This is a genomic window from Actinomadura kijaniata NBRC 14229 (genome assembly GCF_001552175.1).
GTDB lineage: Bacteria > Actinomycetota > Actinomycetes > Streptosporangiales > Streptosporangiaceae > Spirillospora > Spirillospora kijaniata.
Genome location: NZ_BCQR01000079.1, coordinates 1 through 52,404 on the forward strand (window position 1 = coordinate 1; position 52,404 = coordinate 52,404).

The following is a 52,404-nucleotide window of genomic DNA, read 5'->3' on the forward strand; positions in this document are numbered from 1 at the left end:
CCGGCCGTCAGCGCCGTGAGCGCCGCCGCCAGCACGGCCCGCCCGCCGCGCGCGTCCACGGCGCGGCCCGCGACCGCGACGCCGACCACGCTCGCCAGCCCCGACACCGCCATCACGACCGTCAGCCCGCGCCCGGTCACGTCCGCGGCCTCGGCCAGCAGCGGCGCGATGTAGGTGATCGTCGTGAACGCCCCGGCCATCGCCAGCGCGGTGGTGGCCAGCAGCGCGGCCAGGCGGGGCCGGGCCGCCAGCGCGAGCCGTTCCCGCAGCGTCAGCGTCGCCGGGATCCGGACGGACGGCAGCAGCACCGCCACGCCCGCCGCGGCGGCCAGCCCCACGCCGGTGACCAGCCAGAACACCCCGCTCGCTCCGACGGCCTGCGCCAGCAGCGTCCCGACCGGAACGCCGACCAGCCCGGCGGCGCTGAGCCCGCCCATGACCAGCGCCAGCGCCCGGCCCATCCGGTCGGGCGGGCTGAGGGTGACGGCCGTCGCGGAGGCGGTCGGCAGGAACAGGGCCGCGCCCAGCGCGGCCACCACGCGGGAGGCCATCATCAGCGGGTAGTCCGCCGCGACCGCCGAGAGGGCGTTCCCGGCGCTGAAGACCACCAGCGTCCCGGCCAGCACGACCCGGCGGTCCCAGCGCGCGGTCGCCGTCGCCAGCACGGGCGCGGCCAGCGCGTAGACCAGCGTGAACACGGTGACGAGCTGCCCGGCGGCGGCGAGCGAGACGTCCAGGCGCGCCGCCAGCTCCGGCAGGATCGGCGCGATCACGAACCCGTCGACGCCGATGGCGAACGCGCCCGCGGCGAGCACGAGCAGTCGGGGGGAGGGCATGCGGAGACTCCTTCGAAACTTCGAGAACTTTGGAAATAAGAGTCCAGCACACTGCTCGCCGTATTTCAACGATTCTCGAAACACGGGTAGGTTGGAGCCATGCGCGAGCTGCACCACCCCGCCGCCGACGAGATCGACCTGAGCGCCGTGCTGTTCGCCCTGGCCGACCCCGTCCGCCGCGGGCTGGTCGCCGGGCTCGCCGACGGCGCCGAGGCCGGGACGGGCGACTGCGCCGGGGACCTGCCCCCCTCCACCGCCTCCCACCACTTCAAGACCCTGCGGGAGGCCGGGGTCACCCGCACCCGCGTCGCGGGCACCCGCCGCCTGGTCTCCCTGCGCCGCGACGACCTGGAGACCCGCTTCCCCGGCCTGCTCGACACGATCCTGCGGGCCGACCGGGAGCCCCCGGTCAGACGCGGGTGACCTTCATGGCTCCCGGGGGTGCCGCGCGGGCCCTGGACGTTCACCGAGCGGAACCACGAGAGCCCGTCCGGCCGCCCCGGTCATCGGCGTTCGCGGATCTGTCTGGCGCTGGTGGTCGTGTCCGCCGTCCTCGGCGCCCTCTCCGCGGTCAGGGTGATGGCGGGGGAAGGCCGGATGTCGGGGAGGGGGCGGCGACGTAGGTCGCTGGAGGGGGAATATCCGGTTCCATGGGTATGAAAGTGAACAGAACGGGAACCGGATCCGGGTGTTCACGATGAAACAGCAACCACTGCGTGTTCCGCCGATCAGCCGTGCCACGGCGCGGCGGGCCGCATGGGCGGCCGCGGCGCTCGGGCTCGTCACGGCCGCCATGCTCGTGCTGCTGGTCGGGGGGACGCTCGGCTGGATCGAGGGCGCGAACGGGTTCGTGCACGCCCTGCTGGCGATCGCGATCGTGCCGGGGGCGCTGCTGACGTTCTTCGGCGCGTGGGTGGCGACCCACGCCCGCCATCGCCACCCCACGCGCCGGGACCGCCCTTTCAGCCGCCCGTGAGGTGCTTTCTGACCCCGTAGGGATCCATCCGGGCGGGGTCGCTCTTCTCCGGGTCGCCGGGGCGTTCCTTGACGAGGATGACGACGGCGTCGGAGCTGTAGGGCCACACGCGCATGACGGGCCGGTTGCCGATCGGCTTCCACGCCAGGGACGGCAACCGCATCGACTCCCCGCCGCCGGGATTCGTCCTGCCGATCGCGTAGTGGGCCTTCAGCCCCTTGTTGTGCACGAGCCGCAGGACCGACCGCAGATCACGGCTTCCCAGCGGCTGCATCCAGGGAACGATGTAGCGGCTCGACTGGGAGGAGATGGTGTCGGCGTACGGCTCACCGGACCGGGCCCGGCGGCCGAGCTGGATGAGCAGGCGGTCGCCGGGAAGGGCGTTGCTGATGCGCACCCGCATCGGGCAGGCGTTCCCGCCCTTCGGGCACGGGGTGACGGAGATGTCGATCTGCCGGTCGGCGGGGGCGTTCGGGGCCCCGCCACCGCCCTTCGCGAAGACGCGGCGCTCGTTGCCCGGCGAGACCGGCGTGATGAACAGCCGCACGTCCAGCTCGAACTTCGCGAACGCCTCCCGGAACCTCCGCTGGTCGGCGAACGCGTCCTTGACGCTGACCTCGTAGGTGTCGTCCCGCTTCTCGATGGCGACGGCCGCGTTGGCATAGCTGCGCACGGGGTCGTCGCCGACCACGTTCAGCGCGACCGGTCCGACCACCACCGCCGCCGTCGCCAGGGCGACCCCCAGCACCAGCCGGAAGCGCGGCCTGCGGCGGGGAGCGTCCGCCGCGGACTCCTCCGTCAGGATCGCGCGCAGCAGTTCCCGGTCGCCCTTCACCGTGACCTGCTCGTCGCGAACGGGTGAGAGCCCGGCCACCACGTCGTCGACGCTCATGTCAAAGCTCCTTTCTCCGCGACGAGCCGGGCGGCCCGCGCGTCATCCACCCCGGCGGCCCGTAGCGCGCGGGCGAACCGCTTGCGGGCCCGGTGCAGCCGGATGCTCACCGCGTTCCGCGAGCACCCGAGCACCCTGGCGATCTCCGGGACCGCCAGTCCCTCCCACGCGACCAGCGACAGCAGCTCCCGGTCGGCCTCGGGCAGCCTGCGGAACACGTCCACGACCGTCGACCCGCCCGGCTCGTGCCGCACGGGCACGGCGGCGAGCTCGGCCCGCAGCGCGGCGGTCCGCAACGCGTGCCGCTGCTCGCCGCGCCGGTGGTTGGCCAGCACCCGGCGCGCCGCGCCGTACAGCCACAGCCGCGCGTCGTCGCCCTCCGGCAGCTCGTCGGCCCGCCGCCATGCGACGGCGAACGTCTCGGCGACGACGTCGGCCGCGTCGTCCGCCGACGCGCACCGCCGCAGCGCGTACCCGAGAAGCGGCCGGAAGTTCCGCTCGTACAGCTCGGCGAACTCGTCCTCATCCACACCGGCACCCCACGTCGTGGATCCTCTCGAACGGTGTCATGTCACCCGTCCATGTCCACGACGCCGAAGATCTTTCACTCCCGCCGGCGGGAGAGGAACCAGCGGTCCAGGCGCAGCGCCACCACCAGCAGCAGGCCCGCCAGGACCGCGATGCCCAGCGCCACCAGGGCGTTGTGCAGGTTGTCGGGGTACAGGGCGAAGAACACGCGCAGATCCGGCACCGCCAGCACGACCAGGAACACCGCGCCCATCGCGACGACCATGCCGAGCCGCCACCAGTTCCACGGGCGGGCGATCAGCAGCAGCACCCACAGCGCCAGCAGGAACAGCGACAGCGCCGCCGTCGAGGAGTCCTCGGCGAACCGGGTCCGCGGGTTCTCCGTCGCCAGCAGGTAGCCCGCGAACGTCGCCACCCCGCACGCCAGGCCCGCCGGGACCGCGAAGCGCAGCACGCGCGGCACGAAGCCGGGCCGGGCGCGTTCCAGGTTCGGGGCCAGCGCCAGGAAGAACGCCGGGACGCCGATGGTCAGCGTGCTGATCAGCGTCAGGTGCCGGGGCAGGAACGGGAACCGCACGTGCACCAGCCCGACCAGCACCGCCAGGATGATCGAGTAGACGGTCTTGGTGAGGAACAGGTTGGCGACGCGCTCGATGTTGCCGAGCACGCGGCGGCCCTCGCCGACCACGTGGGGGAGCGTGGCGAAGCTGTTGTCCAGCAGCACGATCTGCGCGACGGCGCGGGTCGCGCCGCTGCCCGAGCCCATCGCCACGCCCAGGTCGGCGTCCTTGAGGGCGAGGACGTCGTTGACGCCGTCGCCGGTCATCGCGACCGTGTGCCCCCTGCCCTGCAACGCCTTGACCATCTGCCGCTTCTGCCGCGGGCTGACCCGCCCGAACACCGAGTTGCCCTCCAGCACCCTCCCCATCTCGCGCGGGCCGGACGGCAGGGTGCGGGCGTCCACCGGGTGGTCGGCCCCGGGCAGGTCCAGCGCCCGGGCGATCGCGCCGACCGAGGCGGGGTCGTCGCCGGAGATGACCTTGACGGCGACGCCCTGCTCGGCGAAGTACGCCAGGGTCGCCGGGGCCTCGGCCCGCAGCCGCTGCCGCAGCGCCACCAGCGCGGCGGGCTCGGCGTCCGCGGTCGCCTCCGGCGCGTCCGGCTCCGTGAGCGCCCCCGCCGGGACCCGCGCCAGCGCCAGCACCCGCAGCCCGGTCGCGCCCAGCTCCTCGGCCCGCTCCCGGAACGGGTCGCCGGGCCCCAGCAGCGCGTCCGCCGCCCCGAGCACCCACGCGCCCTCGCCCGCGAACTCCATCCCGCTCCACTTGCGCGCCGACGAGAACGGCACCGCGCCCGCGACCTTCCAGCCGGGGTCGGGCGCGTCCAGGCCCCGCCGGACGGCCAGCATCGTCGCGTTCGGGTCCGGGTCCCCGGCGGCCAGCGCGGCGAGCGCCTCGCGGGCGGGCAGCGCGTCGTCCAGCACCACGACCCGGTCCAGGTCCATGCCGGGCTCGGTGAGCGTGCCGGTCTTGTCCACGCACAGCACGTCCACCCGCGCCAAGCCCTCGATGGCGGGCAGCTCGTTGACCAGGGCCCCGCGCCGCCCCAGCCGCACGACGCCCACGGCGAACGCGATGCTGGTCATCAGCACCAGCCCCTCGGGGACCATCGTGACGACCCCGGCGACCGCGCCGACCACCGCGTCCGACACGTCCCGGGCCGCCGTGAACTGGCTGACGAACAGCAGGACCGAGGTCGGGACGATCAGCCAGGTGACGTACTTGAGGAACCGGTCGATGCCCTCCATCAGCTCCGACCGCGACAGCGTGAACCGGCTGGCCTCCTCCACCAGCCGCGCGGCGTACGCCTCGCGCCCCACCCTCTCGGCCGTGAACGTCCCGCCGCCCGCCACCACGAAGCTGCCCGACCGCAGCGGGTCGCCGGGGCCCTTGTGCACGGGGTCGGCCTCGCCGGTCAGCAGCGACTCGTCCACCTCCAGGCCCCGGGAGTCCACCACCGGGCCGTCCACCGGGATCCTGTCGCCGGTGCCGAGGACGATCAGGTCGCCGAGCACGACGGCCCGCTGGGAGATCTCTTGGACCGTTCCAGTGCGCCGTACGCGCACCGGGGTCTCGCCGACCACCGCGAGCCGGTCCAGGGTGCGCTTGGCGCGCAGCTCCTGGATCACGCCGATGGCCGAGTTGGCGACGATGATCCCGCCGAACAGGCCGTCCGGCCACTCCCCGAAGATCATCACCAGCACGAACAGCGTGCCGATGAGCGCGTTGAAGCGGGTGAGGATGTTCGCCCGCAGGATCTCGCCCACCGAACGGCTGGACCGCCGCGGCACGTCGTTGGTGCGGCCCGCCGCCACCCGCGCGCGTACCTGCGCCGCGGTCAGACCGCGCGCCCCCGTTGCGTCGTCTGTCTGCGTCACGTTGCCCCCGAACGTCGATCTTCCCCGGGGACGGAGGGGGCAATCCCGGCTCAGCCCGGCGGAGGCTCCACGGGCTCGGGTTCGGCGGGCCTCTCCTCGGCGGCGGGCTCGGCGGGCTTCTCGACGGCCTTCGCCGGAGCCTTCTCCAGAGCCTTCACCGGGGCCTTCTCGGCGGCCTCGCCCTCCTCCGGTCCCTCGACCGGCCTCTCGGCCTGCTTGTCGTTCTGCCGGTCCTTGTCGTCGCCGCCGTGCGTCCACCGGCCGAACCGGGACGTCCGCGTCGCCGCGATCTGCTCCCTGATCCGCTCCACGATCCGCCCGGCGGCCAGCTCGTGGGCCAGCACGCACGCCGACGTGATCGCCCGTGCCCGCGCCGCGCCGTGCGCGATGACGACGGTGCCGTTCAGCCCCAGCAGGACGCCGCCGCCGTAGGTGTCGGAGTCCAGACGCTCGCGCAGCTCCACCAGGCGGCGGCGTTGCAGGAACGCCCCCACCTTGGCGGTCCGGCTCCCGGTCACCGCCTGCTTCATCTCGTGGAAGGCCGTCCGCACGGTGCCCTCCATGGTCTTGAGCGCCACGTTCCCGGTGAACCCGTCGGTGACGATCACGTCCACGATGCCGCGCAGCAGATCGTGGCCCTCCACGTTCCCGGCGAACTCCACCGCGTGGTTCCCCGAGGCCAGCAGCTCGTGGGCGCGTTTGGCCAGCTTGTTGCCCTTGCTGCTCTCGGCGCCGATGTTCAGCAGCCCCACCGACGGCCGCTCCAGCCCCAGCCGGATCTGCGCGTACGCGGTGCCGAGCGCCGCGAACTGCACCAGCGTCTCGGGCTTGACGTCGGCCGTCGCGCCCGCGTCCAGCAGCACCGTCGGCCGGGGGACGGTCGGCAGCGTCACCGCGATCGCCGGGCGCATCACGCCCTGCTGGCCCCGCAGCCGCAGCCGCGCGGTCGCCACCACCCCGGCGGTACTGCCCGCCGACACCAGCGCCGACGCCCGCCCCTGCTTGATCAGGTGGCAGGCGATCGCGATCGACGACTTGGGCTTGCGCCACGAGGCCAGCGCGCCCTCGCCCATGTCCAGGGCCTCGTCGGCGTGCACGATCGGGATCTCGCCCGCCACGCCGAGCCCGTCCAGCGCGCGGCGGATCCGGGGGGCCTGCCCGACCAGCACCAGCGGCACGCCGTGCTCCCGCACCGCCGTCACCGCCCCCGCGATGATCTCCTCGGGGGCGTGGTCGCCGCCCATGGTGTCCACCGCGATCGGCGCGGGGCTCATGGCGACTCCAACTGGGGTGGTGAGGGCGGGGCGCGGCACAGGACGGCTGCTCACCGCATGGTAGGACCTCCCCGGCCATGCCCTGGCAACGGACGGCCAACCACCCCCGGAGCCGCTACTCCTTCGCCTTGCAGTCGGGGCCGAGGCAGGAGGCGTTCTCCACGACGGGACGGCCGTCCACGAGGATCGTGTAGTAGTGGTCCCGCGTGGCCTCCTCGCCGGTGGCGATGACCTGCACGCGCTTGTTCCCGGCGGCCTTGCCGGTGCAGGCGACGCGCATCTTCTCCTTGGTCCAGCCCGGCATGTCCTGGCACGTCAGGCCGGTGTTCAGGGCGACGCCCCGGGCCTGTAGCTCGGCGGTGGCGGCATGCGGGACCGCGCCGCGCAGCTTCGCCTGCGTGGGGTGGCGCAGCTCCTTCACGTCGATGAGGGTGACGTAGACGACGGCGGCGCCCACGCCGACCACCGCCAGCGCGAGCAGCCCGAAGAGCACGGGCTTCCGAGGGACGGACTTCAGAGGGATGGACTTCACGACGGTAGCGTTACCGCCGCGCGGTGCCGCCACGCCCGGACGGGATGGTGTTTTCCGTTGCCCGGACGGGTTCCTTGCGAGATCAAGAACGTTGGCCGCAGCCGAGCCCGAGACAGTCCTGCCGCAGCACCTCACGGCCCCCCACGGTGACCGTGTACCGCTCGCGCGGCCGGTCGCTCTCGGCGTCGTCGACGACCCCCTCGACCCGCACCGGCTCCCCGGAACGCGTCGTGGCCGTGCAGGAGATCCGCACCGTCCCCGGCGGCCCCTCGCGCAGCCACGCGCAGTCGGGACGGCCGGTCAGCGCGATGCCGCGTTCGCCCATCTCGTTGACCACGCCGTCGGTGACGGCGTTGCGGTAGGCCCCCTCGGAGATCCGGGCCATGAGGTCGCACCCGCTCACCAGCACGACCAGCGCCGCCACCAACGCCCCGAGCCGGACCATGCCCTGCCTCCCACGCCCCTCCGGCGGGCTCACGCCCTGCCTCCCGCCCGCCTCCGGGGCGCTCACGCCGCCTCCTGGAGCACGCGGGCCACCGCGTCGGCGACCGCGTCGGGGCGGTCGAGCTGCACCATGTGCAGCGTGTCCGGCAGGATCACGTGCTCGCCCCGCGGGCTCATCGCCGCCAGTCGGGCGTGGTCCTCGACCCACTTCTGCGCGTCCTCGGGGTCGGAGGCGTCGCCGAGCGCGGTCAGCACGACCAGCGGGATCGGCGGGAACGGCAGCCGTCCGCGCAGCGCCTCCAGGTCGGCGGCCATCTCCCGGTAGGCGAGCTCCTCGGCCAGGACCGTGCCGAGGACCGTGCCGCGCCCGTACACCGACCGCACGACCTCGCCGTCCACCGGCTCGTCGCGGCGGCTGGTGAAGCGCATGACGATCCGGCGGCCCAGCGGCCCGAGCAGCCGCGCGGCCCGGGTGACGTTCAGAAGGTGGCCCGCCGCGCGCGTCGCGCCCGTCGCCGCCGCCGCGATGCGGAACGATGGGCACGCCAGCCGCCGTTCGTAGCTGGGATCGACCAGCACCATCCCGGCGACCAGCTCCGGATGGACGCGGGCCAGCGCCTCGACGTGGAACCCGGCCATCGAGTGCGCCAGCAGCACCACCGGCGGGCCCGCCCACCGCGCCAGGTCGGCCAGCAGGCGGATCTCGCGGCGCAGGCTCGGCGGGGCCTTCCCGGCGGGGCTCAGCCCGAGGCCCGGCCGGTCGAACGCGATCACGCGGTGCCCGGCGTTCAGCAGCTCCACCGACGGCTGCCAGTCGAACCAGGCGCTGCCCAGCCCCGAGGTCAGCAGCAGCGGCGGCGCGGCGCCGGGCCGCCCCGTCTCCACCACGTGCACCTGCTCGTCCCCGGCGTCCACGATCGTCACGACGCCTCCCGGGCGGTCTGCGGCGGACGCGACCGGGCCTCCCGGCGGCGCCGGTCGGCCCACAGCGCCCACGCGACCGTCACCAGGCCCAGCACCAGCACGCTGATCTGCACCCGCTGGATGATGCCGAGCCACCGGCCCAGCAGCATCGCCAGCACCGTGCTCAGCGCGAACACCGTCTCGGCCAGCGCCAGCATCCACCCCCAGCGCGCCAGCGGCGGCCACCAGCCGTACCGGCGCGCGGCGATCGACAGCGTCAGCAGCGCCGCCACCCCGCACGCGATCACCAGGCTGCTGGTCACCGCGTGGAACTGGTGCGAGAACGACACCTCGCCGCTTCGCTCGCGCAGCGCGCACCAGGTCTGGAGGCTCGGCGCGCAGTCCAGCGGGAAGATCGCGTCGCCGATCGCGCACAGCCCGAACAGCGCCAGGAACACCCAGCCGGTCACCGCCCAGCGCCGCCGCCGCAGCGTCAGCAGCGCGGTCACCGCCACCGTGATCGACAGCAGGCCGGTGACGAAGTCGCCGCCGCTGTAGACCAGGTGGGACGGCTGGTTCTCGGCCGACAGCTCGGACACGTAGCCGTTGATGACGTCCAGGTCGGGGCTGAGGAGATGCTCCAGCAGGAAGGTGCTGTAGCTGACCGCGGCCACCACCGCGGCGGCCACGGCGACCAGCGGCGCCCGTCCCGGTCCCGAGTCCTCCTCGACCGAACCCACGGAGCCCCCTCTCGCCGCCCGTCGCCCGCCTTTATGCCTGCTCTACGCCCGTTCCTCTACCTGTCCGACGAGTCGGGGCGCGTTTGCGTCCCGTGACCCTCCACACAGTCTCGCACTGCGATCAGTATCGGCGTACCAGCATAAGGACCGGGTGAGGCCCGCGACCTTCACGACCTGTAATCGTTCTACAAGGGGCGAGCCGCCCGATCCGGAGCTGTAGGGATATGCCCTTACTATCGCTTACCTGCTTCTTTGTAGCCTGTAGAGGGTAACTATTCGGTATTTACCGTCTCCAACCGCTTCAATGGGGGTGGCCCGGGCCAGATTGATCACAGTCCGTGACGGCGCGCCGCCTGGCGCGTCCCCCGCTGACCTTCAAGGAGTACCAACACGTGACACTGGTGAACGACGCGGCTCCCGAAGTGCGATCCACCGGTCGCAAGTTCCGCGCCTTCACGGCGAAGCACCTGGACGAGCTCACCGCTCGCGCCGGTCTCTCGCCCGAGGAGCAGTTGGCCACCCGGGCGGTGGCGACCGTGCTGCCCTTCCGGACCAACGCCTACGTCCTTGAGGAACTCATCGACTGGACCGCGGCGCCCGACGACCCGATCTACCGCCTGGTCTTCCCGCAGCCGGACATGCTGCCGGCCGAGGACGTCGCCGTGCTGTCGGACCTGCTGTGTCGCGAGGCCCCCAAGGCCGAGGTCGAGGCGGCCGCGAACCGGGTGCGGATGAAGCTCAACCCCCACCCCGCCGGCCAGATGGAGCTCAACATCCCGAGCTTCGGCGACGGCAAGGTCCCCGGTCTGCAGCACAAGTACGACGAGACCGTCCTGTACTTCCCCAAGCAGGGGCAGACCTGTCACGCGTACTGCACCTACTGCTTCCGCTGGGCGCAGTTCATCGGCGAACCGGACCTGAAGATGGCCGGCGACGACTCCCACCAGCTGCGCGACTACGTCGCCGCCCACCCGGAGGTCACCTCCGTTCTGATCACCGGCGGCGACGCCATGATCATGGGTGAGTCGGTGCTGCGCCGCTACCTGGAGCCGCTGCTGGAGCTGGAGCAGCTGGAGTCGATCCGCATCGGCACCAAGTCGCTGGCCTACTGGCCGCAGAAGTTCGTGACCGACCCGGACGCCGACGACATGCTGCGCCTGTTCGAGCAGATCGTGGAGTCGGGCAAGAACCTGGCGTTCATGGCCCACTTCTCGCACCCGCGCGAGCTGGAGCCGCTGGTGCTCACCGAGGCGGTCCGCCGCATCCGCGACACCGGCGCGGTCATCCGCACCCAGGCCCCGCTGATCCGGTCGATCAACGACGACCCGAAGATCTGGGAGACCATGTGGCGGACCCAGACCCGCATGGGCATGGTTCCGTACTACATGTTCGTGGAGCGTGACACAGGCCCGCAGGACTACTTCGCGGTCCCGCTGGCCGAGGCCTACGAGATCTTCCGGAACGCCTACAAGAACGTCTCCGGCCTGTCCCGCACGGTCCGCGGCCCGTCCATGTCGGCCACCCCCGGCAAGGTCTGCGTCGACGGCGTGCTGGACCTGTTCGGGGAGAGGGTGTTCCAGCTCCACTTCATCCAGTGCCGCGACGCCGAGCTGGTCAACAAGCCGTTCTTCGCCAAGTACGACCCCGCGGCGATCTGGCTGGACGACCTGAAGCCGGCGTTCGCCGACAGGTTCCCCTGGCAGTAGCGGCCCTCCGGCCCGGGCCGACGGGCGGCGGGGCGGTCACCCGCTCCGCCGCACCAGACACAGCGCCGCCACCACCGACGCCGCCCCGCAGGCCGCCATCACCAGGCCGGGGTCCAGCACGTCGGCCAGCCCGCCCGCCGCGGCCATCGCCGCCCCCTGCCCGCTCATGACCCCGATGGCCGCCAGCCCGAGCGCCTGCCCGCGCACCTCCTCGGGCACCCGGTCGACGAACGGCCGCTGCAACGCCAGCTCGTAGCTCAGCCCGAACGTCGCGACCGCCCCCAGCACGCACGCCGCCACCAGCCCCGGCCGCAGCGCGAACGCCAGCAGCGGCGCCCCCAGCAGCAACGCCAGCGGCAGCGCCAGCCGCTCCCGCCACGCGGGCGCGACGAACCGCCCGACCACCAGGTGCCCGGCGAACATGCCCGCGGACATCGCCGCCATGACCGCCCCCGCCGCGTCCGGCCGCCCGAGCCCGGCCGCGTACGGGACCAGCACGCCCTCCGCGCCGACGGTCAGCGAGATCGGCAGCCACTGGGCCAGCAGCAGGCGCCGCGTCCCGCGGTCGGCCAGCAGCATCCGGTTGGTCCGCAGCGTCTCCCGCACGGCGCCCGTCCCGGCACGCCGCGCCGGACGGTCGGCCATGCCGAACCACGCGAGCGCGGCCGCCGCCAGCGCGCTCCCCGCCACCAGCCACAACGCGCCCTGCGGACGCATGACGGCCAGCAGCAGACCGCTCACGCCGTTGCCCGCGATCTGCGCGACGGCCGAGGTCATGAGGAACAGCGACCGGCCCAGCACGTACGCGTCGCCGGGCAGCAGGCCGGGCAGCAGCGCGTTCGCCGACGCCGTCGCCACCGGCGCGAACAGCCCGATCCCGAACAGCAGCACGATCACCAGGGGCACCGGCAGGTCCACGGCCGCCAGCACCCCGGTCACCCCGAACCGCAGCAGGTGGAACCCGGTCATCAGCGTCCGCGCCGGCACCCGGTCGGCGAGCGCCAGCAGCAGCGTCCCGCCCACCACGTAGGGCAGGAACCCGGCCCCGAACGTGACCGCCGTCGCGAACGCCGACCCGGTCCGTTCGAACACCAGCACCGACAGCGCCAGGATCCGCATGGTGTCGCTCACCACGAGCAACGTCTGGAGGGTGAACAGGACGCGGAACCCGCCCACGCCGAAGACGTCGGCGTACCGGACCCGCGAGGAGGCATCGGTGACCATGCGCGCAACCCTGGGAGAAACGCCGCCGCCCCGCTAACGTTTCGTCATGGCACGAAAGGTCCAGGAGGTCCGGGTAGGACCGCACGACATCGCGGCGAGCCGGTTCGCGATCGCGCCGCTCCACGAGCTGGTCGCCCTGCTCGGCCTGCTCGCCAACCCCGCCCTGGCCGGGCCGATGACCCCGTGGATCACCCGCGTCACCCCCGCCTACCGGCGGATCGCCCGCGACCCGGCCGTCCGCGCCGTGGTCGGCATCTGGCGGCGCGGCGCCTACAACGCCGACTTCCACGCCCCGCCGCCCACCCGCCCGAACATCACGGTCGCCGAGCAGCTGGCGGCGGTCCGCGCGACCCCGCCGGACCTGGCCCGCCGCGAGCTGGCCCGCAACCTCGACGGCCGCACGCTCCCGGATCCCGAGGCCCAGGCCGTCCTGGAGTCCCCCGACGTGGTCGCGCACTTCGCCACGGCCCTCGACCTGGCCTGGCGCACCCTCCTGGAACCCGACTGGCCGGTCCTGCGCGCGATCCTCGACCAGGACCTGCTGTACCGCGCGGGCCGCCTGGCGGCCTACGGCTGGGCCGAGGCCCTGGACGACCTGTCGCCCCGCGTCCGCTGGCGCGCCGCCGACTCGGTGATCGAGGTCCACGGCCTCACGGACGGCCGCGTCGACCTGGGCGGCCGGGGCCTGCTGTTCGTGCCGACGGCGTTCTTCGACCTGGCGGCCCAGCTCGAACCGGCCTGGCCGCGGTCCCTCTGCTACCGGGCCCGGGGCATCGCCACCCTCTGGGAGAGCAGGCCCGGCCCGCCCCCCGAGGCCCTGGCGAACCTGCTGGGACGCTCCCGCGCCGCGATCCTCGCGGCCCTGACCGACCCGGCGACGACGACCTGGCTGTCAGCCCGCCTCGACATGACCCTGGGAGCGGTGGGCGACCACCTGCGGACCCTGCGCGAAGCGGGCCTGGTCACCCGCTCCCGCACCGGCCGCTCGGTCCTCTACACCCGCACGGCCCTCGGCCACGCCCTCGCCACCCGCCCCGACGCCCCTCACGACGGCGGCGGGACGTAGCCGTACCGTTCCTGGTCCGAGGGGCGTGGTGGTTCGGGGCCGTCGGTGCTCAATCGCAGCATCCGCGACACCCGCACCGTGCGGAAGTGACGCCCCGCCACCAGGAAGTCCGGGCCCGGCATCTCCCGCACGCGGTCCGCCGCCCGCCGCCAGGACGCCTGCTCCTCCTCCGTCCCGGGGGAGCCCTGGAACTCGCGCAGCCTCGGCAGCAGCTCGCTGAAGTAGGCCGCCAGCCAGTCGCGCGCGTGGAGCGGGCCGTGGCCGCCGCCGAACGGCTCCCACGAACGCCCGCCGTCCCTGATCTCCACGATCGTGTACTCCGGCGGCAGCAGCACCACCGCCGGGTGCGACCGGACCGCGTGCCGGGCCTCCAGCGCGACCTGCGGCGGGACGCCGCCCGCCGGCGGCAGGTAGGTGACCAGGTTCAGGCGGAGCTGGGCCTCCCACTGGCCCGCCGGGGCCAACGGGTCGATCAGGTGGCCCTCCAGCAGGTGCCGCTCCTTGGGCGGCTCCACGTCGCTGGCGCGCGGCGGCTCCATCCCCGACTTGTTGATCAGGGTGAACCTCTCGATGCGGATCACCCGGTACCGCCGGTCGCCGATCTCCCACTCGTCCTTGGGGACCTGCTCGCCGTCCTCGGGGTCCAGCCGGTCGGCGACCCGGAGCATCGCGCGGACCAGGGCCGGGTCGTGCTCCCGGTCGGAGCCGCGGCGCAGGTGGGCGGCCAGTCCGTAGCGGGCGCTGGCCGGCTCGCACGCCCCGGTGTGGATGATGCGCCACTCGGCGCCGCGCTGCACGGCCAGCGCGAAGTCGGGCGAACCGGCGGGGCAGATCTTGCCGTACTCGCGGATGCGTTCGCCGAGCTCCCGGTCGCGGACGACGGCGTCGGGATCGAGGTCGTCGTAGGCGACCACGTTGATCGCGTCGTAGAAGGGCATCAGGGGGAACGCCATGACGCCATCCTCGCCGAGGACCCGCGCCCCCGCCGGGCGTTCCGGTCGGCTCGCGAGTACGAGCCGACCGGAAACGGGCCTGATCAGGAGCCGTAAACCGGGACGAGGGTCGCGCGGGCCAGGGTGTGCGCGGTGATGTTGAAACCCACCACGGCGGGCATCGTGTCGGAGTCCAGCCCGAGCGACTCCACGTCCAGCGCGTGCACGGCGAACACGTAGCGGTGCGGGTCGCCGGGCGGCGGGGCCGCGCCGCCGAACGCCTTGATCCCGTAGTCTGACCGCGCGTGGACGCCGATCTTGGCGTCCTCGGCGCCCGCGCCGGTCGGCAGCTCGGTCACGTCGGCCGGGACGTCGAACAGCACCCAGTGCCAGAACCCGCTGCCGGTCGGGGCGTCCGGGTCGTAGCAGGTCACCGCGAAGCTCCGGGTCTCGGCCGGGAACCCCGACCACGCCAGGTGCGGGGAGAGGTTCCCGCCGCTGAAGCCCCAGTCGTCGAACACGTGCCGCTCCGACAGGCGCTCGCCGTCGGCGACGTCGTCGCTGGTCAGCGTGAACGACGGCACCTCGGGCAGGTACTCGTACGGGATCGGCGGCTTGCCGGGCATGACGACCTCCTCGTCGGACGTTCGGTGTCACACCCATACCTATCAGGGGGTCAGGTCTTCACCGCCCCCATGGTGAACCCTGTCACGAAGCGGTCCAGGAAAAGGTTGAACAGGAACGCGATCGGCATCGCGGTGACGACGGCGGCGGCCTGGAGGGACTGCCAGAAGAACACGTCGCCCCGGATCAGCTGGGTCGGCACGCCCGTGCTGACGACCATCTTCGGGCTCGACGACACGAACGCCAGCGCGTACACGAACTCGCTGGCGGTGAGGGTGAAGGTGAACACCACCACCGCGACGATCCCCGGGAAGACCAGCGGCAGGACGGCGCGGGCGAACGCCCCCAGCCGGCTGTGGCCGTCCACCATCGCCTGCTCCTCGACGTCCTTGGGGACCGCCTTCAGGAAGCCGATCAGGAGCCACACCGAGACCGGAACGGTGATCGTCGGATAGACCACGATCATCGACCAGAGGGTGTCCTCCAGGCCCAGGGACACCACCACGCGGGTCAGGGACAGGAACAGCAGCGACGGCGGCACCAGGTACACCAGGAAGATCGCGATGCCCATCGGGGTGCCCCACGGCCGGTTCAGCCGCGCCAGGGAGTAGGCGGCGGGCAGCGACATCAGCAGGGTGAGCGCCACGACGGCCGCGCCGACCAGCAGGGTGTTGCCCACGAACGTCAGGAACGGCGTGTCGGTGAGCAGGAACCGCACGTGGTCGGGCGTCGCGGGCTCGTTGAACGCGAACGGGTTGCTCTCGGGGTTGTACAGGTCGCGGTTCTGCTTGAACGCGCTGACCAGGCTCCACAGGAACGGCAGCGCGCAGACCAGGGCCGCGAGGACCGCCGCCCCGTACACCCCGACGCGCGCCGCGACATGCCGTCGCGCGTACCGCCGCCGCAGCGCCTCCGTCTCGTTCATTGCGCCTCCAGACGTCGGACGGCGCGGAGGATCGCGATCGCCCCGGCCAGCAGGATCGGGAACAGGAACAGCGCGATCGCCGCGCCCTGGCCCACGTCGCCGCCCTCGATCCCCCGGAAGTAGGCCCAGGAGGCGAGCACGTCGGTGGCGTGGGTGGGGCCGCCGCGGGTCAGCACGTACGACACGGTCATGTCGGTGAACGTCATGATCGCCCCGAACAGCGCCGCCACCGCGATCACCGGCAGGGTCAGCGGGATCGTCACCTCCAGCATCCGCCGCCAGAACCCGGCCCCGTCGATCCGCGCCGCCTCGTCCAGGTCGCGGGGGATCGCCACCAGCCCGGCCATGACGATCACGGCGGCGAGCGGGGTGAGCCGCCAGGTCTGGACGAGGACGACCGACAGCATCGCGGTGCCGGGGTCGCCGAGCCACACCACGTTGCCCTCGATGAGGCCGAGGCGGCGCAGCACCCAGTCGACGGGGGAGTAGATCGAGTCCAGGAACCACAGCCAGGAGATCGTGGACAGCGCGACCGGGGTCGTCCAGGGCAGCAGCACGAGGAACCGCACCAGCCACTTGCCCCGGAAGTCGGCGACCAGGATGTTGGCCAGGATCTTCCCGAAGACCACGATCAGGACCATCGCACTGGTCGTGAAGAGGAGGGTGTTGCCGAGCGAGCGCCAGAACACCCCGTCGTCGAAGACCGCCGTGAAGTTGCGCAGGCCCACGAAGTCGTAGGACGGGTCGCCGGTCGTCACGTCCGAGAACGCGAACGCCACCGCCAGCAGGAACGGCACCCCCACCAGCGCGACGATGTAGACCACCGACGGCAGCAGCATCGCCCACGCCAGGAAGCCCTCGCGGTCGGCGAGGCCCGCGCGGGGCACCCCCTCGCGCCGCCGCGCCGTCACGGCTTCCCGATCGGGACGGCCGGGGCACGCGTCCCCGCCTCAGCGTCGAAGAACCGCAGCCGGTCGGCCGCGACCGCGAACCCGTGCGCCTCCCCGGCCCGGATCGGCGTGGTGATCGTGGCGGGCAGCCGCGCGATGACCCGGGTGTCCTCGCCGAGGCCGGTGACGGTCCCGTACACGTGCCGGTCGCCCGACAGGTACTCCATCCGCTCCACGCGCAGGTCCATGGTGACGCGCGCGTCGTGGGGGACGTTCTCGACCGGCAGCAGGTGCTCGGGCCGGAACCCGACCAGCCGGTCGTCCCGCCGGACCAGGTTCATCGGCGGCGACCCGATGAACGTCGCCACGAACGTGTCGGCCGGGTCGTCGTACACCTCCACCGGCGTGCCGACCTGCCGTACCCGGCCCTTCTCCAGCACCGCGATCCGGTCGCCGAGCCCCATGGCCTCGGCCTGGTCGTGCGTCACGTAGATCGTGGTGGTGCCGACCTGCTCCTGGAAGCGTTTCAGCTCGTCGCGCGCGGTCGCGCGCATCTTGGCGTCCAGGTTCGACAGCGGCTCGTCCAGCAGGAACACCGCCGGGTCCCGCACCAGCGCCCGCGCGAGCGCCACCCGCTGGCGCTCCCCGCCCGACAGCTGCCGGGGCTTGCGGTCGAGCAGCGGCCCGATCCCCAGCAGCTCGGCCGCCCATCTGGTCTTGCTCTCCTGCGTCTCCCTGGGGGCCTTCTCCGCCCGCAGCGGGAACACGATGTTGTCCCGGACGGTCTTGTTCGGGTACAGCGCGTAGGACTGGAACACCATCGCGATCTGCCGGACGCGCGGCGGCAGCCCGTTGACGACCTGCCCGTCGATCAGCACCTCGCCCTCGGTGGGGTGCTCCAGCCCCGCGATCGTGCGCAGCAGCGTCGTCTTCCCGCAGCCCGACGGGCCGAGCAGCACCAGGTACTCGCCGGGCTCGGCGGCCAGGTTCACCCCGTCCAGCGCGCGCACGACGTCGCCGCCGCCCCGGCGGGTCCGCCGCAGGTGCCCGTCGAACGTCTTCACCAGCTCCCTGACCTCGACGGTCTTCATGGCCTCAGCCCCCGACCAGCTTGCGGTCCCGCCAGTTCTTGAAGATCGCGTTCATCTGCCGCTCGGCGTCGGCGACCGCCTGCCTGGCGCTGACCTGGCCGCGCGCCGCCCGCCCGAACATCGTCGGCAGCACGTTCGTCGAGAAGATCTCCCCGATGGCCGGGTTCGACGGGCCCGGGTACCCGATGTTGGCGCTCCACGACGCGGCGTTCTTCAGCAGCGACAGCTTGTTCGGCGGTTTCGCGCCGAACGGGTCGTTGTCCAGCCACCCGTTGAGCTGCGGGACCAGCGACGGCCACCCCGGGAGGTCGTACAGCTCCGACTGGTAGGTCACCGACGGGAAGTTCGCCGTGTAGTGCAGCAGGAACTCCTTGGCCGCGTCCGGGTTGGCCGCGTGCTTCGGCACGATCCACTGCTGGATGACGTGCTGGGCCGCCAGCGCCGCCTTCGGGCCGCGCAGCGCCGGGACGAAGAAGACGTCGTCGCCGATCTTCGGGTTGGTGCCCATCGCGGTGCGCCACGCCGAGATCGAGTTGAGGATGTAGGAGGACTTCCCGGCGATGAGCGCCTGGTTGTTGGAGGCCGGGACCCAGGAGAACACCTCGCTGGTCTCGGCCTGCTTCCACAGCCGGGTCATGTACTCCACGGCCGCGACCGCCTCCGGCGAGTTGATCACGACCTTCTCGGCGGCGTCCTGCTCGGAGGCCCCGAACGACCACAGCAGCGCCCGCGCCGCCATGTTGGAGTCGGTCTCGGGCGACAGGCCGATCCCGCACGGCACCCCGGTCCGCCGCTTGATCTCCGCCGCGCCGGTCAGCAGCTCCTCCCACGAGCTCGGCCCGTTGGGCAGCCCCGCCTGCTGCCACATCGAGCGGCGGTAGTTGCCGGGGTCGGGCGACCAGCCGGGGCAGAAGCAGTAGAACCGCCGGGTGTTGGGGTTGTAGCTGGACCTGCGGCACAGCTCGATCTGCTGGCCCCAGCGCCGCGACGCCTCCTGGACGACGTCGTTCATGTCCAGCACGGCGGGCTCGTACTGCGAGAACGGCGCGATGTGCTGGATCAGGTCGTGGCCCTGCCGGGCCTGGATCTCCGAGGCGGCGCGGCGCGGCACGTCCACGGTGTTGATGTGGTCGACGCGGACGTTCACCCCGACCCGTTTGCCCCAGTCCGCGGCGAACCTGTCGAACCACTTGTCGTGCCGGGGCACGAAGTGGCTCCACATCAGGATCGTCAGCGAGCCGCTCAGCTTCCGCGACGGGGCGGTGAAGACCTCCTTGGGGGCGTCGCCCTGCCCGCGGGCCTGCGGCCCGCTGGTCTCGCTCGCGCAGCCCGCCAGTCCCGCGGTTCCCAGCGCGACCGCTGTGGAGGCCAGGAAGCCGCGTCTGCTCAGCCGGTCCGTCATCAGGGTCGCCCCCTCACCGCCGAAAGGATCTGTTTCGACGGTAGGTCGGCGAGCGCGCCACATCCAGAGGCGAATGGGTAACTCTCTGTAACTATGGCCCCTTGTGCCGCAGGGGCTCCAGGAGTCACCCGATGGCCGTGACCCGCCAGAAGGCGCCGTGTCCCGAGCGGGAGACGGCGCCCTGCGTTCTCACCGGACGGTGACCGTCCGGTGCCTCGACGTCACTTTCCGGTGGCGTCGGTGTAGGCCTTGAGGACCTCGGTGGGGTCCCCGTCCATCTTGATCCGGCCGTCGTCCAGCCAGATGACCCGGTTGCAGGTCTCCTCGATGACGTCGAGGTTGTGCGCGACCAGGAACACCGCGCCCGCGTCCTTGCGCAGCTCGTTGATCTTGGCACGGCTGCGCCGCTTGAACTTGGCGTCGCCGGTGGCCAGCGCCTCGTCGATCAGCAGCACGTCGTGGGTGCGGGCCGCCGCGATCGCGAACCGCAGCCGCGCGCCCATGCCGGACGAGTAGGTGCTCATCGGGTAGTCGATGAACCCCGGCTTCAGGTCCGCGAACTTCACGATCTCTTCGTACTTGGCCTTGGTCTCCTCCGGCGACAGGCCCATCGCCAGGCAGCCGAGGATGATGTTGCGCGAGCCGGTCAGGTCCCGCATCAGCGCCGCGTTGACGCCCAGCAGCGACGGCTGCCCGTCGGTGTAGACCGCGCCCTTGGCGGCCGGCAGCAGCCCCGCGATCGCCTTCAGCAGGGTCGACTTGCCCGAGCCGTTGGTGCCGATCACGCCGATGGCGTCGCCCCGGTAGGCGACGAAGGACACGCCCTTGACGGCGTGCACCTCCTTCATCTGCGGCCGGTTCTGCCGCCTGACGATGCGCATCAGCGCCGACACGGCGTTGCCCTTGTTCCCGCCGCCGCTGTAGACGCGGTAGACGATGTGCAGGCCGTCCACGACCACGATCGGCTCGCGGTCGGGGTCGATGACCACCTCGGGCTGCGCGGTCGCCAACGGGACCTTCTCCTTGAGCGCCTTAGCCACGGCCATACCTCTCCTCGGCGCGGTAGAAGTACCAGAAGCCGCCGACGAACGCGACCAGCGCCCACACCACCGCGTAGACCCACAGCATCGTCGGCTGGGCGGCGCCCGCCTTGGCCAGGGTGGCGCGGTAGCTCTCGTGCATGATCGAGTCACGGACCAGCTCGATGAACACGGCCCCGGGGTTGGCCTCCAGGATGTGCCCCAGCCAGCCGTGGCCGCGCTCCTCCAGCGCCTTCACCTTGTCGGCGACCAGGAAGAACACGCCCGACACGTACAGCCAGGTCCGGGTGATGAACGGCAGCAGCTGCTGGATGTCGCGCGTGAACGCCCCCACCCGCGCGATCGCCAGGCTGATGCCGACGTTGAACAGCAGTTGCAGCGCCAGCGCCGGGAACAGCAGCAGCCAGTGCCAGGTCGGCATCTCCCCGGTCGCCACGACCACCACGGCCAGCACGACCATGGAGATCAGCAGCTGCTGCAACTCCATGATCACGTAGGCGAAGGGCAGCGCGGCGCGCGGGAAGTGCAGCGCCCTGATCAGCGACAGGTTGTTGGAGACCGACTTCGCCCCCGCCGTCAGCGACCGCTGGGAGAAGGTGAAGACGAACACCCCGGTGATCAGGAACGCCGTGTAGTTCTCGATCCCCTTGCTCTGGCTCAGCAGCAGACCGAAGATCAGGAAGTAGACACCCGCGTTGAGCAGCGGGGTCAGGACCTGCCACACCTGCCCCAGGCGCGACCCGCTGTAGGTCGCCGCGGTCTTCGCCGAGGCGAAGTTCCAGATGAACGTCCTGCGCTGCCACAGCTCCTGGACGTACGCGCGCAGCCGGGGGCGTGCCGCGCTCCTCGTCAGCCCATGACGCGCGGCGAACTCGGCCAGCGACACACTGCCCATCCCGTTGCTGCGAGGAGGCTCCGTGATCGTGCCGGCCGGGTCGCCACCCGCGGAGCTGAGCCGTTCCGGGTGACTCATGCCGGGAAGCCTATTGCAGTCCGCCTGATGTGAGGGACGTTCGCCCGCATGTGACCCCTGATTCGAGATCATCGGAATCATGTCCTTGTCCCTGGGGATACCCCCGACATGCATGCCAATCACCGTCGGCGGCCGCTGCCCGCGCGTGTCGTGGCCGACGCCGTGAGCGCCTGGATCACCCCGCCCCCCTCCCGGCCGGTCGCCCCCGCGGCCGAGCCCGCCCCCGGAAGGACGCTGCTGCGCCGGCTGGGCCGCCTCGACCGGTGGGCGTTCGACCGGGTCGCCGCCACGCACCTGCCGGGCCTGGAGTACGTGCTGCCCCGGGTGTCGCGGGCGGCCGACCACGGGGTGCTGTGGTTCACCGCCGCCGGGGTGATGGCGCTCACCCGCCGCGCCAGCCTGCGCCGCGCCGCGCTGCGCGGCTCGATCGCCATCGCGGTCGCCAGCCCGGTCGTCAACACCGTCGGCAAGCAGGCCTTCCGCCGCAAGCGCCCGGTCGTGGACCTGGTGCCGCCGATCCGGATCCGCTGGAAGCTGCCGACCTCGCACGCGTTCCCCTCCGGGCACTCGGCGTCGGCCGCCGCGTTCGCCATGGGGGTGGCGATGGAGGCCCCCCGCGCGGTGGCCGTCCCGGTGGCCGCGACCGCCGCCGCCGTCGCGTTCGCCCGCGTCTACACCGGCGCGCACTACCCCGGCGACGTGCTGGCCGGGCTCGGCATCGGCGCGCTCACCGCCGTCGGCACCCGCCTGGTGTGGCCCGCCCGCCCGCCGGTCGCGCACGTCACCCGCACCGTCACCGAGGACGTCGCGATCAACGGCGACGGCGCGGGCGTGGTCGCCGTCGTCAACACCGCCTCCGGCGAGAACGCCGGCGACCGCCCCTCGCTGCTGCCCGGCCCCGCAGAGGCGGCCGTCCACCTGCTGGGCCGCGACCTGCCCGCCGCCGAGATCGTCCGCTACGACCCGGGCGACGACCTCGCCAAGGTGATGGAGGAGGCGGCGGCCCGCGCCGAGGTGCTGGCCGTGGTCGGCGGCGACGGCACCGTCAACGCGGGCGCGCAGGCGGCGCTGCGCCACGACGTCCCGCTGCTGCCGATCCCCGGCGGGACGTTCGACCACTTCGCCCGCGCCCTCGGCATGGAGACCGCCGCCGACGCGATCGCCGCCTACCGCGGCGGCTGCCTGGGCCGCGTCGACGTGGCGTTCGTCACCCCGGCGGGCACGCGCCCGGGGGACCCCGCCGAGATCGACTCGGTCTTCCTCAACACCGCCAGCTTCGGCGCCTACACCGAGCTCGTGGACCGCCGCGAGCGCCTGGAGGGCCGCCTCGGCAAGTGGCCCGCCCTCGCCGTCGCGGCCTGGCGCACCTTCCGCCACTCCGAGCCGGCGGAGATGGACGTGAACGGGCGGCGGCGGCGCGTGTGGCTGGCGTTCGTGGGCAACTGCGGCTACGGCTCCCGCGGCCCCGCCCCCACCTGGCGCGAGCACCTGGACGACGGGCGGCTCGACATCCGCATGGTCACCGCCGGGCGCCGGGTGCCCCGCGTCCGGGCGCTGGCGGCGGTGCTGGTCGGTCACCTCCACCTGACCCCCGGCTACAAGCACTGGGAGGACGGCGTCCTGGAGCTGGTCGCCGCCGACGGCGAACTGCGGCTGGCCCGCGACGGCGAGGTCGACTCCACGGCCTCGGCGGTGCGCTTCGGGAAGCGGCCGGGGGCGCTGAAGGTGTTCTGCCCCCGGAACCCGCCGCGTTAGGCCGCGTTAGGCCGGGTCAGGCCGGGTCAGGCGGGCTCCAGCTCCAGCGGGCAGCGCCGCAGCCCGGTCACGACCGGGGAGCCGTTGTGGACGGGCTCGCCCGCCGGGCGGATCCGTCCCACGCGGGGGAGCAGCTCCTCCAGCAGGATCCGGATCTCCATGCGGGCGAGCGCCGCCCCCAGGCAGAAGTGCGGCCCGAACCCGAACGCCAGCCCCGGCGCGGCGGGCGCGCGGGCCGCGTCGAACCGTCCGGCGTCCGCGCCGAACGCCTCGGGGTCGCGGTTGGCGGCCCCGTAGAGCAGCATGACGCGCTCGCCCTCGGCGATCCTCACCCCGCCCAGCTCCCCGTCCCGCGCGGCCGTCCGCAGGAAGTACACGACCGGCGAGGTCCACCGCAGGATCTCCTCCACGGCAGGGCCGAGGTCCCCGCCCGCCCGCAGCGCGTCCCACTGCCCGGGGTGCTCGGCGAACGCCCGCAGCCCGCCCGACAGGGCGTGCCGCGTGGTCTCGTTGCCCGCCACCAGCAGCTGGATCAGGAACATGACCAGCTCCAGGTCGCTGAGCCGGTCCCCGTCCACCTCCGCCAGCGCCAGCCGCGAGACCACGTCGTCGCGCGGCGCGGCCCGCCGCTCGTGCGCGGTGCGGACCAGGTACGTCCCGCACTCGACCCGCAGAGCGTCGCGCTCCCGCTCCTCCAGCTCCGGCGCGGCCCCCGGCACGATCGCCTCCGACCAGCGGAAGAAGCGCGGCCAGTCGTCCTCGGGGATCCCCAGCAGCAGGCAGATCACCTGGAGGGGCAGGGGCACCGCGAGCCGCTCGACGGCGTCGAACGCGCCGCCCGGGGAGGCGAGCAGGGGAGCGAGCAGGGCCCGCACGCGGTCCCGGACCTCCCCCTCGATCCGCCGCATCGCCGAGGGCCGGAACGCGGGCGCGACCAGCCCCCGGTACCGCGTGTGGTCCGGCGGGTCGGTGTGCATGATCGTCGGCGGCGCGTCGTAGGAGCGCCCGATCTCGTCGATCAGGATCCCGTCCCCGGACCGGTAGGCGGCCGGGTCGGCGGCCGCCCCGTGGACGAGCGCGTACGGCGCGACCACCCACAGCGGCAGCTCCGGATGCCGCAGGGGAGCCCGGGCGGCCAGGAGGCGCGCGTACAGGCCGCCCGGATGCCCGTCCCGGAAGGACCCGCCCGGGAAGCCCTCGGGGACGTTCACCGGAGGACGCCCTCGGGCCGGGGGATCCCGGCGGCGTCGCAGAGCGCGTAGTAGGCGTTCAGGGTGGACTCGCCGTCGGTGACGCCGCTGATCGACCCGTCGGGGGCGAACTCGACGAACGCGCCCTCGATGACGAAGAGGATGTCGCTGTCCTCAAGGATGGTCAGCGTGTGGATGCTGCCGGGCGGCTCGTAGATGAACGTCCCGCCCACATAGTCGATCCCGTACTCGGCGTACTGCCAGCGGCCCGAGAACGTGTAGGCGTGCACCCCTCCCGTGTGCTTGTGCTTGGGGAGCTGGAAGCCCGCCCGGAACCGGTTGCGGACCACCCACGTGTCGGCGGAGACCCGGAGGACCTGCAACCCCACCGGCCCGGCGTTGACCCAGGGGAGATCGTCGGAGTGGACATGGCCGACCAGCGGCCCCAGTGTCTCGGTCATGAGCAAACGCTAGGTTGGCAGAACGGGGCTCCGCAAGCCCCCGGCGCCACCGACCGGGTTGACCCGGGACCGACCGGGTACGGGTCGTGGGTACGCCATCACGGACACGCGCGCCACCATCGAGGGGGACGGCATGACCATGGGGATCGATCCCAGCGCCCTTGGCGAGGACGACCTCTTCCGCGAGCTCGGCCATCTGTACGACACCCGCCTGGAGGCCCTGCGTCACGCCTCCGACCAGGCCTACGCCGAGCACACCCGCCGCACGGCCCAGCTGGAGGCCGAGTACCTGCGCCGCTACCCCGGCCGCGAGGTCGACCCCGAGCGCCTCCGCGAGGGTGCCCGCGCCCGCTGACGCCCGCGCTCCCGTCCAACTCCACACCGGTCCCGCGCGAACGCCGGGACGGCCGGCGCGCCGTCCCGGTTGCGTAGGCGCGCGCGTTCCCCAACCCTGGGAACCATGGCGACGCGCGAGTACGAGATCGGACCGGAGCACGGACGGCTGGCTCTTCGGACGGGACGCAGCGGGCTGGGCCGCCGCGCGGGCCACGACCTGACGCTGGAGGCCACCCGCTGGCGCGCCACGGTCACCGACGACGGGCAGGCCCCGGCCGTCGAGGTCGTCGTGGAGGTCGGCGGGATCGAGGTCCGCGAGGGGACCGGCGGGGTGCTGCCGCTGTCCGACCAGGACCGCGCGGAGATCACGCGGAACCTGCGCAAGGTCCTCCAGGCGGACCGGCACCCGACGATCGTCTACCGGACCACCGGTGTCGCCGAGCACGAGCTGACCGGCGGGCTGACGGTCCTCGGCCGCACCGAGCCGCTGACCGTGACCGCCGAGCTCACCGGGGACCGGGTGACCGGGTCGGCGACGGTGCGGCAGACCCGGTGGGGGATCAAGCCGTTCTCGGCGTTCTTCGGCGCGCTGCGGCTGGCCGACGACGTACGGGTGGAGTTCGACCTGACGCTGCCGGAGAAGCCGGGATCCTGAGCGGCCCCCGCGGGGTCAGCGCCCGCGGACGACCCGCCTCTCGTCCCACACCGGCTCGGCCGACTCGTACACCGCCCCGTCCGACCCGAACACCAGGAACCGGTCGAACGACCGCGCGAACCACCGGTCGTGCGTGACCGCCAGCACCGTGCCCTGGTAGGACTCCAGGCCCTCCTGCAACGCCTCGGCGCTGGCCAGGTCCAGGTTGTCGGTCGGCTCGTCCAGCAGCAGCAGCGTCGCCCCGCCCAGCTCCAGCAGCAGGATCTGCAACCGCGCCTGCTGCCCGCCCGACAGCGTCTCGAACGGCTGCTCGGCGCTCAGTTGCAGCTCGTAGCGGGCCAGGGCGTTCATGGCGTCGTTGCGCAGCCGCGCGTGCTCGGTCATGACGATCTCGCAGGGCGTGCGCCCCGCCAGGTCGGGCCGCGCGTGCGTCTGCGCGAACAGCCCCGGCACGACCCGCGCCCCCAGCCGCGCCACGCCCGAGTGCGCGACCGGCTCGACGGGGGAGGCCCCGCGCGGAGGCTGCTCGGCCAGGCCCGCCAGCAGCCGCAGGAAGTGCGACTTGCCCGAGCCGTTGGAGCCCAGCACGGCGACCCGCTCGCCGTACCAGATCTCGGTGTCGAACGGCCGCATCAGTCCGGTCAGCTCCAGACCCTCGCAGATCACGGCGCGCTTGCCGGTGCGCCCACCGCGCAGCCGCATCTTGAGGCTCTGGTCGCGCGGCGGCACCTCCGGCGGCCCGGCCTCCTCGAACTTGCGCAGCCGCGTCTGGGCGGCCTGGTAGCGCGAGGCGAGGCCGTCGTTGTAGGACGCCTTGTTCTTCAGCGTCAGGACGAGCTGCCTGAGCTTGGCGTGCTCCTCGTCCCAGCGCCGCCGCAGCTCCTCCAGGCGCTCGTTGCGGTCGCGGCGGGCCTGCGCGTAGGAGGCGAACCCGTCGCCGTGCACCCAGACCCGCCCGGCCTCCACGGTGATGATCCGGTCGGCGGCCCGGTCCAGCAGCGCGCGGTCGTGGGAGACCAGCAGCACGGTCTTGGGCGTCTCGCGCAGGCGCTCCTCCAGCCACTCCTTGCCGGGGACGTCCAGGTAGTTGTCGGGCTCGTCGAGCAGCAGGACCTCGTCGGGGCCGCGCAGCAGCGCCTCCAGGACCAGGCGTTTCTGCTCGCCGCCCGACAGCGTCCGCACCTCGCGCCACCGGCACCGCTCGTAGGGGACGCCGAGCGCGGCCACGCAGCACGCGTCCCACAGCACCTCGGCCTCGTAGCCCCCGGCGTCGCCCCACCCGGCCAGCGCGGTGGCGTAACGCATCTGGGTGGGCTCGTCGTCGCGCTCCATCATGGCCAGCTCGGCGGCCTCCAGCGCGGCGGCGGCCTCGCGCACGCGCGGGGGAGCGGTGGTCAGCAGCAGGTCGTGCACGCTGGAGGCGTCGCGCACGTTCCCCACGAACTGCCGCATCACCCCGAGCCCGCCGCTGTGCGCGACGGTGCCCTCCTGCGGCGCCAGGTCCCCGGAGACCAACCGCAGCAGCGTGGTCTTGCCCGCGCCGTTCGGCCCGACCAGCGCGGCCGTCACGCCGTCGCCGACCCGGAACGACACGTCGTCCAGCAGGATCCGCCCGTCCGGCAGCGTGTGGCCGACATGCCCCACCTCGACGTGGCCCACGGGTCCCCCTCCTCCGGTCCGACCTCCGAGTCTCGGCCGGGCCCGGACGCCGGGGCAACCGAATTTCGCCGGGCGGGTCGCCGGGATGGGCTAGGGTGCGGATGATCATCGACCGATCCGTCCCCCTGGAGCAGTGATGACCGAGCATGCCCTGAACCGCCGCGATTTCGGGAAGTTCGCCGGGATGGCCGGGGCCGGAGCCGTGCTCTCCGCCTGCTCCGCCGAGCAGCGGGCCGCCTCCGCCGGCGCCGCCGCCGCGGCCCCCGCCTGGAAGGTCACCGGCAGGGCCCTGACGGGGCTGGGGGGCTTCGACGCCACGATGAAGAGGTTCATGACCGAGCGCGGTGTCAGCGCGGGCCAGCTCGCCGTCGTCCGCAAGGGCAGGCTGCTGCTGGCGCGCGGCTACTCCTACAGCTCCGACCCGCGCTTCGCCGTCCAGCCGACCTCGCTGTTCCGGATCGCCAGCGTCTCCAAGCCGATCACCGCGACCGCCGTGCTGCGCCTGGTCCAGGACGGGAAGCTGAGGCTCACCGACCGCGTGGCGAAGCTGCTCGGGCTGTCCACCGCCGCCGACCCGCGCCTGGCGAACGTCACCGTGCTGCACCTGCTCCAGCACCTCGGCGGCTGGGACAAGAGCCTGACGCCCGACGTGACGTGGCGCGACCTGGAGATCGCCAAGGCCCTCAACGTGCCGCTGCCGATCAAGCACGCGCACATCATGCGCTACGCCTCGGCCCGCAAGCTGAACCACGCGCCCGGCACGAAGCCCGTCTACTGCAACTACGGCTTCCTGCTGCTCGGCCGGATCATCGAGAAGGTCACCGGCCAGTCGTACGCGACCTACGTGCAGCGAACGGTGCTGGCCCCGCGCGGCATCACCCGCATGAGGCTCGGCCGCTCCCTCACCCGCGCGCCCGGCGAGGTCACCTACGACTCCATCCACACCACCCCGACGGTCCTCGACGGCTCGGGCCGGAAGGTCCCCTTCCCCTATGGCGGGTTCAGCCTGGAGACCCATGACTCCCAGGGCGGCTGGCTGTCCACGGCCGTGGACCTGGTGCGGTTCGCCGGGATCTACGACGGCGGCACGAGCGTGCTGAACGCGACCTCCGTCGGCCGGGCGTTCGCCAAGCCCGCCACCGGCGTCAACGCCGACGGCTACTACTTCGGCGCGGGCTGGATGGTCCGCCCGGTCAAGGGCGGCCTCAACACCTGGCACGACGGCAGCCAGCCGGGCACCAGCACCCTGCTGGTCCGCCGCTTCGACGGCCTGACCTGGGCGGTGCTGTTCAACCGGCGCCAAGAGGGCAACGCCCCGAGCTTCGGCGCCATCGACGGCCTGCTGCACCAGGCCGCCAACGCCGTGAAGAGCTGGCCCACCGGGAACCTTTACCCCACCTACTTCTGACCGCCGCTCAGGCGTCGCCGACCTGGCCCGGACGCGGGTCGGCGTCCAGCCGCTCGACCAGCCCGTCCAGCAGCGCGCGCAGCAGCTCGGTCAGCCGCGCGCGCTCCTCGGCGGTCAGGTGGTCCAGCAGGGAGTCCTCGTGGGCGAGCAGCTCGTCCACGGACTCCTCGATCAGCCGGTGCCCGGCGCCGGTCAGCCGGACCGCCGCGGTGCGCCCGCGCGGCCCGCGCTCGGTGGCCACCAGCCCGGCGTCCTCGGCGCGCGCGACGCGCTGGGAGACGGCCCCGGCCGTCACCATGCTCGCCCGGCGCAGCTCGCCCGGCGTCATCGCGTAGGGCGGACCGGCGCGGCGCAGCGTGGACAGCAGGTCCAGGGTGGCCGTGTCGATCCCGAGCCGCGCGAGGGTGCGCCTTCGCTCGTCGCCCAGCAGCTTGGCCGAGCGCCACACCCGCGTGATGATCCCGATCGACTCCACCGGCGTGCCCGGCCGTTCCCGCGCCCAGGCGCGCTGGATCTCGTCGACGGCGTCGGGTTTGCGTTCCTCGTTCACCCGGCCTAGCGTACAGAGAAGTTTAGACCTAAATATCAAGGAGGGGACATGACCCGCACGGCCGTGGTGACCGGAGGCGGCACGGGGATCGGACGGGCGGTCGCGGCGCTGCTCGCGGACGCCGGGCTCGACGTGGTGATCACCGGGCGGCGCGAGGGCGTGCTGGCGGAGACCGCCGCCGCCCTCGGCGTCCGCGCGGTCGCCTTCGACGCCACCGACCCGGCCCGGATCGAGGCGGCCCTGCCCGCCCTGCCCGGACGCGTGGACGTCCTGGTCAACAACGCCGGCGGCAACACCGACCGGAGCCGCCCCGCCCCGGACGGCCTGGCCGGGGTCCGGGACGCCTGGCTGGCCAACCTGGAGACCAACCTGCTCAGCGCCGTCCTGGTCACCACCGCGCTCACCCCGCGACTGGCCGACGGCGCCCGCGTGATCACCGTGGGCTCGATCGCGGGCGCCCGCGGCCCCGGGTCCTACGGCGCGGCCAAGGCGGGCGTCGTCGCCTGGACCGCCGGGCTGGCGGCCGAGCTGGGCGCCCGGGGCGTGACCGCCAACGTGGTCGCCCCCGGCCTGATCGAGGACACCGAGTTCTTCGGCGACACCCTCACCGAGGAGCGCCGCCGCTGGAACATCGACCAGACCGCCGACGGCCGCGCCGGGACGCCCGCCGAGGTCGCCGCGCTGGTCGCGTTCCTGGCCTCCCCGGAGGCGGGCCACATCACCGGCCAGACGCTCCACATCAACGGCGGCGCCTACCTGGGGCGCTAGCGGGCGGCGCCGAGCGGGCCCGGCGGCAGCCGGTGCGACGGGGCCTCCGCCTCGGCGGGGTCGTCACGGAGAGCGGGCACGTGAAGCCGGACCAGCGCGTTCGCGGACGATAACAACACCGGCACCGAACAGGTATTGCGTTATAGCCGGGTCGGCTCAGTTAGTACCCTCGTCAGCGTGAGTCGTGAAGGTGTGACGCCGCAGAGCGAAGATTTCTCAGCCTGGTACAACGAGCTGGTCGTCCAGGCCAAGCTGGTCGACCGCGGCCCGGTCCGCGGGACCATGGTCATCCGACCGTACGGGTACCGGGTCTGGGAGCTGCTCCAGGCCGACCTCGACCGGCGGATCAAGGACGCGGGCCATGACAACGCCTGCTTCCCGATGTTCATCCCCGAGTCCTACCTCAAGCGCGAGGCCGAGCACGTCGAGGGCTTCTCGCCGGAGCTGGCCGTGGTGACCGTCGCGGGCGGCAAGGAGCTGGAGGAGCCCCTGGTCGTGCGGCCGACGTCGGAGACGGTCATCGGCGAGTACATGGCCAAGTGGATCGAGTCGCACCGCGACCTGCCGCTGCTGCTCAACCAGTGGGCCAACGTGGTCCGCTGGGAGATGCGGCCCCGCATGTTCCTGCGCACCACCGAGTTCCTGTGGCAGGAGGGGCACACCGCGCACATCGACGAGGACGACGCGATGCGCGAGACCCTGTGGGCGCTGGACGCCTACGCGGGGGTGGCCCGCGAGCTGGCCGCGATGCCGGTCGTGCACGGGGAGAAGACCCCCGGCGAGCGGTTCGCCGGCGCGGTCCGCACCTACACCATCGAGGGCATGATGCGCGACGGCCGCGCCCTGCAGGCCGGGACGTCGCACTACCTGGGCACCAACTTCGCCAAGGCGTTCGAGATCCAGTACCAGGACGAGGACGGCAAGCTCCAGCTCGCCCACACCACGTCCTGGGGCATGAGCACCCGCATGATCGGCGGCGTGATCATGACGCACGGCGACGACAAGGGCCTGGTGCTGCCGCCGCGGCTGGCCCCTCACCAGGTCGTGATCGTCCCGATCGGCCGCAAGGAGCAGGGCGAGCAGGCCGCCGCCGAGGCCCGCAAGCTGGGCGCGGCGATCAAGGCCATGGGCATCCGCGTCCACGTGGACGACAAGCGCCCCAACCTGACCCCCGGCTACAAGTTCAACGAGTGGGAGATGCGGGGCGTGCCGGTCCGCATCGAGCTCGGCATGCGCGACGTCGAGAACGGCGTGGCCACCCTGGCCCGCCGCCTGCCCACGGTCGAGGGCCAGGGCAAGGAGCAGATCCCGCTGGAGAAGGTGCCGGAGCTGCTGCCGGGCATCCTGGCCGACTTCCAGTCGTTCCTGCTGGCCCGCGCCGAGGCGTTCCGCGAGGAGAACACCGCCGAGACCGACTCCTGGGACGCGTTCGCCGGGCAGGTGTCGGGCGGCTGGGCGAAGGCGTTCCACTGCGGGCGCGCCGAGTGCGAGGACGAGATCAAGGCCGACACCGCCGCCACGCCCCGGGTCATCCCGGCCGAGGCCCCCGAGGAGACCGGCACGTGCGTCAAGTGCGACCGGCCCTCCGCCTACGGCAAGCGCGTGATCTTCGGTAAGTCCTACTAGGAGCCGACCCGAAAAGCCCGCGGGACCGCCAGGTCCCGCGGGCTTTCGCGCGTCAGCGGACGTCCGCGCCCCCGCGGCTCAGCGGATGCTCGACGGCCTCGGCCTCGTCGGCCCGCTCGTCCTCGCGCTCGGCCTCCCGCTCGGTCTCCCGGCCCTCGCGCCCGTCGCCGTCGTCGTCGGGACGGCCCGCGCGGGCGACGGCCCGGCGGGTCAGCAGCGGCTGCACGAACCAGGCCCAGGACGCCAGCAGCCCCACGACCGCCGCCGTCGCGACCGTCGCCCAGCCGTCGGTGAGCGTCTGCACGATCAGCGTGGTCGCCGCCGTGATCGAGATCGCCAGGGCCAGCGCCGCCGCGATCCCGAACCGGTTGGCCCGGCGGATCAGCAGCGGCTTCTGCCCGGCCTGGAACAGGATGCGGTGCTGGATCGCCGGGGCGATGAAGCAGATCGACGCGACCGCGGCCCCGAACAGGGCGATGTAGAACAGCACCACCCCGGTGTCGTCCACGGTGTGGAACCGCGCGGCGTACGGCAGCGTCAGCAGGAAGGCGAACAGGACCTGCACGCCCGTCACCGCCACCCGGAACCCCTGCAGCAGCTCCATGAGCTGCCGGTCGCGACGTTCCTGCTCGGTCTCGTTGCGGCGGTTTTTGGGCGTGGTCATAACCGCCGAATACCCCACAAAAAGCGCGATAATCAGCTCAGGGACGGCGGGAGGACGCGCAGGGCCAGCATCGACACGTCGTCGCGCAGGTCCCCGTCGCAGTAGTCCAGCAGCGCCCGCTCCACCGCGTCGATCATCGCCTCGACCGGCTCGGTGGCGTGCGCGGCCAGGATCTCCATCAGCCGTTCCTGCCCGAACTCCTGCCGCACCGGGTCGCACGCCTCCAGCACCCCGTCGGAGTGCAGGAACAGCGTGTCGCCCGGCCCGAGGTCCACGGTGTCCAGCCCGGCGTCGAAGTCCTCGAACAGGCCCAGCGGCACGCCGCCGCGCGAGGTGGTCCGGATCACCCCGTCGGCGCGGACCACGATCGCCGGGGGGTGCCCGGCGATGCCCAGCGCCGCGGTGACGCCCTCGCCCTTGGGCCGCACCGTCGCCAGCACGGCGGTGACGAACCGGTCCTCCTCCAGCAGGGAGTCGTTGACCAGCGCCAGCACCTCCTCGGGCGTCGGCTTCCAGCGCGACACCAGCCGCACCCCGTGCCGGGCGGTGGCGGTGACCGCCGCCGCGTCCTCGCCCTTGCCGCACACGTCGCCGAGCACCAGGCCCCAGCCGTCCATCGTGCGGAACACGTCGTAGAAGTCGCCGCCGACCTCGCCGCCGTGCGTGGCGGCCATGTACTTGCCCGCCAGCGCCACGCCGGGGATCGACGGCAGCGTCTTGGGCAGCAGGCTGGCCTGCAACGAGTCGGCGACCTCGGCGCGCCGCCGGTACAGCCGGGCGGCGCGGATCACCAGCGCCAGCTGGCGTCCCAGGCGCTGCACCACGGCCAGGTCCATCAGGTCGAACGGGCCGTGCTCGCCGCTGCCGGTCAGCGTGATCGTGCCGAGGCAGCGCTCGCCGTCCTCGATCGGCACGCACAGCAGCGACGTCGCGCCGATGCGGGCGCAGACGGGCTGGCCGTCGGAGCACACGCCGAGCTGGTTCAGGTCCTCCACGTGCGGGTGGACCGCGCTCTGCCGGGTCCGCCAGACGGTGTACGGAAGGGTGTCCTCGCCGGGCTCCAGCGCCTCCAGGGCGCGGGCGGACTCGTGGACGCGCTCGTCGTCGTCGGCCGGGCCCATCACCACGACGCGGCGCAGCGTCTCCACGCCGGTGGAGCGGCGTTCGGCGGGCAGCGCGCCGACCGCGCCGACGTGGCCGTTCTCGGTGAGGTCGATGATCGCCCAGTCGGCGAGCTCGGCGGCCAGCAGCCGGGCGCAGCGGCGGATCGCGACGGTCTCGTTGAAGACCGGCTCGTCCAGCAGCAGCTCGCCCGCCGTGGCCAGCACGTCCATCCGGTGCACGATCGTCGCGACGGCCTCGTCGTCCACCGGCGCGGTCTCGGCGGCCTGGACGGGCGTGCGGTCGTCGTCGACGGGGGTGGTGGTCGGCCCGGCCGCGACGATCACCATGGGGTCGGGCTCGCCGCGGATCCACACCCGCACCATCGTGACGACCGCGTCGACCGGGTGCTCGCGGCCCAGGAACCGCACCGCGACCCGCTGCCGCCGCCCGGTCCGCACCGCCGCCGCCAGGTGGGAGCGCAGCGCGGCCCGCGTCGCCAGGTCGCAGAAGGCCGCGAACTGCTTGCCCGACACATAGCCCGAGGAGGTGCCCAGCAGCGCCGCCGCCTGCCGGTTGACCCGCCGCACACCGGCGTCGCGGTCCAGCAGGAACATCGGCACCGGAGCGTCCTGGAACACCGTGCGCAGCACCCGGCGCTCGCTCTCGGCCACCGCCGAGCCGCCCGCCGTGTCCACCTGGTCGGTGCCGAGGGTGTGCAGCGCCGCCACCGCCAGCTCCAGCTCCATCAGGGCGGCGTCGAGGGTGGCCCGCAGGTCCGGCCGCGGGAGGTTGGCGGCCTGGCGCAGCTCGGCGATCCGGCTCTCCAGATCGGTGATCTCGCGCAGGACGGTCTCAGGTTCGAGCTGTTCCGGCATGAAGCTCTCCCTGGTCTCGTCGGTCGGCACGGGATGTGCCCTGCGTTCGCCCACCGCGCCTGGCGGCCGGGCGTCGGTGCACGGTGCGCAGCCTATTCCCGAAGCGTCGGGGTGGCCTAGTTCGTCCCGGTGAACGCACTGGTCACGATTCAGGATCGGCCTCAGAGGAGGCCCTGATCACTGACGATGCGCTGGGCCAGTGCGGTCAGTTTCACATGGCGGGTCTGTGAGATACGGCGCATCTCCGCGAACGCCTGGTCGGCGTCGCAGCCCAGCGCGTGCATCAGGATGCCCTTGGCCTGGTCCACGACCGCACGGGACTCCACCGCCTCCTGGAGCTGGACGGCGGTGCGGTGCACCTGACCGTACTGGAGAGAGTTGGACACCGCGGCGCTGCCCTGCGCCAGCAGCAGCGACGCCAGGGCCTGCTGGCCGGGCGCCAGGCACTTGGGCGTCACCCCGTACAGCGTCAGCGTCACCAGCACCGGGCGGTTGACGTGCGGGGTGGTGGAGAAGCACCGCACGCCGCGCCGCAGCATGTCGGGCATGGTCTCCGGCCAGCGCGTCTCGGCGAGGATGTCGTCGCTGGCGACCGGGCGGCGGCCGGTCACCACATCGAAGATCGGCCCGCTGCCGCGGGCCAGCTGCCGGTCGACGATGTCGGCCAGGTCGGGATGGCTGGCGGCCGAGGCGAGCGGCTCGGGGCGTTCGGCGGGGTCGTCGGTGCGCGGCAGCGCCCAGCGCACGGCGGAGGCGCCCGCGCAGCCCGGAACGGCCCGGGTCGCCAGCTCGGCGGTCCGGTGCAACGTTCCCACGTCGGAGGACTCGCCGACCATTCCCAGTCGCGCGATCTCCACGGCGAGCTGGTCGGTCAGGACGGCGTCGGTGGTCGGCACACCATCGACGTTAGCCGGTGGAAGGGGTGCTGCGTACCGCCACCCCCGCTCACAGGCCCGGCGGGGCCTTGCTGATCTCCGGCAGCGGCCCCGGCCCGTCCAGCCCGGCCAGCATCAGGTCACCGGCCGTCACGATCCCGATCGGCCGGTGGCCCCCGTCCACCACCGGCAGCCGCCGCACCGCGTGCTCGCGCATCAGCCGCACGGCGGTGTCGGTGTCGTCGTCGGGCCCCAGCACGGCCAGCTCGGCGGTGCACACCTCGGCGAGCGAGGTGAACACGGTGTTGCGGCGCTCGGCGACCGCCCGCACCACGATGTCGCGGTCGGTGACCATGCCGCACAGCCGTTCGCCGTCGGTGACCAGGACGTCCCCTATCCCCTTGTCCCGCATGACCCGGGCGGCCTCGTAGAGCGTCGCGTGCAGGGGCAGGGCCTGGGGTTCAGAGGTCATGACGTCGCCGACTCTCCGTACCATGTCCGCTCCCGTTTGACCGTGCCCGAACGCGCTGGTTCCGCCCGTCTACCCGGCGTGCGGGCCCCTATTCAGCGATGGGCGGGTCAGAACGTGAAGACGGTGCCGGTGTAGGCCCGCAGGGCGCACTGGTTGGGGTACTCCCTCCGGAACATGACCGGCCTGCCGCGCCACGTCCCCTCGGCCTCGGCGACCACCGGCGCGTACTCCAGCGTGCAGACCGTGGGGAAGGGCTCCGCCCGCTCGAACCTCCCGCCCGAGCGGGCCAGCTCGGCACAGGCCCGGGCGGCGGCGGGGTGCCCGCCGCGCGGCGGCTCGCAGAACAGCACGACGCTGCGGGCGGCGGAGGTGTCGGATTCCGGGAAGGTCAGCGTGAGCCGGACCACGGTGGGGCCGGGGGCGGCGACGGCGGGGACGGCGGGGGCGAGCGCGAACGCGGCCCCGGCGAGAACGGAGGCGACCAGATGCGGCATGCGACTCAACGTAGCGAATCGACTACACCGTGTTCCAGCTTAACAAGACGGGCGATCCCGCGATCACGGGGCAACCGCGGGACCGGTCTCACGGCCGCCCGGAAGGAGCGGGACCGGGCGGCCGGGCTCAGGCGGCCAGCTCGTGGGCCATGCGAGGGCGGTGGTCGGCGAGGGCCTCGCGCAGCTGCTTGCGGCCCCGGTGCAGCCGGGACATCACCGTGCCGATGGGGGTGCCCATCATCTCGGCGATCTCCTTGTAGGCGTAGCCCTCGACGTCGGCCAGGTAGACCGCGTCGCGGAAGTCCGCGGGCAGGGCGTTCAGCGCGGCCACGACCCGCTGGTCCGGGATGCGGTCCAGCGCCTCGGACTCGGCGGACCGGAACCCGGCCGAGTGCGCCTCGGCCTGCGCGATCTGCCACTCCTCCAGCTCCTCCGAGCCCGCGCGCTGCGGCTCGCGCTGCTTCTTGCGGTAGCCGTTGATGAAGTTGTTGGTCAGGATGCGGTGCAGCCAGGCCTTGAGGTTGGTGCCCTCCTGGAACTGGTGGAAGTTGGAGTACGCCTTGATCAGCGTCTCCTGCACCAGGTCCTCGGCGTCGGCGCTGTTGCGGGTCATCCGCACCGCGCTGGCGTACAGCGGGTCCACGAACGGCAGGACGTCGCGCTCGTAGCGGTCGTTCTCGGCGGCCGGTCGGGCCTTGGGCATGGTGACAGCGGTCATCGTCGTCGCTCCCCGTGGTCGTCGTGATCATCGCGCGCGTCGGGGCGCGCGCGGACCGGGCGGACGTGCCGCCCCCCGTGCAGGGGTACGTTCCACCGTTCCCGACGGGTTCGGGGCCGTCGCATGACGCGGACGGACACGACTTCTCGTCGTGTTCCGCGTCGCGACCGGACATCCCGGGCCGGGGGGTTGTGCTCGGCCTCGCGTGGAGGGTGGGCCGAGGGTGAGCGCGGGACCGGCCGCCGCCAGGGCGACCCCGGATGTCCGGGACGTCGCGGGCCAGGCTCGGTCGGGCGCTTCCACGCAGTGGTGGCGTTCCCGATAGGTAAGACGATTGGAACGCGCTAAAGGGTTGCGTGACGTCCGTCACAACCCGGCGCGTCGATTTTGGATCACGGCATATCCCCAGGTAAAAGGCCGGATCGAGAAAACGACCTCGGCCCCGCACGCGAGCGCGTCCGGAGGCTGAGGCCGGGATCGAAGCCGAAGGCGAGATCCCGGCGGAAGATCGCGAAGCGATGCAGCGCTCGCCCGCTTTTCGGTCAGCCCCGGAGCCCCCAGGGCGGAGGGGATGGGCCGAAAGGCCATAAATACAGCCGAAGGCCCGGCCGGTGGAGGCGGCCGGGCCTTCGGGGTCGGGAACGATCAGTCGAGCAGGTACCTGATCGATCTGGTCATCAGCGCGCGCTGGTCGGCGTGCGTCGCGGCCTGCTCGATGCCGAAGCCGAGCATGACCGAGTCGCGCGTGGCCACCGCCGCGGCCGTGCGGTACTGGGCCTGGGAGCGGACGAACTCCACCCCGTTGCCTGGGCTGCCGGTCGGCGCGCCCTGGATCTGCCAGGGACCGAGACCGGTCTCGAAGCCCTCGGCGTCCAGGGTGCCGCCGGTGGTGGTGACCCTGGTGTCGTCGATCGTCAGGCCCGAGCCGCCGGAGCCGGGGTCGCTGACGTAGGCGAACGACACCTCGACCTTCTTGCCCGCGTAGGCCGACAGGTCGAACGCGACCGGCGTCCAGCCGGTGGAGACCCCGGTGAACGAGTTCCACGCGCCGGTGGTGCCGGTGTTACGGCACGGGTTGCCCTGGGTCAGGTAGTGCAGCAGGAACGGGTGCGTCTGGGTGAAGTAGCCCGCCTCGCACTCGGCCGGCACGTTGGTGGAGGTGCGGCCGTTCTTGTCCGGCAGCGTCGTCCAGTCGTCGGCGCCGGCGGTGTGGGCCTCCAGCAGGACGTGGTCGAAGCCGCTCTCCGTGCTGTAGTTGATCTTCGCCTGGAGGGTCGGCGCCTGCGCCGCCGTCACGTTGGTCAGGTCGATCGTGCGGGTCAGCCTCCGGTACAGGTTGTCGCGGTGCGGCCCGGAGACGAACCAGCTGCCCTCGATCGGCTCGAACTGGCCCGCCGCGTCCTTGTAGGTGCCGGCCGACCAGCTCCTGAACTGCGGGAACCGGTCGGGCGGGAGCTGGTCGGACGTCACCAGCATGCCGCCCGCCTCGTTGATCTTGTTGGTGGCGGTCCCGGCCAGCGCCGCGTCGGTGCCGCTGTAGGGGCGCCCGCTCCCGTTGAACCGGGTCGGCGCGCCGACCGACTGCCGTTCGTAGGACCCCAGCCAGTACTGGAGGAAGTCGTCCGACAGCAGCTCGCAGTCGTCGCGGAAGCTGGCGGTGATCACACACGGCCGTTCGGGGTGCCCCTTGGCGCCGTAGTAGATGCCGCCGCCGTTGGCGAAGGCGAGCGGGCCGTTGTATCCGGTGGTCTCACCGGTGTAGAGCAGCTTGCCGCCCTCGTTCAGGTAGGACCGCACCGACAGGAGCAGGTCCTTGGCGCGGTCGGCGACCTGGGAGTCGGGGAAGTTGCCCGCGTAGGTGCGCACGGGGTCGTCGGCGGCGTCCTGGGTCAGCCGGTTGTCGCCCAGGTACCACACGACGCCCTTGAAGTGCTTGAGCACTCCGAGGTCGTGCGGGGCGCCGTCCTTGTCGATGTCCCAGACCGTGGCACGGTGCCCGGCTTCGCGGACCAGCTTGACGTACTGGTCGGCGTAGCGCGGGGCGTTGGTGCCGGGCGGATAGGTCGGGTTGATGCCCTTGTAGTCCTCGTCGGCGATGACCAGCACGTCGGCCTTGTTCGCGGACCGCACCGTGTAGGTGAAGTGCTCGCTGTCGACGCGCTTGCCCTTCTTGAATCCGCTGAACCACGCCTCGACCCGGTCGCCGGGTCTCTGGCCGCGGACCTTGCCGCGGAACTCGGCGAAGTAGGTGTCGTTGTCCCTGCCGTAGCGCTCGCCGCCGCGCCACTCGCGGACGATGTCGCGCCGGACCTTCCCGCCGTTGACCCGGTAGTTGAGGTGCTTGGCGGCGAGGGAGCGACGGATCCAGGCGGCGACCTCCTGGGTCCCGCCCATCGAGACGCCGAACTTGTCGACCTTGAAGTCCGGCACGGACCGGCCGACCGGCGAGACCGGGTGGTCGGGCGTGTGCGCCGACTTGCCGACCGAGATCGCGTAGTTCAGGTTCTTGCCGAACTCGAAGTTGATCAGCTTCTCGTCGTCGGGGAAGCCGAAGATGCTGCCCGGGTCGGTGGCGCAGCGCTCGGGCGTCCACTCGTCGTTGGGGTCGTACCCCGCGGCGGTCGCGCAGGTCGCCATCTCGGGCGTCTGCGCCAGCGCGTGGTGGTGGTTCTCGGCCTCGCCGTCGGTGTCGCCGTTGGTGGTGTAGAGCTGCGCCCCGAGCTGCGGGACGTAGCCGGGCACGGCGGGACGGTCGATGTCACCGACGATCGCCTCGTGGACCAGGTCGTCGGGGCTGGGCGTGAGGGCCTGCCAGCCGACGCCGTACAGCAGCAGCTGGGCCGCCGAGTGCCAGTTGATGAGGTACTTCGGCTTGAGCCGCTTGTACAGGTTGATCTGCGCGCGGGTCTCCGGCTCGGAGGCCGGGCCGGGGCCGCGGTAGGTCTGGCTGGTGGGCTGGGGGCTGGAGCCCTCGTTGTCGTAGCCCCACTTGTAGGGGAAGTTGCGGTTGAGGTCGACGCCGTCGGCGGAGGTGATCTGGCCGTCGCCGTTGTTGTCGCGGACGTTCTTGCGCCACAGGCGGAAGCCGGGCTGGAACGTCAGGTCGTAGCCGTCGACGTTGACCACCGGCAGGAACCACAGGTCCGTGGTGTCCACGATCTTCGTCAGGTCGGCGTTCCTGCCGTAGCCGTTGACGTAGTGGTGCAGCAGCCGGCGCACCATCTCCGGCGTGATCCACTCCCGGGCGTGCTGGGTGGCCTGGTAGACCACGGCGGGCCGCCGCCCGTCCTTCAGCTTGGACACGTCCTTGCTGACCCGGATCGCGGTGATCGGCTGGCCCTGCACGGAGGTGCCGATCGTCACCGCCTGGGCGATGTTCGGGTGGTCGGCGGCGACCTTGAGGATCTCCTCGCGGATGTTGCCGGGCCCGCTGTAGGGGCGGAAGACCTTCGGCGCGGCCTTGGCCCGCACCTGGGACTCCTTCTGGGCGGTGAGCCGGAGGCCCTTCCCGGCCAGCTCCTTCGCCTGGGAACTGTTGAGGATCACCTGGACACGGGTGGTGCCCTTCTTGGATCCCTTGGTGGTCTTGAGATCTTCGTGGTCGATGCCGACGGACCGGAGCTGTTTGAGCTCCGCCGCGCCGAGGTCGCCGGAGTAGACCCGCGGGCCTGCCTCCGGTGCGGGGGTCGGTGGAGCGGCGTTCGCGGGGATCGCCTGCGACATTCCGATCAGGAGCGTCGCGGCGGCCAGCACGCTCGCCGCCCGGCGGCCGTGCTGCGGCCGTCGGAGGAACCTGCGTGTCATCGCGCCTCCAGGGCGTGGATCACTACGGGGGCTGCGTGATCGTCTGCCTGGGGGTAAGAGGGTGTCAATGCGGCATTAGTGCCTCTTGCCGCTTGTGGACATAGTTGCGGGTATGTGTAACAAAAGTCGGCTCGACGGCGCTGGGCATGGGCGGTTCGCTCGGCGACGCCGGTCCGCTGCTGATTCAGGCCACTTCGTCAGACCGCCAGCGTTTTGGCCTCACGCGAGGTAACGTCCTCTTTACTGCGGGTTGTCGGGGGCATTACTTCGCAACCGCCCAGGGGAGGGGTCCGCGTGATCATCGCTGGTGGTGAGCCGAGGGCATCGGCGCAGCACACGGGGGAGCGGCGTACCGGAACGGGGCCGCGCGACCGGGCGCGCGAGGGCCGCGACGGCGAGGCGAACGACGACGGGGCGTGCGCGCCGCGCCTGCTGGAACAGCACCTGCTCGGCGTGGCCCGGATGGGCGTGATCGCCCTCGACGGGCACGGCCGCATCACCCACTGGAACCACGCCGCGTCCGACCTGTTCGGGCTGGACCGCGAGCAGGCCGTCGGCCGTTCGCTGACCACGCTGCTGCGCGTCCCGCAGGAGCACCGCGCCGCGTTCGAGCCCGGAGGGTTCGGGCACGTGTGGTGCGGCGGCTGCTTCGTGCCGCGCGTCGACGACGGCGAGCTCGCCGAGGTCGCCTGGTGGGTGTACCCCATCGACCGCGACATCGACGGGGACGGGGCCTCCGAACGTTCACCGTCGGCGATCCGCGTCCTGGCCGTGGCCGCCGACCTGCGGCGGCTCCGCGACGAGGGACCCGGCCTCGGCATGGGCGACGTGCTGATGGTGTCCCCGGCGGACGGGCCGCTGCCCGCCGTCACCGGGCTGCGGCTGCTGCGCGTCGAGCCCACCCTGGTCCCGATCACCGAACGCGACGCGTCCCGGCTGGGGCGGCGGCTGGCCGAGCTGCTGCCGCTGATGGGCCCCGCCGCCACCGAGCACGTCACCGCGCGGGTGCTGGCCATGGGCTACCCCGCCGTCAACCTCAGCGTCACCGTGCGGCTGCCGGTCGTCCCCTACTGGGGCGGCATGCCGCGCGCCCTGCGGCTGCGGCCCCGGGCCGCCGTGCCGAACGGTCCCCGACACGACGCCGGACACGTTCCGGCGACACTCCGACCGCGCCCACGAGAGGGATTGGAGACGATGGCCGTGCGGGAGCGGTTCACCTTCCTGGGCGAGGCCGGAGAGCAGATCGGCAGCTCGCTGGACCATCTGCAGGCGGCGCGGAAACTGGCGGAGGTCATGGTGCCGCGGCTCGCCGACTACGCCGTGGTCGAGCTGCTGGAGCGGGTCGCCTCCGCCGAGATCGACCATCCGTCCGGGCCGGTCGCCGAGGACGCCCCGCTGCGCCGGATCGCGGTCGTCCACGACGACGAGCCGGGCCGCTGGGCCGACACCCTGCCCGAGGGGGAGATCACCCGGATCCCGCCCGACACCCCGTGCCTGCGGGTGCTGGAGACCGGCCTCGGCGTCCACATCCCGCGCGTCACCCCGGAACGGGCCGCGGAGATCTGCGCGTCCTACACCGACCGCGACCTGCGGCCGTTGATCACCGGCCGGGCGCTGCTGATCCTGCCGCTGGTCGCGCGCGGCCAGGTCCTCGGGCTGTGCAAGCTGATGCGCCGCCCCGGGCGGCCCGGCTACGACGAGCTCGACCTGACCATGATCGAGGAGCTGGTGCGCCGCGCCGCGCTGTGCGTGGACAACGGGCGGCTGTACCGGCGCGAGGCGCAGGCCGTGCAGCGCCTCCAGCGCAGCATGCTGCCCGACGACCCGCCGGAGGTCCCCGGCGCGCGGGTGTGCTTCCGGTACCGGCCCGCCGGGCAGGCCGCGCAGGTCGGCGGCGACTGGTTCGACGCGATCCCGCTGCCGGGCTGCCGCCTCGGCATCGTCGTCGGCGACGTGATGGGCCACGGCCTCACCTCCGCCGCGATCATGGGGCAGCTGCGTACGGCCGTGCGGACCCTCGCCGCCCAGGACCTGCGCCCCGACCAGCTGCTGCACCAGCTCGACACGCTGACCCGGCGGCTCGGCGAGGACTACCTGGCCACCTGCCTGTACGCGGTGTACGACCCGGTCGCGCGGACCTGCCAGCTCGCCAACGCCGGGCACCTGCCGCCGGTGCTGGTGTCGGCGGGCGGGGACAGCCGGGTGCTGCCGGTGCCGTCCGGCGTCCCGATCGGGGTGGGCGGGGAGCCGTTCGAGACCGTCGAGGTCCCCGTCGAGGACGGCGCGCAGCTCGTGCTGTGCACCGACGGGCTCGTGGAGCGCCGCGACCGCGACATCGACCAGGGCATGGAGGCGCTGCGCGGGCAGCTGGCCGGGGCCGCGCCGTCGCTGGAACGCACCTGCGACGCGGTGCTGGAGACGCTCGGCCCGGCCGCTCCGGTGGACGACATCGCGCTGGTCGCGGTGGGGTGCGACGGCGTTCCGGCGGAGGACGTCGCCGTGTGGCCGGACCTGCCCGCCAAGCCCAGCATGGTGCGGCAGGCCCGCGCGCAGGCCGCCGGGCAACTGGCGCGCTGGGGGCTGTCCGACCTCTCCGACACGGTGGAGCTGCTGGTCAGCGAGCTGGTCACGAACGCGCTGGTGCACGGCGCGGGCCAGATCGGGATGCGGCTGATCCGCGGCGGGGCGCTGCTGTGCGAGGTGTCCGACGACGGGCACGAGCTGCCGCACCTGTGCCGGGCCGGCAACACCGACGAGTCGGGGCGCGGCCTGCAACTCGTGAGCGTGCTGGCCACCCGGTGGGGGACGCACCGCACGGACCGGGGGAAGGTCGTGTGGTTCGAACACGCCCTGCCGAGAGAGCCGTCCAGGTGTCAATGACGGCGTTGGTAGGAAATTGTCCCCTTTGCGACAGATCATTTTCGGTGTCCCCTTCCGGTCTGATCGTTAGTGTCAGACGGGTTCCGACGAGCCCTGCCGGGCGGGGGATGCGAGTTTGGGTGACACTCTGACGCTGCCGGTTCCGGAGGCGCTGTACGGCACGTACGCCGTGGCGTTCGCCGACCCTCCGGCCGACCCGAGGGAGGAGGCCCGCCAGCGGGTGACGCGACGGATCGCGCCGCCGCTGCGGGACCTGGTCCTCGGCATGCTCGCCAGCCCGATGCTGACGCTGGACCTGCGCCCGGCCGGGGAGTTCCCGCCGCTGCCCACGGACCTGCTGGCGCTGTACGGCGCGTCGCCGGTGGACCTGGCCGCCGTGACCGGCGCCACGCACCTGCTGGCGGTCCGCGCCGCCTACCGTCCGGGCTGGCCGCCCGCCCACGAGTGGGCCGCGCGGGCGGTCGCGTTCGCGGTGGCCGAGGGCGCGCCGGTCATCGACGTGTTCACGCCGCAGATCCTGACCCCCGACCGCCTGGCGGACTCACTTCCCGGTCCCGACGGTGAGATCCGGCTGACCGACTGGATGCTGCTGCCGCACACGGCGGGGCCGCAGGGGTTCTGGTTCACGACGAAGGGGCTGGCCAGGTTCGGGCTGCCCGAACTCCAGACCGAACACGTGCCGCCCGCGCTGGTCGAGCCATGGGGCAGGCTGCTGAACGGGCTGGCGCGGCGCGTCCTCGACCTGTGGCTGGACGAGCTGCCCGCGGGCGGGCAGATCCCCCTGATGATCGACCTGCCCGAGCTGGTCTCGGTGGGGCTCCAGGACGTGGCGGCGGCGCAGGGCGTCACGGAGCCGATGCGCCGGGAGGTCACGGTACGCCTGCGACTGGACGCGGTCGGCGGGGAACAGGTGCTCACCGTCCTGACGGCGGAGGACGGCCCGACCCGGCTGGAGACGCTGTGCGCGGCGCTGTTCGGGACGCCCGGGGTGCGCTGACCTGCTCTCCTTGCCGACCCCCGCCACCGCGACGCAGGATCGGGGTGTGAGATTCGGTCCCCGCGACAGCCCCCGCCCCGCCGAGGAACCCGACGACGAGCCCTCGATCGAGTCCCCGGTCGTCCCTCCGGAGCCCGGGGACGTCCACGTGGCGGGTCGCACCCCGCGCCGCCCGAGAGGCCGCCCCCGGCCGACGGCTCCGGACCCGGTGGGGGGATCGGCGGACTGGACCCACGTTCCGCCCCCGGAGGCGGCCGCGCGGACGCCGGGCTCGTGGTGGTCGGACCCGGACCCGGACCCGGCCCCGGCCCCGGACACGCCGGTGGTGGAACAGGCGGCGGCCCCGAACGTCGAGCCGCAGGGGATCCCCCCGGCCCAGCCGTTCACCCAGCCGCCCCCCGAGGAGAGGGCCGAACGCCCGCAGGGGATGCCCCGTCCACCGGAGATAGGCCGCCCCCACGTTCCGGAACGAACCCAGGTTTTCAAACGCCCGCCCAACATCGGCCGCCCTCACACCGCACAGCGCCCCGAAGGCGCAGCGAACGAGGAGGAATGGCGCACACCGTCAACCACGGACCTTCCTGAGACCGGCGAAAGCCCATCACGAAATGTGGAGCCCCCGGATTCCGCTGACCGGCCTGCCACGCCGGAGGGGCGACTGCCGTCGGCCGATCCTCTGCGAGGCACGGAGAAGAGTCCGTCGTGGGACGGGGAGTCCTCGGGCCCCGCTGACCGTCCCGCCGCGCCGGATGAGCGCCCGCCGCTGTTCGGCGGGCCACTCACCACGGCGGTGTCGCGGCCCCGGGACGGGGGCGAGAGCCCGTCACAGGGTGTGGAGCCTCCCGGCCCAGCCGACCCATCCGCCGCGCCAGGCGAGCCCAAACGGCCGCGCGTGGCCGAAGGCGAGCAGACGGCGCCAAGCGAGGAGACACGCCCGCCGTCACCCGCGGAACGTCCCAGCTTCGGCACCCCACTTCCCGGAACGGTCACCGACACGGACACCCACGCGGCGACGTCGAGCGAAGCAGAGTGGCGCACACCGGTGGGGGAACGCCCTGACCTGGGTGCCGCATCGGAGGGCCTGCGTGAGGCGAACGACCAGGCGGCAGCGGGTGAGACGGAGTGGCGTACGCCGCCGGTGGAGCCTCCTGGCTTGGGTGCTGCGTCCCCTGGGGAAGCCGTCCAGAGGCCGGAGGGCCTGCGTGGAGCGGGTGATCGGGCGGCGGGTGAGGTGCAGTGGCGTACGCCGCCGGGGGAACGCCCTGGCTTGGGTGCCGCGTCCCCTGGGGTGGACGAACGGGCGTCTTCGGCCGTGGGAGGCAGTCACGATCTCGATGTTCCGCGTTCGCCAACGGTGGGGGAGGGCTCCGTCGGGGATGAATGGCGTGTGATGGGGAATTCGGAGTCCCTGGTCGATGAGGGCCGGGCTCTGGACGCCCCTCGTGAAGGGGACGGGGGCGGAGCGCCGCTCACCACGGGGCCCGCGCAGACATCGGAACGAAAGGATGAACGGTCCGAAGGGAGGCGGGCGGGGGTGCCCACGCGAGGGCTGGCCAAGGAGCCGCCGTCGGAGGCCGGAGACGCCGAACGCCGCAGGGCACAGGTGGACGCGTTCGTGGCCGAGTTCGTCGGGAGCGCGACGTGGAAGGCGACGCTCGCCGTGCTGGAGTCGGCGTTCCCCGGTCTGGGGATGGCGTCCACGTTCTCGCGGCGCACCGAGGAGGTGTGGCGGGCGATCGGCGGGCTCGACCGGGGGAGCGCGCACAGGCTCGGGCTCCCGGTGTGGGCCGACGGGGCGGGCATGGTGTTCGACCTCAGCGCCCACCGCCGTCCGGGCGTCGCGGGACGGATCGCCCGGCCGCGCGCCTCGCGGCCCTACGCGGGCGCGTACGTGATCGACACGCTGGACCCGTTGCGGTACCACCGGGCGGTCGGCGGGCCGCAGGGCCCGCAGGACGGACCCCGGCCGCAGGTGCAGGCGCTGGAGGAGGACGACACCGGCGTGGTGATCGTCGCCGATCTCACGACGGCGGGCGTGCGGGTGCTCGACTCGGTGGCGCTGTGGCGGTTCGCGGGGCGCATCGTGACGGCGACGCTGCACGATCCGCGACGGCCCGACACGCGCGTGCGGACGCGCCGGGCGCTGCGGGCGTTGCGTCGCGTGGTGTTCGTCGACCCCCGGCTGGGCCTCGGCGTGTGCCTGCAGATCGACGCCGCGCGCACGCCCCGCTGCCTGCTGGCGTTCGCCGTCGACCGAACGGAACAGGGAGCCCCCCGCTTCGTCCGCGCCTGACGCGTGTTCCACAGTGGGCCCCGGCCACGCACGCGAGCGGCCAGGCAAGTGCCCTGGGCCAGGGCTTTGAAGCGCGGCACGGCCTAACGCCGGTGCCGCCGGTGGTGGTTCACGGTGACGGCGGCCAGCAGCGGCGCCCACGCCACCAGCGGCAGGTACACGAAGCCCACCAGCAGGTGACCGGTCTCCGTCATCGCCGCGTCCGGCACCGCCCACCAGAACAGGAACGGCGTCCACAGCGCCGCCAGCACCACCGCGCCCGTCCCCGCGAGGGCGGTCGTGACGCGGGGGCTGAACAGGCGCCAGTCGCGCACCAGGACCAACGTCAGGAGCGCCGCCGCCTCCGTCAGCACGCTCAGCAGCACCAGCCAGGCGGGCCCCTCCCACCCGTCGCCCCGGATCCCCCGGAGCCCGGCCTCGGTGTACCCGAGCGGCAACCCGCAGGCCACCCCGATCCGCCACAGGGCGGCGGGGAGGGTCGTCAACGTCACCGCGTGCGCGGCCAGCACCGCCCAGCGCGGAGCGGCGGGGACGGGACGCGGAGCGGTCGGGACGGTCGGAGCAACGGGAAGCGCCATGCCCATGATCTTGTCGGCCGCTGGGCTCCCGTCCCTCCCGCTCCGGGGTTGATCGCCTCCCCCGCGTGGGGGAACTCGGCTGGGGCTCTGCCTCTACAACCCCGGCGGGGCTCTGCACCCACACCCCCTCTTGGGGCCTCGCCCCTTGCGCCCGGTCACCATCAGCGCCAACGGCCGCCCCATCCGTTGGCGCGGCAGCGACGAACTAGCCGCACCCACTTTGACGACAGAACCTAGGGAGGCCAAGGAAGGCCGAAGGAGCCATGGGCAGGTCGGCGAGGGTTTCTTGATGATCCCTAGCCGGGAGGTCATGGGGCTGGACGGGGTGATCGGCGGTCGCGTGTAGGCCCGCGATGAGGCGTGGAAACGCGGGTGTTCGTTTTGGTACTCGTCGACCCTCGACATGTTCCAGGGTCAGGCGCGGGCCGTTGCGCGGCGGTAGCGGCCCGGGGCGATGCCGTGCTCGCGGGAGAAGGCGCGTGAGAAGGCGAACTCGGAGGTGTAGCCGACGGCTTGGGCGATGTCGCCGACCAGGTCGTCGGTGTCGCGCAGCAGCCGGGCGGCCAGGTCAATGCGCAGCCTGGCCAGGTAGGCCAGCGGGGGCTGGCCCACCAGTTCCTTGAACCGGCGCGCGAACGCCGGTCGTGACATCGCCACCGTGTGCGCCAGGCTCTCCACCGTCCACGGTCGCCGCGGCTCGGCGTGCATCAGCGACAAGGCGGTTCCGATGCGCGGGTCGCGCAGGGCCGTCAGCCAGGACGGCCGCCCCTCGGCCGCCTCGGGCAGCTCCAGCCAGGCCCGCACCACCTGCACGAACAGCACCTCCGTCAGCCGCGCGGCCACCGCGCGCGCCCCGGGCCGTCCACCGGCCGTCTCGGCGGCCAGCAGTCGGATGACGCCCTGCAGCTCCGGATCGGCGCTCATCCCCGGCACGTGGATCACCTCGGGCAGCGCCGACAGCACCGGATGCCCCGCCACGTCGCCGTCGTAGGCGAACTTGCCGCACACCACCCGGACCGTCGGCCCGTCGCCGCCGAGATCCACCACCCCGCCGCGCCCCGGCGGATGGGCGGCCTCCAGTTCCGCGTACGGCACGGCCTGCTGCTCGGGCGTCCCGGCGAGCTGGTGCGGCCTGCCGCGCGGCAGCAGCACCACGTCCCCCGACACCAGCTGCAACGGCGGCGCGTCGTCGGTGCGCAGCCAGCACGCGCCCTCGGCGATCAGGTGGAAGCCGGCGGTGTCCAGCCGGTCCAGCGCGCATCCCCAGCCCGCGCCCCCGGAACGCAGTTGGGCGAGCAGCACGCCCCTGAATCCGGTGGTGGCCAGCACATCGGCGAGTACGTCCATGCTCGTACTCTACGGCTGACATGCCTCAGGCGCTGAGTGAGTGAGACGTTCGAGCAAAAAGCTGAGCTTTCGCGTCATGGAACGTCTCTCTTGTCGTCCATAGATTTAAAGCACGCAAGCGGGGCGGCCCGGAGCCGCCTCGGCACCGAGGGACGGAACCATGAAGCTAGGCATCGCCATGTTCCCCGCGGACTTCGCGATCCGCCCGGACGAACTGGCGCGGGCGGTGGAGGAGCGCGGCTTCGAGTCGCTGTTCCTGCCCGAGCACACGCACCTGCCCGCGACCGAACGCACCCGTGCCGAGGTCGGCGACCTGCCCGCGCACTTCGCCCGCACCCACGACCTGTTCGTGGCGCTCGGCCACGCCGCGGCCGCCACCCGCGAACTGCTGGTGGCCAGCGGGATCTGCCTGCTCGCCCAGCGCGACCCGATCGTCACGGCCAAGGCGGTGGCGAGCCTGGACGCGCTGTCGGGCGGCCGCGTGCTGTTCGGCGTGGGCGCCGGTTGGATCACTGAGGAGGTCGCCAACCACGGCGTCGCCCCGGAGCGTCGCTGGGCCGTGCTGGCCGAACGGGTCAAGGCGATGCGCGCGATCTGGGCCGACGAGATCGCCGAGTTCCACGGCGCGCACGTGGACTTCGGCCCGCTGTGGTCCTGGCCCAAGCCGCACCGCCGTTCCGGCCCGCCGGTCCTGGTCGGCGGATCCGGCCCCCACGTCCTCCGCCGCGTGCTCGACTTCGGTGACGAGTGGATGCCGCACGCCGGTATGCCCATGGCCGAGTTGTCGGCCCGCATCACCGCGCTGCGCGCGGCGGCCCGCGACGCCGGACGCGCCCGGGTTCCCGTCACCGTCTTCGGCGCCGACGCGGACGCGGCCGCGCTGGAGGACCTGCACGAGACCGGGGTGGACCGGGCGGTGCTGTACGCGCCCCCGGCCGACGCCGCCACCGTGCACCGTTTCCTGGACGCGGCGGCCCCCTTGGTCGCCAGGTTCCAGCACTGATCGGCGACCGCCGATCCCACTGATGGATCAACCATTGAAGGCGGGAAGTATCATGAGCAAAGTCTGGTTCGTCACCGGTTCGTCGCGCGGTTTCGGCCGACGGTTCGTCGAGGCCGCGCTGTCGCGGGGAGACCGGGTGGCGGCGACCGCCCGCGACGTCGGTTCGCTCGCCGACCTGGCCGAACGCCACGGCGACGCCGTGCTGGCGCTGGAGCTGGACGTGACCGACCGGGAGGCGGTCTTCGCGAACGTCCGGCGGGCCGAGGAGCACTTCGGACGGCTCGACGTGGTCGTGAACAACGCCGGTTACGGCCTGTTCGGCGCCGTGGAGGAGCTGAGCGAACAGGCGCTGCGCGACCAGTTGGAGACCAACCTGTTCGGCGCTTTGTGGGTCACCCAGGCGGCACTGCCGTACCTGCGCGAGCAGGGCGCCGGGCACATCGTGCAGATCTCCTCCACCGGCGGCGTCGCCGCCTGGCCGCTGGTCGGTGGCTACCACGCCTCCAAGTGGGCGCTGGAGGGGCTGAGCGAGTCGCTGGCCCAGGAGGTCGCCGGGCTGGGAATCAAGGTCACTCTGGTGGAGCCCGGCGCCTACGCCACCGACTGGGGCGGCACTTCGGCCGTCCACTCCGCGCCCAACCCGGTGTACGACGGGGTACGCGAGGGCCTCACCGCCTTCATGAGCACCCTGGACTTCGGCGACCCGTCCGCCGCCGGACAGGCACTGCTGGAGATCGTGGACGCCGAGAACCCGCCGCTGCGCGTCTTCTTCGGCACCCAGGGCGACCAGATGCTTCCGCAGCTCTACGCCGACCGCCTCAAGACCTGGTCCGACTGGCGGCACGTCGCCGTCCGCGCCCAGGGTGAACCCGCCCTGACCTGACCGTTCCCGGCGATCGCTGACAGACGAGGGGGCCCGGCCATGCGGCCGGGCCCCCTCGGGCGTACAGCCGTCAGGCGGGCGCTGGTGCGCAGGCCCTTACCGGTCTCGCGGAGGATCGGCAGAACGATGACCACGATCAGCGCCGAGGTCGGTCCGTCCGCCGAGCGGGGCGACGGCCTCCCCACCCGCTATGAGCAAGACCGCCGAGTCCTGCCAGGCCGCCGATCACCCTGGCCGCCCATGGCCAGAGCTTTGTACGACCTAGGCGTCCGTGCGGAGCCAGGTCAGGTCGCACTGCACGTCCTCGGGCAGCTCTCGCAGGTGGGCCGCCAGCTCCCATGGCTCGCCCGGGGCCTCGTCGGACTCCGTCAGGAGCCCGCACAGCAGGGCGTTCGGGGTTCGTACCACCGTGAACGGGCCCAGCCGCGCCACGCCTCCGCCCCGTAGGCTCGCCATCTCGTTCAGCAGGGCCGCCAGCGCCGTCGGGTCCTGCGGGTCGTACAGCCCCCGCACGTACGCGAACAGCTCCTCGCCCAGCGCGTCCGGTCGTCGGCCCGACAGCTGGTAGGCGGTGCCCCAGTACCCTCCGTTCGCGGCCTGTGCGGTGCGCTGGTCGCGGATCCGGACGTGCAGCCCGTATTCGGAGACGCAGCGTTCGAACGCCTCCGTCAGCAGGGCCTCCGCCTCGCCCTCCTCGCTGAGCAGCAGGCCCGGGGCGACGCCCTCCTGCCGGGCGAGCCGGTCCAGCATCTCCTGCTGGAGTTCGGCGACGTTGTTCTCCAGCACGTCCAGGGAACGTGCCAGAGCGCGCTGCGCCTCGTGGTCGAAGTCCAGCGCGGTCAGTTCCCCCGCGAGCCCGCCGATCTCCTGCTCCAGGCGTTCGACGCGGTCACCGAGCGATTCCACCCGGTCCAGGACCTGCCGGGTCTCGTCCGGGAGGGCGTCCTCGGCCGGGGGCTCGGCGGGCTGCTCGTCGGGTCCGGTGACCTCCGCCCGCAGCGCCTCGTGCCGCCTGGCGAGCTCGGCGACCTGCGTGCGCAGCTCGCGCAACTCCGCCTGCGCGCGCGGGAGCCGCTTGTCGAAGGCCAGGAACAGCTCGCGTCCGGCTACCGCCAGGCACACAAGGACCAGGGCGATGGTCGTCGTCATGGGACTCCTCGGGGGGTGGCCGCCTGCCACCTCCGACCCTAACCATCGCCGGGGCGATTGACCGAGACGGCGGCGGATGTCGTCCGAAAAGCCCTGACTTGTCGAGTCAGCCGAACAGGCCGCCCAGCAGTCCGCCCAGCGCCTCGGCGATTCCGCCCGCGACCTCGCCCGCCACGTCGGCGGCGGCGCCGGAGGCGGCCTCGCCGAAGCCGTTGGCGGCGGCGTCGGCCATCCAGCCCCCGGCGTTCTCGGCGACGTAGCCCCCGACCTGCTCGCCCACGTACCCGCGGACCTGGTCGCCCGCGAAGCCCATGGCGGCGTTGGCGGCCTGCCCGACGAACTGCTCGCCCGCCTGCGCCACCGGGTTCACCCCGAACGCGCCCGCGGCGGCCACGCCCGCGACCCCGGCCGCGGCGACGCCGCCG

Annotated in this window: 47 protein-coding genes and 1 pseudogene; 15 read left to right on the forward strand and 33 right to left on the reverse strand. The window is 72.9% G+C overall.

Annotated features, from left to right (window positions below; genetic code table 11):
• Positions 1 to 836, reverse strand: an 836-nt coding sequence (locus tag AKI01S_RS24275; protein ID WP_067822423.1) for an MFS transporter, incomplete at its 3' end; no start/stop codon positions are given.
• A 99-nt stretch (positions 837 to 935) separates the two neighbouring features.
• On the opposite strand from AKI01S_RS24275, the gene AKI01S_RS24280 reads away from it, so the two are divergent.
• The gene (locus AKI01S_RS24280) at positions 936 to 1,259 is read left to right on the forward strand and encodes an ArsR/SmtB family transcription factor (RefSeq protein WP_067822426.1); all 324 of its coding nucleotides are present in this window, start codon (positions 936 to 938) and stop codon (positions 1,257 to 1,259) included.
• Between the two features lie 274 nt (positions 1,260 to 1,533).
• Positions 1,534 to 1,812, forward strand: a complete 279-nt coding sequence (locus AKI01S_RS24285; RefSeq protein WP_157420096.1) for a hypothetical protein — start codon at positions 1,534 to 1,536, stop codon at positions 1,810 to 1,812.
• Here AKI01S_RS24285 and AKI01S_RS24290 read toward each other — a convergent pair.
• The 8 genes and pseudogenes from AKI01S_RS24290 to AKI01S_RS24325 form a co-directional block, all read right to left on the reverse strand.
• Positions 1,799 to 2,704, reverse strand: a complete 906-nt coding sequence (locus tag AKI01S_RS24290; protein WP_067822431.1) for a hypothetical protein — start codon at positions 2,702 to 2,704, stop codon at positions 1,799 to 1,801. The two genes, AKI01S_RS24285 and AKI01S_RS24290, sit on opposite strands and share 14 nt — an antisense overlap.
• The gene (locus AKI01S_RS24295; RefSeq protein WP_067822434.1) at positions 2,701 to 3,234 is read right to left on the reverse strand and encodes an RNA polymerase sigma factor; all 534 of its coding nucleotides are present in this window, start codon (positions 3,232 to 3,234) and stop codon (positions 2,701 to 2,703) included. The genes AKI01S_RS24290 and AKI01S_RS24295 overlap by 4 nt, the downstream gene beginning before the upstream one ends.
• Positions 3,235 to 3,308: 74 nt before the next feature.
• Positions 3,309 to 5,669 carry an HAD-IC family P-type ATPase gene (locus AKI01S_RS24300; RefSeq protein WP_067822437.1) on the reverse strand — a complete coding sequence of 787 codons (2,361 nt, stop codon included), beginning with the start codon at positions 5,667 to 5,669 and terminating at the stop codon, positions 3,309 to 3,311.
• A 248-nt stretch (positions 5,670 to 5,917) separates the two neighbouring features.
• Positions 5,918 to 6,943 (reverse strand): annotated as a pseudogene (gene plsX / locus AKI01S_RS24305) (phosphate acyltransferase PlsX); the annotation flags it as partial.
• A 115-nt stretch (positions 6,944 to 7,058) separates the two neighbouring features.
• Positions 7,059 to 7,475 carry a hypothetical protein gene (locus AKI01S_RS24310; RefSeq protein WP_245681758.1) on the reverse strand — a complete coding sequence of 139 codons (417 nt, stop codon included), beginning with the start codon at positions 7,473 to 7,475 and terminating at the stop codon, positions 7,059 to 7,061.
• Between the two features lie 82 nt (positions 7,476 to 7,557).
• The gene (locus AKI01S_RS24315; RefSeq protein ID WP_245681759.1) at positions 7,558 to 7,986 is read right to left on the reverse strand and encodes a hypothetical protein; all 429 of its coding nucleotides are present in this window, start codon (positions 7,984 to 7,986) and stop codon (positions 7,558 to 7,560) included.
• Entirely contained in the window at positions 7,983 to 8,843 is an 861-nt protein-coding gene (locus tag AKI01S_RS24320) for an alpha/beta fold hydrolase (protein WP_157420098.1), read from the reverse strand. Before AKI01S_RS24320 ends, AKI01S_RS24315 begins: the two co-directional genes overlap by 4 nt.
• Positions 8,840 to 9,562 carry a DUF998 domain-containing protein gene (locus tag AKI01S_RS24325; protein ID WP_084000184.1) on the reverse strand — a complete coding sequence of 241 codons (723 nt, stop codon included), beginning with the start codon at positions 9,560 to 9,562 and terminating at the stop codon, positions 8,840 to 8,842. Before AKI01S_RS24325 ends, AKI01S_RS24320 begins: the two co-directional genes overlap by 4 nt.
• A 392-nt stretch (positions 9,563 to 9,954) precedes the next feature.
• Between AKI01S_RS24325 and AKI01S_RS24330 the strand changes: the two genes are divergently transcribed.
• A complete protein-coding gene (locus tag AKI01S_RS24330; protein ID WP_174567414.1) occupies positions 9,955 to 11,268 on the forward strand; it encodes a KamA family radical SAM protein in 1,314 nt (437 codons plus the stop codon).
• A gap of 36 nt (positions 11,269 to 11,304) precedes the next feature.
• Here the strand turns inward: AKI01S_RS24330 and AKI01S_RS24335 are convergent, their stop codons facing one another.
• Positions 11,305 to 12,492 (reverse strand): MFS transporter, encoded by a 1,188-nt coding sequence (locus tag AKI01S_RS24335; protein ID WP_067822443.1) that lies wholly within the window; start codon positions 12,490 to 12,492, stop codon positions 11,305 to 11,307.
• Between the two features lie 46 nt (positions 12,493 to 12,538).
• Between AKI01S_RS24335 and AKI01S_RS24340 the strand changes: the two genes are divergently transcribed.
• Complete coding sequence (locus AKI01S_RS24340) at positions 12,539 to 13,558, forward strand: ArsR/SmtB family transcription factor (protein WP_067822446.1); 1,020 nt, start codon at positions 12,539 to 12,541, stop codon at positions 13,556 to 13,558.
• On the opposite strand, the gene AKI01S_RS24345 is transcribed toward AKI01S_RS24340, so the two are convergent.
• The 8 genes from AKI01S_RS24345 to AKI01S_RS24380 all read right to left on the reverse strand — a co-directional run bounded on the left by AKI01S_RS24345 (position 13,537) and on the right by AKI01S_RS24380 (position 21,435).
• Positions 13,537 to 14,511, reverse strand: coding sequence for a DUF5954 family protein (locus tag AKI01S_RS24345; RefSeq protein WP_067822449.1), 975 nt, complete (start codon positions 14,509 to 14,511; stop codon positions 13,537 to 13,539). The two genes, AKI01S_RS24340 and AKI01S_RS24345, sit on opposite strands and share 22 nt — an antisense overlap.
• Before the next feature lie 83 nt (positions 14,512 to 14,594).
• On the reverse strand, positions 14,595 to 15,116 hold the full coding sequence (locus AKI01S_RS24350) for a YbhB/YbcL family Raf kinase inhibitor-like protein (protein ID WP_067822452.1): 522 nt from the start codon (positions 15,114 to 15,116) through the stop codon (positions 14,595 to 14,597).
• Positions 15,117 to 15,166: 50 nt separating this feature from the next.
• Complete coding sequence (locus AKI01S_RS24355; protein ID WP_067822455.1) at positions 15,167 to 16,039, reverse strand: carbohydrate ABC transporter permease; 873 nt, start codon at positions 16,037 to 16,039, stop codon at positions 15,167 to 15,169.
• Positions 16,036 to 16,950: a carbohydrate ABC transporter permease gene (locus tag AKI01S_RS24360; protein WP_067822460.1), complete on the reverse strand. Its 915-nt coding sequence runs from the start codon at positions 16,948 to 16,950 to the stop codon at positions 16,036 to 16,038. Before AKI01S_RS24360 ends, AKI01S_RS24355 begins: the two co-directional genes overlap by 4 nt.
• Positions 16,947 to 18,020, reverse strand: coding sequence for an ABC transporter ATP-binding protein (locus AKI01S_RS24365; protein WP_067822466.1), 1,074 nt, complete (start codon positions 18,018 to 18,020; stop codon positions 16,947 to 16,949). Before AKI01S_RS24365 ends, AKI01S_RS24360 begins: the two co-directional genes overlap by 4 nt.
• A 4-nt stretch (positions 18,021 to 18,024) precedes the next feature.
• Positions 18,025 to 19,422: an ABC transporter substrate-binding protein gene (locus tag AKI01S_RS24370; RefSeq protein WP_067822470.1), complete on the reverse strand. Its 1,398-nt coding sequence runs from the start codon at positions 19,420 to 19,422 to the stop codon at positions 18,025 to 18,027.
• Between the two features lie 221 nt (positions 19,423 to 19,643).
• Complete coding sequence (locus tag AKI01S_RS24375; protein ID WP_174567415.1) at positions 19,644 to 20,468, reverse strand: ABC transporter ATP-binding protein; 825 nt, start codon at positions 20,466 to 20,468, stop codon at positions 19,644 to 19,646.
• Positions 20,455 to 21,435 carry an ABC transporter permease gene (locus AKI01S_RS24380; protein WP_067822474.1) on the reverse strand — a complete coding sequence of 327 codons (981 nt, stop codon included), beginning with the start codon at positions 21,433 to 21,435 and terminating at the stop codon, positions 20,455 to 20,457. The genes AKI01S_RS24375 and AKI01S_RS24380 overlap by 14 nt, the downstream gene beginning before the upstream one ends.
• Before the next feature lie 108 nt (positions 21,436 to 21,543).
• Here AKI01S_RS24380 and AKI01S_RS24385 point away from each other — a divergent pair, with 108 nt between their 5' ends.
• The gene (locus AKI01S_RS24385; RefSeq protein WP_084000186.1) at positions 21,544 to 23,190 is read left to right on the forward strand and encodes a bifunctional phosphatase PAP2/diacylglycerol kinase family protein; all 1,647 of its coding nucleotides are present in this window, start codon (positions 21,544 to 21,546) and stop codon (positions 23,188 to 23,190) included.
• A gap of 26 nt (positions 23,191 to 23,216) precedes the next feature.
• Here AKI01S_RS24385 and AKI01S_RS24390 read toward each other — a convergent pair whose 3' ends face one another.
• Together AKI01S_RS24390 and AKI01S_RS24395 are read right to left on the reverse strand one after the other, a co-directional pair.
• Positions 23,217 to 24,401 (reverse strand): cytochrome P450, encoded by a 1,185-nt coding sequence (locus AKI01S_RS24390; protein ID WP_067822477.1) that lies wholly within the window; start codon positions 24,399 to 24,401, stop codon positions 23,217 to 23,219.
• Complete coding sequence (locus AKI01S_RS24395; RefSeq protein WP_067822482.1) at positions 24,398 to 24,841, reverse strand: 2,4'-dihydroxyacetophenone dioxygenase family protein; 444 nt, start codon at positions 24,839 to 24,841, stop codon at positions 24,398 to 24,400. Before AKI01S_RS24395 ends, AKI01S_RS24390 begins: the two co-directional genes overlap by 4 nt.
• Positions 24,842 to 24,974: 133 nt before the next feature.
• On the opposite strand from AKI01S_RS24395, the gene AKI01S_RS24400 reads away from it, so the two are divergent.
• Together AKI01S_RS24400 and AKI01S_RS24405 are read left to right on the forward strand one after the other, a co-directional pair.
• On the forward strand, positions 24,975 to 25,196 hold the full coding sequence (locus AKI01S_RS24400) for a DUF6158 family protein (RefSeq protein ID WP_067822485.1): 222 nt from the start codon (positions 24,975 to 24,977) through the stop codon (positions 25,194 to 25,196).
• A 105-nt stretch (positions 25,197 to 25,301) separates the two neighbouring features.
• On the forward strand, positions 25,302 to 25,832 hold the full coding sequence (locus tag AKI01S_RS24405) for a YceI family protein (protein WP_067822488.1): 531 nt from the start codon (positions 25,302 to 25,304) through the stop codon (positions 25,830 to 25,832).
• A 15-nt stretch (positions 25,833 to 25,847) separates the two neighbouring features.
• On the opposite strand, the gene AKI01S_RS24410 is transcribed toward AKI01S_RS24405, so the two are convergent.
• Positions 25,848 to 27,491, reverse strand: coding sequence for an ABC-F family ATP-binding cassette domain-containing protein (locus AKI01S_RS24410; protein WP_067822493.1), 1,644 nt, complete (start codon positions 27,489 to 27,491; stop codon positions 25,848 to 25,850).
• A 136-nt stretch (positions 27,492 to 27,627) separates the two neighbouring features.
• Here AKI01S_RS24410 and AKI01S_RS24415 point away from each other — a divergent pair, with 136 nt between their 5' ends.
• Positions 27,628 to 28,899: a serine hydrolase domain-containing protein gene (locus tag AKI01S_RS24415; protein WP_084000188.1), complete on the forward strand. Its 1,272-nt coding sequence runs from the start codon at positions 27,628 to 27,630 to the stop codon at positions 28,897 to 28,899.
• A gap of 7 nt (positions 28,900 to 28,906) precedes the next feature.
• Here the strand turns inward: AKI01S_RS24415 and AKI01S_RS24420 are convergent, their stop codons facing one another.
• Positions 28,907 to 29,449 carry a MarR family winged helix-turn-helix transcriptional regulator gene (locus tag AKI01S_RS24420; RefSeq protein WP_067822497.1) on the reverse strand — a complete coding sequence of 181 codons (543 nt, stop codon included), beginning with the start codon at positions 29,447 to 29,449 and terminating at the stop codon, positions 28,907 to 28,909.
• 48 nt (positions 29,450 to 29,497) lie between these two features.
• Between AKI01S_RS24420 and AKI01S_RS24425 the strand changes: the two genes are divergently transcribed.
• Both AKI01S_RS24425 and proS read left to right on the forward strand, forming a co-directional pair.
• On the forward strand, positions 29,498 to 30,217 hold the full coding sequence (locus AKI01S_RS24425; protein WP_067822500.1) for an SDR family NAD(P)-dependent oxidoreductase: 720 nt from the start codon (positions 29,498 to 29,500) through the stop codon (positions 30,215 to 30,217).
• Positions 30,218 to 30,394: 177 nt separating this feature from the next.
• A complete protein-coding gene (proS, locus tag AKI01S_RS24430; protein ID WP_245681760.1) occupies positions 30,395 to 31,843 on the forward strand; it encodes a proline--tRNA ligase in 1,449 nt (482 codons plus the stop codon).
• Between the two features lie 52 nt (positions 31,844 to 31,895).
• Here the strand turns inward: proS and AKI01S_RS24435 are convergent, their stop codons facing one another.
• The 7 genes from AKI01S_RS24435 to AKI01S_RS24465 form a co-directional block, all read right to left on the reverse strand.
• Positions 31,896 to 32,507 (reverse strand): DUF6328 family protein, encoded by a 612-nt coding sequence (locus AKI01S_RS24435; protein ID WP_067822506.1) that lies wholly within the window; start codon positions 32,505 to 32,507, stop codon positions 31,896 to 31,898.
• Between the two features lie 32 nt (positions 32,508 to 32,539).
• Complete coding sequence (locus AKI01S_RS24440) at positions 32,540 to 34,486, reverse strand: SpoIIE family protein phosphatase (RefSeq protein ID WP_067822509.1); 1,947 nt, start codon at positions 34,484 to 34,486, stop codon at positions 32,540 to 32,542.
• 161 nt (positions 34,487 to 34,647) lie between these two features.
• Positions 34,648 to 35,382 carry an ANTAR domain-containing response regulator gene (locus AKI01S_RS24445; RefSeq protein ID WP_067822512.1) on the reverse strand — a complete coding sequence of 245 codons (735 nt, stop codon included), beginning with the start codon at positions 35,380 to 35,382 and terminating at the stop codon, positions 34,648 to 34,650.
• A 49-nt stretch (positions 35,383 to 35,431) separates the two neighbouring features.
• Positions 35,432 to 35,833 (reverse strand): CBS domain-containing protein, encoded by a 402-nt coding sequence (locus AKI01S_RS24450; RefSeq protein ID WP_245681761.1) that lies wholly within the window; start codon positions 35,831 to 35,833, stop codon positions 35,432 to 35,434.
• Positions 35,834 to 35,940: 107 nt separating this feature from the next.
• Positions 35,941 to 36,327: an SSI family serine proteinase inhibitor gene (locus AKI01S_RS24455; RefSeq protein ID WP_067822517.1), complete on the reverse strand. Its 387-nt coding sequence runs from the start codon at positions 36,325 to 36,327 to the stop codon at positions 35,941 to 35,943.
• Positions 36,328 to 36,454: 127 nt separating this feature from the next.
• Positions 36,455 to 37,045 (reverse strand): sigma-70 family RNA polymerase sigma factor, encoded by a 591-nt coding sequence (locus tag AKI01S_RS24460; protein ID WP_067822520.1) that lies wholly within the window; start codon positions 37,043 to 37,045, stop codon positions 36,455 to 36,457.
• Positions 37,046 to 37,690: 645 nt separating this feature from the next.
• Positions 37,691 to 40,849 (reverse strand): M14 family metallopeptidase, encoded by a 3,159-nt coding sequence (locus AKI01S_RS24465; RefSeq protein ID WP_067822522.1) that lies wholly within the window; start codon positions 40,847 to 40,849, stop codon positions 37,691 to 37,693.
• A gap of 294 nt (positions 40,850 to 41,143) precedes the next feature.
• Here AKI01S_RS24465 and AKI01S_RS24470 point away from each other — a divergent pair, with 294 nt between their 5' ends.
• The 3 genes from AKI01S_RS24470 (at position 41,144) to AKI01S_RS24480 (ending at position 47,019) form a co-directional block, all read left to right on the forward strand.
• Entirely contained in the window at positions 41,144 to 43,729 is a 2,586-nt protein-coding gene (locus AKI01S_RS24470; RefSeq protein WP_084000190.1) for a SpoIIE family protein phosphatase, read from the forward strand.
• A gap of 115 nt (positions 43,730 to 43,844) precedes the next feature.
• Entirely contained in the window at positions 43,845 to 44,726 is an 882-nt protein-coding gene (locus AKI01S_RS24475; protein WP_245681762.1) for a hypothetical protein, read from the forward strand.
• Between the two features lie 1,534 nt (positions 44,727 to 46,260).
• Positions 46,261 to 47,019: a hypothetical protein gene (locus tag AKI01S_RS24480; protein ID WP_067822525.1), complete on the forward strand. Its 759-nt coding sequence runs from the start codon at positions 46,261 to 46,263 to the stop codon at positions 47,017 to 47,019.
• 83 nt (positions 47,020 to 47,102) lie between these two features.
• On the opposite strand, the gene AKI01S_RS24485 is transcribed toward AKI01S_RS24480, so the two are convergent.
• Positions 47,103 to 47,597: a hypothetical protein gene (locus AKI01S_RS24485; RefSeq protein ID WP_067822568.1), complete on the reverse strand. Its 495-nt coding sequence runs from the start codon at positions 47,595 to 47,597 to the stop codon at positions 47,103 to 47,105.
• Between the two features lie 414 nt (positions 47,598 to 48,011).
• Positions 48,012 to 48,944, reverse strand: coding sequence for an AraC family transcriptional regulator (locus AKI01S_RS24490; protein ID WP_067822528.1), 933 nt, complete (start codon positions 48,942 to 48,944; stop codon positions 48,012 to 48,014).
• Between the two features lie 160 nt (positions 48,945 to 49,104).
• On the opposite strand from AKI01S_RS24490, the gene AKI01S_RS24495 reads away from it, so the two are divergent.
• Positions 49,105 to 49,947: a TIGR03619 family F420-dependent LLM class oxidoreductase gene (locus AKI01S_RS24495; protein ID WP_067822532.1), complete on the forward strand. Its 843-nt coding sequence runs from the start codon at positions 49,105 to 49,107 to the stop codon at positions 49,945 to 49,947.
• Positions 49,948 to 49,999: 52 nt separating this feature from the next.
• On the forward strand, positions 50,000 to 50,830 hold the full coding sequence (locus AKI01S_RS24500) for an SDR family oxidoreductase (RefSeq protein WP_067822535.1): 831 nt from the start codon (positions 50,000 to 50,002) through the stop codon (positions 50,828 to 50,830).
• 261 nt (positions 50,831 to 51,091) lie between these two features.
• On the opposite strand, the gene AKI01S_RS24505 is transcribed toward AKI01S_RS24500, so the two are convergent.
• A complete protein-coding gene (locus AKI01S_RS24505; protein WP_067822539.1) occupies positions 51,092 to 51,979 on the reverse strand; it encodes a hypothetical protein in 888 nt (295 codons plus the stop codon).
• Between the two features lie 106 nt (positions 51,980 to 52,085).
• A partial coding sequence (locus AKI01S_RS51785; RefSeq protein WP_218009792.1) for a hypothetical protein occupies positions 52,086 to 52,404 on the reverse strand: 319 nt, incomplete at its 5' end.

Bases quoted from the DNA above. Each gene is read 5' to 3' on its own strand.
- AKI01S_RS24280 (WP_067822426.1), top strand. From the start codon at position 936: ATGCGCGAGCTGCACCACCCCGCCGCCGACGAGATCGACCTGAGCGCC.
- AKI01S_RS24285 (WP_157420096.1), top strand. From the start codon at position 1,534: ATGAAACAGCAACCACTGCGTGTTCCGCCGATCAGCCGTGCCACGGCG.
- AKI01S_RS24290 (WP_067822431.1), bottom strand. From the start codon at position 2,704: ATGAGCGTCGACGACGTGGTGGCCGGGCTCTCACCCGTTCGCGACGAG.
- AKI01S_RS24335 (WP_067822443.1), bottom strand. From the start codon at position 12,492: ATGGTCACCGATGCCTCCTCGCGGGTCCGGTACGCCGACGTCTTCGGC.
- AKI01S_RS24340 (WP_067822446.1), top strand. From the start codon at position 12,539: ATGGCACGAAAGGTCCAGGAGGTCCGGGTAGGACCGCACGACATCGCG.
- AKI01S_RS24345 (WP_067822449.1), bottom strand. From the start codon at position 14,511: ATGGCGTTCCCCCTGATGCCCTTCTACGACGCGATCAACGTGGTCGCC.
- AKI01S_RS24350 (WP_067822452.1), bottom strand. From the start codon at position 15,116: ATGCCCGGCAAGCCGCCGATCCCGTACGAGTACCTGCCCGAGGTGCCG.
- AKI01S_RS24355 (WP_067822455.1), bottom strand. From the start codon at position 16,039: ATGAACGAGACGGAGGCGCTGCGGCGGCGGTACGCGCGACGGCATGTC.
- AKI01S_RS24365 (WP_067822466.1), bottom strand. From the start codon at position 18,020: ATGAAGACCGTCGAGGTCAGGGAGCTGGTGAAGACGTTCGACGGGCAC.
- AKI01S_RS24370 (WP_067822470.1), bottom strand. From the start codon at position 19,422: ATGACGGACCGGCTGAGCAGACGCGGCTTCCTGGCCTCCACAGCGGTC.
- AKI01S_RS24375 (WP_174567415.1), bottom strand. From the start codon at position 20,468: ATGGCCGTGGCTAAGGCGCTCAAGGAGAAGGTCCCGTTGGCGACCGCG.
- AKI01S_RS24380 (WP_067822474.1), bottom strand. From the start codon at position 21,435: ATGAGTCACCCGGAACGGCTCAGCTCCGCGGGTGGCGACCCGGCCGGC.
- AKI01S_RS24385 (WP_084000186.1), top strand. From the start codon at position 21,544: ATGCATGCCAATCACCGTCGGCGGCCGCTGCCCGCGCGTGTCGTGGCC.
- AKI01S_RS24395 (WP_067822482.1), bottom strand. From the start codon at position 24,841: ATGACCGAGACACTGGGGCCGCTGGTCGGCCATGTCCACTCCGACGAT.
- AKI01S_RS24400 (WP_067822485.1), top strand. From the start codon at position 24,975: ATGACCATGGGGATCGATCCCAGCGCCCTTGGCGAGGACGACCTCTTC.
- AKI01S_RS24405 (WP_067822488.1), top strand. From the start codon at position 25,302: ATGGCGACGCGCGAGTACGAGATCGGACCGGAGCACGGACGGCTGGCT.
- AKI01S_RS24415 (WP_084000188.1), top strand. From the start codon at position 27,628: ATGACCGAGCATGCCCTGAACCGCCGCGATTTCGGGAAGTTCGCCGGG.
- AKI01S_RS24425 (WP_067822500.1), top strand. From the start codon at position 29,498: ATGACCCGCACGGCCGTGGTGACCGGAGGCGGCACGGGGATCGGACGG.
- AKI01S_RS24435 (WP_067822506.1), bottom strand. From the start codon at position 32,507: ATGACCACGCCCAAAAACCGCCGCAACGAGACCGAGCAGGAACGTCGC.
- AKI01S_RS24440 (WP_067822509.1), bottom strand. From the start codon at position 34,486: ATGCCGGAACAGCTCGAACCTGAGACCGTCCTGCGCGAGATCACCGAT.
- AKI01S_RS24450 (WP_245681761.1), bottom strand. From the start codon at position 35,833: ATGACCTCTGAACCCCAGGCCCTGCCCCTGCACGCGACGCTCTACGAG.
- AKI01S_RS24455 (WP_067822517.1), bottom strand. From the start codon at position 36,327: ATGCCGCATCTGGTCGCCTCCGTTCTCGCCGGGGCCGCGTTCGCGCTC.
- AKI01S_RS24460 (WP_067822520.1), bottom strand. From the start codon at position 37,045: ATGACCGCTGTCACCATGCCCAAGGCCCGACCGGCCGCCGAGAACGAC.
- AKI01S_RS24465 (WP_067822522.1), bottom strand. From the start codon at position 40,849: ATGACACGCAGGTTCCTCCGACGGCCGCAGCACGGCCGCCGGGCGGCG.
- AKI01S_RS24485 (WP_067822568.1), bottom strand. From the start codon at position 47,597: ATGGCGCTTCCCGTTGCTCCGACCGTCCCGACCGCTCCGCGTCCCGTC.
- AKI01S_RS24490 (WP_067822528.1), bottom strand. From the start codon at position 48,944: ATGGACGTACTCGCCGATGTGCTGGCCACCACCGGATTCAGGGGCGTG.
- AKI01S_RS24495 (WP_067822532.1), top strand. From the start codon at position 49,105: ATGAAGCTAGGCATCGCCATGTTCCCCGCGGACTTCGCGATCCGCCCG.
- AKI01S_RS24500 (WP_067822535.1), top strand. From the start codon at position 50,000: ATGAGCAAAGTCTGGTTCGTCACCGGTTCGTCGCGCGGTTTCGGCCGA.
- AKI01S_RS24505 (WP_067822539.1), bottom strand. From the start codon at position 51,979: ATGACGACGACCATCGCCCTGGTCCTTGTGTGCCTGGCGGTAGCCGGA.